This window comes from Methanofollis formosanus (assembly GCF_019633745.1).
Taxonomy (GTDB): domain Archaea; phylum Halobacteriota; class Methanomicrobia; order Methanomicrobiales; family Methanofollaceae; genus Methanofollis; species Methanofollis formosanus.
This window is the reverse complement of sequence record NZ_CP037968.1, coordinates 689,286-746,956: the sequence shown is the minus strand read 5'-3', so window position 1 is coordinate 746,956 and position 57,671 is coordinate 689,286. Positions and strand designations below refer to the sequence as shown.

Here is a 57,671-nt window from a genome sequence, read left to right as displayed (position 1 = left end):
ACAGATCCGGTAATGAGGGACGGCATGGTTGGATCATCACGCTGTTCTGTCGTCGTGACCCCGAAGATAGAACTGGAACGGGAAAGGATCAATCACTCTTCAGCGGGTTCACGCGTTCGTGCCGTCCCCACTCTCTCTTCTCGCGAAAAGGCAGAACAGTTCATGAGGGTGGGACGGCTGTTCTGATCATCACGCCATTCTGTTTTCATGACCCCGGAGATTGGGGTGGGGCGGTAAGAGGCGATCATCATTCAACAGGATCACGCGTGGTGCCGTCCCCGTCTTCTCCTTTTCGTGAAACGGCAAAACAGTTCATGGAAAGGGGGGACGGCATCATGGTCTGATCGTTACACTGTCCCGTATTCATGACCCCGAAGATAGACCACGGACGGGGGGCGGTCGATCTTTGTCGACGTCCCCCGCACTATCTCCTCGCGAAATGGCAGGAAAGATTCGATGACGGGGGGGACGGCATGGCTGATCATCACGCCGTTCTGTTTTCATGACCCCAAAGATAGGAGCAGGACGGGAGAGAGCACACTAAACCGTGCCGTTCCCCGTCCTATCCTCTCACGAGATGGTAGACCGGATCTGATGAGGGAAGGACACAACCAATCTCCATGAAGAGGTGAATGCCGATGGAAGACATGGATCAGGGCTCTTCTAAGACCTGATCTGCGAGAGTTTCGGATCTCAGATATTTCCCGGAACATCCCGGACATGCCGGGATTGTTTCGGAAAAGATATATGAGAAAAGGTGCGAGGTGAAGAACGGTGAACTATGGACCGTTATCAATGCACAATCTGCGGATATATCTACGACCCTGAGAAAGGAGACCCAGACGGTGCGGTCGGGCCGGGTACCCCCTTTGAAGACCTCCCCGACGATTGGACCTGTCCGGTCTGCGGGGCGGCGAAGAGCGACTTTGTGAAGATGAACTGAGCCGGTACGCGATTCACCGGCGGCTGGAAGGCCTTCCCTTCCTGCATCTTCTGTTCTTTCCTGATACGAAGACTTATAGCAGAAAATGACGACTGGGCAGGTGATCCCATGACGAAATACAAGTGCTCGATCTGTGGTCATATCTATGACCCGGCAAAGGGGGAGCCCGGCCAGGGTATTGCTGCAGGGACCGGGTTTGTAAACCTGCCTGACGAATGGACGTGCCCGATCTGCGGGGCCGTGAAGGCAAAGTTCAACCAGGTCGGATGAGCGATGGCGGTACGTGAGATCGCACCCGGCGTCCACGCGGTGGGGGCCGTCGACTGGAACCTGCGTCTCTTCGACGCCCTGATCGGCACCCCGCAGGGGACGAGTTACAATGCCTATGTGGTGAAGGGAAGCGAGAAGACGGCGCTCATCGACACCGTCGACCCGAAGTTCGAGGAAGACCTCCTCAAGAACCTGATGCGGCTCGGCCTCGGCTCGCTCGACTACATCGTGATCAACCATGCCGAGCAGGACCACTCCGGGACGCTCCCGCTCCTCCTGGAGATGTTCCCGGCGGCGACGGTCATCGCCGACGAGAAGTGCCGGGACCTCCTGCTGCGTCTTCTCCTCGTGCCTGAGGAGCGGATCCGGATCGTCAAGGACGGAGAGGCCCTCGACCTCGGCGGGAAGACCCTTGAGTTCATGGTCACCCCCTGGGTTCACTGGCCCGAGACGATGATGACCTATGAACGCGAGGACGGGATCCTCTTCTCCTGTGACCTCTTCGGTTCTCACCTTGCCACGAGCGAACTCTATGCCGACGACTTCATGCAGATCCGCCCCGCGGCCAAACGTTACTATGCCGAGATCATGATGCCCTTCAGGGCGAGTGTGAGGGCGGCCCTCGAACGGGTGAGTGCCCTGGACCTGCAGGTCATCGCCCCGAGCCACGGGCCGCTGTACCGCAACCCTGTGCTCATCCTCGACGCCTATGCGGAGTGGACCTCTGATGCGGTGAAGAACCTGGTCCTCATCCCCTATGTCTCGATGCACGGCAGCACCGCGAAGATGGTCTCCTTCTTCACCGACGCCCTCATCGAGCGGGGTGTGGAGGTGCAGCCCTACGACCTCACCCGGGCGGACCTCGGTGAGGTGGCGATGACGGCCGTCGACGCCGCGACGATCGTCTTCGCGGCGCCGACCGTGCTCTTCGGTCCGCACCCGGCGGCGGTCCATGCCTCGTATCTCCTCTCGATCCTCAGGCCGAAGACGAAGTTCGTCTCGGTCATCGGTTCGTACGGCTGGGGCGGGAAGACGGTGCAGCACCTCAAGGAGACGCTCTCCCATCTGGATGCCGAGATGATCGAACCGGTCTATGTGCGGGGCTATCCGGGCGGCGAGGACCTTGCGGCGCTGGCCGGTCTCGCCGACACAATCGTTAAAAAGCATGAAGATGTAGTCCCCAGATCGTAGGAGGCATGTATGATGACCAAAATCCTGGACGTCTACAAATGTGAGGAATGCGGGAACGTCGTGAAGATCGCCCATGCCGGCGAGGGCGAACTGGTCTGTTGCGGGCGGCCGATGATCAGGATGGAGGAGCAGTGGGAGGAGGCCGGGATGGGCGAGAAGCATGTCCCTGTCCTTGAGAAGGCTGCAGGAGGCATAAAGGTCAAGATCGGAAGCGTCCCCCACCCGATGGAGGAGAAGCACTATATCGAATGGGTCGAGGTCAGGAAGGGGCGCAAACTCTGTGTCCACAAACTCAAACCCGGCGATGCGCCGGAGGCAGAGTTCCCGGTGGACGACACCAACGCAAAGACCCGCATCTACTGCAATATCCACGGGCTCTGGACGAATCGGAAATAATTTTTTTTTGGCTGTGTTGAATCAGGCGTGAACCTCCGGCTCAAGCATACGCGATGAAAATTTTTCTGATGAAATCTTCGGGTGTGGAAGAGTCTATGATCATTCCCGTGTGATGGTATGGTGAGTGTGAACACCACTCTATCGCCGCCCCTCGGCGCGAGACGGCGGTGAAGAGTCTGCGATGAGGGCGGCACGCCTGATCATCATCATCACGCCTTCCTCCATCTTCGCGCCGGGGGCGCTGCCCCCGGACCCCAGGGATGGCGATTAGGGCGAGAAGGCGGCGAGAGGCCATGAAGATGGGCTGCGATCCTCCACCAATCTTCATCAGCGGGGGGTCCGCGGGCGGCACGCCCTCCGGTGGAGGATAGGGTTCAGAATTCCAGATATGAAGCGCTTCGATCTGAGGGGATGTTCAGGCCTCAGAGAGTTTTGGGATATGCTCCATGAAAATCTCATGTCGCAGTTTTCGTGAGCGTGGAAGGATTGATCCTATTGATCCTTCTCCTTGCGAGAGGGAAATGGTCAGAAATCTCTTCGCCTGCCCCCCCTATCCTCTGTCTGAGGGTGGATTCCGGGGGACCGATGGGCCGCCCCCACCTCTCTGGAGATCTGACCATATATGCCTCCTTTCTGGGATCAGCCACTCCGATCGGGGGCCGTATCGGGCATATCCTGCGATCCCGACAGAATGGAGCCGATTCAAGAAATGCCGGAAAATACCTGCACTCTCGACGCCCTCAGAGGGCCCGTATGATTGGCAGAGATATGGTGACCCTGGTCGGGTACGGTACGTCGAAATATGGGCCCTGAGTCCGGCCGGAAATCGGCTCGATTTTGAAGGGAATATCTGCGGGTTCTGGCCGAGAGACTCCAAAAATATGGCTCTGTAGAAAACATCCCCTTTTCATCACCTCAACCCTCCTGCGACCTTCATCCATCGCCTTCCCTCATGCTTATGCCGGGGACTCAGCCACCGGACCCCCGGGATGAAGATGGGAGAAGGCGGTTGAATCGCATTCGCACCCAGAAAAGGTGAGGGTTTACCATGAAAATGATCCCGAAGATCCTCTCTTCAGGTTTGCATGGGAGTTTGAACTCGCCATACTCATTTGAAGCCGATACACCGGGATTAGAGACTTCCTATGATAGATTGGCTGCCCTAAATCATCAAATCTTTCTCACAATCTCGCGCCGGGGGTTGCACCCCCGGACCCCCCACGACGAAGATAGGTGGGGGCGGCGATGGAACTCGATCCCCCCGATTCTCCTGTCTGAATATGGGAGATCAAGCGACGGGAAATTTTCATCGCGTATGCTTGAGCCGGGGGTTCATGGTGAATTCTACAGGGCCAAAATATGGTTATATTCGAGAATATCCGGCTGTGCAGAGGTTCATCGACCCCGATCTCCCGTGAACCCCGATCTCCTTCAAGTGCTCTTCCTGGTGACCCGGAGGATCCCCTCTGCCGCGATTTCGAAAGACTCTGTTTCATCCCCTCCAGTGGAAGAGGGTGCGCAAGCCTTATTCATCCGGGCCCATAAGTTCGGATGATGAAACCGCCCAACTTCAGGGAACAACTCGCATGCTCGGATCGGGTCTTCACCATCGGGGTGGCGGGAGACAGCGGGTCGGGGAAGACCACCTTTACCCGGGCGATCAGGGCGATCTTCGGCCCCGAACTCGTCGCGACCATCACCCTCGACGACTATCACCGCTACGATCGCGAGGAACGCAGGCACCTCGGGATCACCCCGCTCGTCCCTGAAGCAAACGACCTCGACCTCCTGGCCGAGCATATCAGCCGCCTGAAAGACGGGAAATCGATCGAGAAACCGATTTACGACCACACCGCCGGCACTTTTGCCGACCCGGTTCCTTTCTCCCCGGCGCGGGTGCTCATCCTGGAGGGCCTCCACACCCTCTTCACCCCGGCCCTGCGCGGCCTCCTCGACTTCTCGCTCTTCGTCGACCCCGACCCGGCGGTCAAGAGGCTCTGGAAACTCCGGCGCGACATGGAACGGCGCGGCTACCGGAAAGAAGAGGTGCTCGCCGAGATGGAGGCCCGCCTTCCCGACTACGAACGCTACATCGCCCCCCAGCGGCGATATGCCGATGTGGTGATCGGGATCGCCTGCTCGGGCTACGGGCGCGAGGCGAGCCTGGAGCATGACATCTATCAGGTCACGCTCTATCAGAAACCGCTGGTGCGGCAGACGATGGAGATCGGCCTATCCATCGACCTCGGCGAGATCCTGATGCTCTCCGACCGCCCGTTCAGCCTCGGGTACAGCGTCGAATCTCTCGACGGCAGGGAGATGAGCGCGATCACCCTCGACGGCGAATTGAACCATTCGGCCATCAGAAAACTCGCCAGGACCATCGGTCAGCAGACCAGTGCCGAGGGGGTGGAGGTCTATCAGAACCGTCATTATCTCCCGGCCGGCGAAGTCGCAGAACTCATCCTTGCCTGGCGGATCATCAACCGCTGGTTCGTGCTCACCGGCGAAGGACGGCGAGACCCGCCCTGACCGAGGAGAGAAAAAGGATAAGAGGTCAGGAGCAGAACCTTGTCTGGATGGACCGGACAGAGTATATCTCCGCTATCGCTCCAGATATCGGGAGGATCCTCAGATTTATTGGGGTCGTCACCTGCCTCCCCCTCATTGTCGCCCTCATCTATCAGGAGTGGGAGATGCTCCTGCCCATGGGGCTCGTCCCCATCATCTATGTCGTCTTCGGCACGCTGCTGATGCAGGTGCCCCGTCCTGCCCGTGAGGCCAAACTCTCCGCGGCCCTTGCGGCCGTCGCGCTCATCTGGCTTCTCTCGGCGGTCATCGGGTCGGTTCCCTTCATCGTCGGCCTCGGGATGCCGATCACTGACAGCATCTTTGAGGCGATGTCCGGGTGGACCGACACTGGCATGACGCTCCTCCCCGACGTCGACGCCACTCCCAGAACGCTTCTCTTCTGGCGGTCCTTCATGCAATGGCTCGGCGGGATCGGGATCGTCGCCTTCACCATCGCCCTGGCAAGCCGTTCCGGGCTGGTCCAGCGGGGGCTGTACCGCTCAGAGGGCAGGACCGAGGCCTTCATGCCGAGTGTCGTCGCGACCGGGTTTGCGATGTGGCGGATCTATATTATCATCACGCTCCTCTCCATCGGGCTTGTCCTCCTCTCCGGCGTCACGCTCTGGGATGCCACGAACCTTGCGATGACCGCCATCGCCACCGGCGGGTTCACCGTCCACTCGGAAGGGATTCCCTTCTACCAGAACGCGACCCTCGAGTTCCTCCTTGTCCCGGTGATGATCGCCGGTGCGATGCCCTTCAAGCTCTACTACCTGATGTACCATAACCGCAAGTTCGGCTTCTTCGGAGACCGTCAGGCCATCGCCCTCCTCGCCCTCACCGGTGTGGGATTTCTGGTCGTCGCCCTCGACCTCGTGTACCTCACCGGCGCAGAGACCATGGACGCCATCCGTCAGGGCCTCTTCATGGCGACCGCGGGGATCACGAGCACCGGTTTCCAGAACACCTCCCCCTACACCTGGCCGTCGGTCACGGTCCTCTTCCTGGTGATCTTCATGCTCATCGGCGGGTCTTCAGGGTCGACCGCCGGTGGGATGAAGATCTCCAGGGTGATCCTCGGGCTCGAAAGTCTTGTCTGGTGGTTCAAGCGGATCTTCGTCTCCGGCAAGGTCGTCGTCCCCTTCAGACATGGGGGCAAGACGGTGCAGAAGAACATCGCCGAGGTCGAGGTCTCGAAGAACATGCTGATCATCATCCTCTACTTCCTCACCGTCTTCATCTGCACCATCGTTGTCTTCCACCTGGAGCACGGCGCCCCCTTCGAGTCCTCGCATGTGATCTTCGAGATCGTCTCGGCCTTCTGCAACAACGGGATCAGCACCGGTTTTGTCACGCCCGATATGAGCCTGGGTTCCAAGTGGCTCTTTATCTTCCTGATGTGGTTCGGGCGTCTGGAACTGGTGCCGATCCTGGTCCTCTTCGTCGGCCTTGCCAAAGGGTTTGAGTGAGGGGAAGGCCTATGATGATCGACGAGCCGCCCACAATCGTCGGATCTTCACCGCCACCTCGCGCCGGGGGGATTGCACCCCCCGAACCCCCCACGACGAAGATGGATGGGGGCGGCATGATGCTCGACTTCGATTCACTCCTCGAACGCCAGGGTGAGGATCAAGAATCGATCCAGTTCTGGTATGATATTTTCATCACGTATTCTTGAGGCGTGCTTTCGCCTCATGAGCAATTCTAAAAAGCCGGTTTTGCCGCACTTGGCTCTCTCTCTCTTGACGTTGGGGTGGACCGGTCCGCTTCAGAAACGGTTCATCCAGCATGCCCGCGTATCGTCGGCATCACGCCCGGATCTCCGATCGGAGAGAACTACATTTCTTGTGTTAAAACCAACCGACTATATATCGGATGTATTCCTATAGTACCGGGATATGAAACAGATCGCCCTCTACGGGAAGGGTGGGATCGGGAAGTCCACCACCTCCGCGAACCTCTCCGCAGCACTGGGAGCAAGAGGACTCGACGTGCTCCAGATCGGGTGCGACCCGAAGAGGGACAGCACCAGGATGCTGATGAACGGGGCATGGATCCCGACCGTCCTCGACCTCGTCCGGGAGAAGGGGGAGGACGGCGTCTCGATCGACGAAGTGGTCCGCGAGGGCTTTGCCGGTGTCAGGTGCGTGGAGGCCGGCGGCCCTGAGCCCGGGATCGGGTGTGCCGGCCGCGGGATCATCGCCACCTTCAGACTTCTGGAACGACTTGGAGCGCTCCACGGCGACGTTATTGTCTACGATGTCCTCGGTGACGTGGTCTGCGGCGGGTTTGCGATGCCGATGCGGGAGGGCTATGCCGAGGAGGTCTACCTGGTCACCTCGGGCGAACTGATGTCGCTGTACGCGGCGAACAATATCGCCAAGGCGGTGGCACGCCTTGCAAAACGCTCGAAGCAGACCTGCAGTCTTGCCGGCGTCATCTGCAACGCGAAGAACATGGCCGGCGAGGAGGAACTGGTCCGCGAGTTTGCGCAACGGATCAACTCCGAGATGGTGGCCTACATCCCGCGCTCACGCACCGTGCAGCTCGCCGAGGTCCACAAGCAGACGGTGATGGAGTACGCCCCCGACTCCGAGCAGGCGGCGGTGTACCGGGAACTTGCCGGGCGTGTCCTCACCAACGACCGGACGTCGACCCCGACACCTCTTGAGATGGATGAACTCGAAGACCTTGCACTCCAGTTCGCAGAGATATGAGGGGTGCACCCTCACCGGCGCCCTCTCGATCACGGCAGGGGTAGAGGACGCGGTGACGGTGGTCCACGGCCCCGAGGGCTGCGCCCACCACAACGTCTCCCTTCTTCATGCGGTCATGGCCGAGCAGGGGCGCCCCGCGGTCCCGAGGATCGTCCCGACCGGTCTCTCCGAGCAGGGCGTGATCTTCGGCGGCGAGGAGGACCTGGCCGCGACCCTCAGGGCGGTGGCCGACAAGAGGCCGGGCGTCATCTTTGTCCTGACCACCTGCATCACCGAGACGATCGGGGACGACGCCGCTTCGGTCTGCAGCGAGGACTACGGCGTCCCGGTGGTCCTGCTCCCGACCGCCGGTTTTCTCGGCGGGTGTTTTTCCGACGGGCTGAACGCGGCTCTCACGGCCATGGCGGGACTGGCCGACCCGGTCGAGGAGGCCGGGGAGACGGTCACCGTCATCGGGGAGAAGAACCTGGAGTACGAGGTGGAGGAGAACTTCACCGAGGTGGAACGGTTGCTTGCGTCCCTGGGCCTCGAGGTCGGGCTTCGTTTTGTCCGGGATGTGCGCTATGCCGACCTCAAGCAGGTCGGGGCCGGGCGGCTCAACATTCTCAGGGAACCGTCCCTGGCGCCGGTGGGCGAGATGCTGAAGGAGCGGTTCGGCACCCCGTACATCTCCTCGTTTCCCATCGGTCTGGAGGGGAGCACCGCCTTTCTCGAAGAGGTGGGAGTGCTCCTGGACCTCCGGGCCGAAGAAGCGGTGCGGCAGGAGGAGGAACGGCAGCGCGCGATGCTTGCTTCGTTTGCAGACCTACGCGGCTCGGTCTTCTCTCTCGACCCCATGACCTTCAGGGCCCTGGAGTGCACGCCGGTGCGACGGGTGATGGAGGCGCTCGACCTGCAGGTCGATTCCGACGACGCCGGGGTCAGTCTCCCGTACAGCCCGCCGGTGGGGACGGCCGGGATCAGGCGGCTGCTTCACCGGTGGAGGAGGCGAGTCCGTGCCTGAGTGTCCGTGCCCCGACCCGCTCTGGCCGTGCGCGATGACCGGGGCGGTCGCCTGCCTTTCAGGATTTACCGGACTGGAGGTGGTGATCCACGGTTCGTCGGGCTGCTACTTCTATCCGGCCTCCCTCCTCAAGCGCCCGGTGCATGCCACCCTCCTCGTCGAGGACGAGGTGATCATGGGTTCAGAGGAGCGCCTCCGCTCGGTCGTCTCCGAGGTGGCGTCCTCAGGCCTCCCGGTGGCGGTCGTCCTCTCCTGCGTCCCGGCGGTGATCGGCGAGGACATCAGGGGAGCGCTCGACGGCATGGACGTCGTCGTCGTCGATAGTCCGGGTTTTGCCGGGAGGATGGAGGAAGGGTATATGCGGGCGCTCGCGGCCCTCGCCCCCGAGGTAGGGGACAGGGAGGAGGGGGTCACCATCGACGGGCTCAATCCGGTCGACCCCTTCTACCTGGGCAACCTTTATGAGACGCAGCGGCTCGTGAGCCTGGCAGGCGGGAAGGTGGCCGCGGCCCTCGCCGCCGGCCCGCTCGAGCGGGTGAAGCGGTGCGGCCCGGTGGCTCTCCAGACCAACCCGGACCTTGCGTCAGGGGTCGGGAGAAACGCGGGCTCCCTCCTCGGCCTGGACGCGACGGTCGCCGCGGTCTCGGCGGCCGCCGACCGGTGCGACCTCGACCCCGACCCGGTGGCGAAGGAGGCGCAGGCCGCGGAGGAGCGGATCGACCATCTCTGCGACAAGTTTCTCGCCCGTCACGACCCACCGGCGGCGGCGGTCTTCGGGGGGCGGGCATATGCCGACTTTGCCGCCCGCGCCCTGCGGCGCTATCTCGACGCAGAGATCGTCTGCCTTGCCCCGCGCACTGGCGAGGGCGCGACGGTCTCCCTGGAAGAGATGCAGGACCGCATCGCCGCGGCCGACCCCGACCTCATCCTGGGCTCTTCATATGAGCACGCCGCCGCCCCTGAGGTGTCGTACGTCGGGCTCACCTTCCCGCAGCGCGGGCAGGTCCGTCTCCATGCCCGGCCGATCGTCGGTGTCGAGGGGACCCTGGCCTTGATGGAAGCGGTGCTCAATGCCTGCGGTCGGTCATAAGAGTGCTGTGAATTTTTTTGTGAGGGTGGCCCTCTGATGATCTGCTATCCCTCATGCGCTTCGCCGTGGTGTTGTCCCCGAGACGAGCATGTGGAGAAGACGCGATGATCAGGCGTGCCGCCCCCCATCGCAGGTTCTTCACCGGTGTCTCGCGCCGGGGGTTTCACCCCCGGACTCCCACGACGAAGATGGGCGGGGGCGGCGATGAAACCAGATCTTCCAGATAGCCCGTCTCGAGGATTGGGATCCGCCCACACGTGAAGCGTTGCTCAGAAAATTTTCGTCGCGTATGCTCGAACCAGGGGTTCATGCCGAACTTTGCAGATCCAATTTTCGGGATAATTCAGATAGCGCTCTCGAAGACCTAGGGTCTTCTCATACTCGCCTACGCTTGCAGCTACCCGACCCCCAGGATGGCGATGGGACCGTGATGGTATGAGGAATATTGCTGAACCCTCATAAGAGGAAGGAGGCCGCGACGCCGAAGAGGACACATCCGAGCAGGGCGGCGTCCTCCCCCCACCCTGTCCGCCGCACCTGATAACAGGTCGGGCGTGCGGCGGCCCCGAAGCCCCGGCACTGCATCGCTTCGGAGACCTGCCGCGCCCTGGAGAGGACCGAGACCGTCGCGGGCACGGCGAGGGCCAGGATCTTATGCCGGTTCTTGACGAGATTTCCTCTGTCGAACTCAAGGGCCCTGGACCGCTGGGCGTCCATGATGTTTCCGATATCTTCGGTGAGGGCCGAGACCGACCTGAGGGCATAGCCCAGGGAGAAGGCCAGGGTGTTGGGGAGGCCGGAGGCCCGCAGGCTTCTGACAAAGTCGGAGAAGGCGGTCGTCATGATGAAGAGAAAGGAAAACCCTCCGACCGCGAGGAGGCGCAGGCACATCGCCGCCGAGAAGAGAAGCCCGCCGGTGGAGAGGACCGGGTGGAAGATCCAGACCTCGGCCGAGAAATAGGTCGTGCCCCAGGCGGCCCGCGGGAAGAAGGCGTCGATGACGAGGATACAGATGAGGACCGGGAGGAGGAGGCGCAGCGACCTGATGAAGGGACGGGTCAGGTGCGAGAGGGCGGCGATGGCGAGCACGGTCCCGAAGACGAGGAGCAGAGGGCGGGCATCTTCGGTCGCCATCGCCGCCATGCTGAACAGGACGAGGGCGACCAGTTTTGTCCTGGGGTCGAGGCGGTGGAGCCAGGTGTTTTCCTTGATATAGTGCACCCCTCTCTGCCGTTTCATTGCTCTGCTCTCCCTATCTGGACGATCGTTCCGTCCTGTATCCTGACCTCGCGCCCGCCGAGGAGGGCGGCGAACTCCCGGTCGTGGGTGGTGACGAGCACCGCCTTTCCGTCCCTCGCATAGCGGCGCAACCCCTCTGCAAGTCCGGCCTTGCGGGCCGGGTCGAGGCCAAGGGTGGGTTCGTCGAGGACAAGCACCGGCGTCTCCATGGCAAGGATGCCTGCAATGGCCACTCGCTGTTTCTCGCCGACCGAGAGGTTGAGAGGGTGGGCAAGACGGCCGATCCGGTCCAGGCCCAGGGCGTTCATCACCCGACCGACCGACGCCTCCTTTTTTTCCGGGGAGAACCCGAGGTTCTCGGGTGCGAAAGAGATCTCGTCCTCGATCGTCTCGGCAAAGAGCTGGGTGTCGGCATGCTGTGCAAGAAATCCGACCGACGAGGCGATCTCGGCCACCGACTTTCCTCTGATCTCCTCTCCTCCGACCCTCACGGTTCCCCGGTCGGGCGTGAGAAGACCGTTGACATGGCGGAGCAGCGTGCTCTTCCCGGACCCGTTCGGACCGGCGAGGACGACCACCTCCCCGGCATGGACCGTGAGGGTGGCGCCGTTGAGGGCCGGGCGGGCGGCGCCGGGGTAGGTGTAGACGATCCCTTCAAAGGAGAGAAGAGGCGGGCGGTCAGGCACTTCCGATCCGGTCCCGTCGCCGGCCGGATCGCGTTCAGGCGCCTGAAGCCCCGCACTCACCGGCGGGCCGTCATAACAGATCGCGCCGTCCTGGACCGAGACGAGTCTGGAACAGACCCTGGAGAAATGTTCGTACCGGTGTTCGGCGACGACGATCGTCAGCCCGGTCTCCTCGTTCAACCTCTTCAGGACAGAGACGAGGTGGCCCGCACCGCTCTGGTCTATCCCCGAGGTCGGTTCGTCCAGGAGGAGGACGCTGGGGCGCATCGCAACGACCGAGGCGATGGCGACCCGTTGCCGCTCTCCCCAGGAGAGGGCGTTCACCTCTCGCTGCAGGAGGTGCCCGACCCCGACGGCTCCGGCCGCCTCATCGATCCGTCCTTTCATCTTCGCGGGGTCCGTCCCGAGTTGCTCGAGGCCGAAGGCGATCTCGCTCTCGACATCGCTTGAGAAGAGCTGGTGGTCGGGGTCCTGGAAGACGGTGCCGACCAGGCGTGCGAGGTCGCAGACGCGGGTGGCGGCCGGGTCTTTCCCGCAGACCCGCACGTCCCCCGTGGCCGTGCCCTGTATCCCGTCATGCTGGAAGAGCCCGTTGATGCACCTGAGAAGCGTGGACTTTCCCGCACCCGAGGGGCCGGTGAGGAGAACGAATTCTCCCGGTTTGATGGAAAGGTCGAGGTCTCTCAGGACCGTGCCCCGGTCCTGGTAGGTGCATGAGAGGCCGCGGATATCGATGATGGGGTCAGGACGAGGAGGGCGCACCCGCGATCACTCCTGCTCTGATGAGGCGGGCAATGACAAGGGCACCGATCACTCCGCCGATCCCGCCGAAGACCAGATGGGTCACCGAGGCCACCCCTACGCCGAGGACGATGAAGGTGGCCGGGACGCCGAGGAGGAGGTGGACGCTGTAGTTCACCGCCATCTTTGCGATGCTCCCGGCGGCGCCGGCGATGAAGCCCACGGCGGGGTTGTCCATCCTGAAGTTGAAGACCAGGGCGGTGGCGTCGATGACCAGGCCCATGGCGAGGTACTTGAAGACGTCGAAGAGATGGAGGGCTTCGAGCCCGAAGAAGGAGGCGAGCAGTCCGGTGATCAGGCCGATATAGGTCGCGGCTCCGGGTTTCCGTACCACGCCGCAGCCGACGAGGAAGGGGATCACCACAAAGAGACTGGAGTGGCCGGGCGAGTGGAGCGGGACTTTGATCAGCACCTTCGAGACAAAGATGAGGGCGCCGCAGAGGGAGAGGACGGCGATCTCATAGGGGGAGAAGTAGGGTTCTTTTCTGGTCATCATACCGCCTCCGTCATGAGCCTGAGCGAGAAGGTGTCGGGCTGGGGTCGGTCCACGGCGACGAGGAGGTACACGGCGCCGACCTGGCTTCCCCCCGTATGGGTGATGAAGAAACGTCCCGCGGAGGGGGCGTCGGTGGTGACCTGGCCTTTGCGTTGTGCGAGGTCGGTGGTGATATGCAGGGCGTCCTGCCCGACTTTGTTCTGCGGGAACCAGAAGGCGACGGTCGCCGTGGGGATCTCGTCGGGGCCGAGGCCGTGGGTGTTGGCAAGTCTCATCTCCACCCACTCGCCGGTGTGCGTGAACGGAGAGGCCTGCGGCATCCCGCGTCCGGGTGCGGCCGTCCCCGTGACCACGAGGCCGGAGGCCCCGTAGCCGTCCTGCCTGCTGGTCCATGCCCTCCCGCTCCCGGCCCTTTTGCCGTACAGGTAGAAGGCGGCAGTGCCGGAGAGGTCTTTGAAGGCATAGTCGACGGCGACCGAGCGGGTCGTATACAGGGCCGGGTTGCCGCCCTGTGGGGTTTCGTTCAGTCTGACGAGCATGAAGTACCACTGCTCGTCCTCGCCGGTGGCAGGGAGTATATTGAGGGAGAGGGGGGTGAGGTATGGACGCCAGTCCTGCGGGCCGTAGAGGAAGTCGGCCCGCGAGAAGGTCATGTCCGAACTGACCGGGGGTTCCCGCCCGGTTTCAGGGCCGTAAAGCCCCTCGGCAGAGATCTGAACCGCCAGAGCCGTTGCTGCGATGGCGATGAGCAGCGCAAAGGCGACGACGACTCTGGTGCGGAATTCCATCTCAATCTCTTTTCACAGGGATGATGTGTCCGTCCTGTTCATCGACGATGAGGACGACCCAGCCCCCGATCGGGCAGGGCTTCACCGATTTTCCTTCCGGTGCCTCGATGATCCCTTTTGTGACCTGCCGGCCGTCACGGGTGATGATGGCATCGATCCCGGCCTCAAGAAGTTCTTCGGCGGTGCACAGGCCGGTGATCTCTCTGATCCGTCCGACCTGGAGGAACCGTCCGTCGTTCCCGGCCCGGGCAAGCCCGATTCCGGCCATGGACCCGATGACCCCGTCTTCGGTCCCGCCGAGTCCCTTGAGCCTGATGTCCAGGTTCTTTGCAAGGCTTCGTGCCATCTCCTGGGTGAGCACCTTTGACTTGGCGTCCTTGCCGAAGGCGAGGAGGGCCGGGGTGACCTGACTGGCCGAGGCGACGGCCAGGCCCGGGTCGCTGCCCTCGACGAAGTCGTCGAGCATCATCTGTTCTGTCATCTCGAAGATCGCAGGGATGTCCTGTTTTTCGGCATGCGGGAGGTGAAGGACGGCGCAGGAGTTGTGCGAGGTATAGGGGATGGCGTCGTTGACATAGAGCTGGTGGCGTGTGACGCCAAAGACCTCATACTCTTCGGCGAGGGCCGCTGCAACAGACCTGGCAAGCCTCCCGGTCCCGCGGGAGTTGAGGTTGTCGGTATCGTCCATGGCTACGTAGACTGTCATTGAAATCTCGTGTACTTTTTCACGTGGATAGATTATAAGGGTGCAGGATTTAATCCCGGAACTCTCTGTGAAATCGTTGGATTTTGGAGGTTCAGGAGATGAAGGATGTTAAATGGAGTTATTGAACATCTTCATCTTCATTCGTGATGATCTCCCTGACCTCCGCGACGATCGTCATGAAATCCGTCTTATCCGGGGTTTCGCCGCCAAAAGAGACGCGGCTACACTTTGAAAGCACGTTCTGGATCTTTAAAGTCGTTCGATCCGCCTCTGCGAGGAGTGCGATCGTCTCTTCGTCGGTGAGTTCTCTGCCCCTGCCGCGGGTCATGGAGATCTCTTCTCTGAGGGCCCGCGCCGCACCCCGGTAGGCCTGCACCCGCTCGCCGGCCTTATAGTCGGCCTCGGCCCTCGCAAGGATCTCTGCCGGGGACGGCCCGGGAGCAGGGACGCTCTTCTCTTCAGGAAGGGGAAGAGGCGGCACCTCATCCTGCCGTCGGCGGTAGGTGGCGTAGGCCAGGACCAGGAGCAGGGTGCATCCGGCCATCAGGCCGATGAGCGGGACCCAGTTCATCTGCCAGTCCAGGCTCACCTCCCTGACCTTACCCCCACTCAGGACGGCGCGGATCTCTGCGATCCCCTCGCCATATGAGAAGGAATAGAACTGATCCTCGTGGGTGAGGTTCATGACCGTCCTGCCGCGGGCAAGTCCCTCGCCGGTCACCTGGCCGGCGTACTCCTGGAAGGTCAGGTTGTCGGCCACGAGGCCGGGGATCTGGATGGGGACGGCCGAGTCCAGGCAGGCATAGGCGAGGTCGTCGTGCATCACGCCGTCGATCCTGGCCTCTTCGACCTCGCCCCGCAGATAGGTGAGGGTGAACGTCCCGCTCTCGGGCTCGGCATCCTGTCCGGCCTGCTGGAAGCCGTCGATCTTCAACCGGTGGTCGAGGCGCAGGACCACCGGATCGGTCATCACCCTGGCGAGGAGGTCGTCTCGCGCCTCCCGCACCGACCGGTCCTCCTCTGCCATTCCTGCCCTGAGGGCGTCGGCGTCCTGTGGCATCTGCCCGGCCTGGACCATCCGGTCGGTCGCCGACGAAGATCCGGTTCGGCTGCTGCTCGTTCCTTCCTGGGACTGCGGCGCCGCCGTCTCGACCGAGGTCACCTTTGTCTCCTCCTCGGCCTGGGTCTCTTCTTCCGTCACCTCCTCGACGAAGCGGACGATCACTCCAGAGAGATGCGCCGCCTTCCCGTCGTACTCGAAGGTGACCGCAAGCCCGAAGGTCGCGGGGAGGTCGGAGGTGCCGAGCGCGACGGCGAGGGTGTTCTCCCCGGCTCCGACCGTGATGCTCCTGACCTGACTCCTGCCGGCGCCGACGGTTCCGTCCTTCGGGGTCAGCGCCACGGTGAGGGTGCCGGGCACCTCGGTCGCCAGGGAGCTGGCGACGTCCAGCGTGACCTCCCCGGTCTCTCCGATCTGGAAGACGTATTCGCTCTGCGGTGTCGAGAGGGTGACGTCGCCGGCGCTCCCCATCCCGACGATGGCAAGGAGGAGGAGGAGAAAGAGAAGCATGAACCGTCGGGTCATGGGAGGATCCTCCCCCTTCCATATCGCAGCCAACATTCAGCAAGGAGAACGAGGACGGCCGCAACGAAGAAGGCCCCGGCGACATCGGTCTCCTCCGGTTCCCGCTCGATCTCGGCCGGGAGGGCGGCATAGATCTCCTGCAGGGTGTCGCCGTCCACCGACCTGAAATACTTCCCGCCGGTTGTCGCCGCCACCTCCCTGAGCGTCTTCTCGTCGAGGCGGGCATACTGGGTGGACCCGTCCTCGGCTGTGCCGAAGGCGACCGGGCCTGCGGAGCCGAGGCCGACGGTATAGACCCGGACGCCCCGCTCCACCGCAAACCCGGCGGCCTGCGCCGGCGAGATGATGCCGGCATTGTTCATCCCGTCCGAGAGGATGACGACCACTTTCTTCCGGTTCGGGATGGCGTCGGCCATGTCCACGGCGAGGGCGAGACCGTCGCCGAGGGCGGTGGGGCCGTCCCGGGGTTTGATGGCCTGGAGTTTTCCGATGACCCGCTCGTGGTCCGGAGAGAGGTAGGCGGCGCTCATCGCCCCGTTCTCGAAGATGACGACGCCCGCGTAGTCCTCGCTCTCCAGTCCGTCGAGCAGTTTTTCTGCGGCCGACTTTGCCGACGAGAGGCGGTCTGGCGGGTAGTCGGTCGCCGCCATGCTCCCCGAGGTATCGATGGCGAGCACCACTGAGACGCCTTCGTGTATCCCTTCCAGCGGGACGTGGGGGCCGGCGAGGCCGGTGATCAGGAGAGCGACGGCAAGGAGGGTGAGGAGGAAGAGGACCTGCGGCCGCCTGGAAGGTTTCGTCTCCCCGATTGCCTCCTTGAGTATGGAAACACCTGAGAAGAGCAGCGCTTCTTTCTTCCGCCTTTTCTCCGCCCTGAGGTAGAGGAGATACAGAACGGGCAGGCCGAGGAGGCCGAGGAGCCAGAGGGGATGAGAAAATCCGGCCATTCAGCGCCGCCCCCGCTCTTGCATCAGGGTCTCCCTGAGGTCGTCCCCGGCCGTGAGGGGGATCAGCGGGGCCCGGCACTCGCCGGCGGCCAGGGCGAGGGTGCGTGCGTGTCCGGCGGCGGCCTCACTGAAACGCCGCCTGAGTGCGGGGTCGGAGGTGTCGACGATCATCTGTTCCCCGCTCTCCGCGTCCTCCAGGGAGATGAGGCCGAGGTCGGGGAGAGTCTCTTCGTGGGGGTCGGTGACGCGGAGGAGCACCACCCGGTGCTTCTTTCCGAGCACCTTCAGCGCCTCGGTGAAGGGCGGGGTGACGAAGTCCGAGATGATGAGGACGGTGCTCAGCGGCGGAAGGGACGGGGTGAGGGCGCCGAGCGCGGTCTGCAGGTCGGTCCGGCCCGAGAAGGGCAGCCGCGCGAGGAGGGCCGAGAGGAGGACGGCCACATGCCGCCGTCCCCGCCGCGCCGGGACGAGACTCTCCATCCGGTCGGAGAAGAGGCAGAGGCCCACCCGGTCGCCGCACGACTCGGCACCGAGGACGAGGGCCGCCGCCGCGTCGATGATCGTCCGGTCTTTCTGGCCGGCCCCGGCAAACCCTCCCGAGGCCGAGCAGTCGATGGCGATGTAGAGGTTCATCTCGCGGTCTTCGGTATATTCCCTGACATAGGGGGCGGCGCGACGGGCGGTGACCTTCCAGTCGATGGTGCGCACGTCGTCGCCCGGGACGTAGGCCCTGATCCCGGCAAACTCGATCCCCTGCCCGACGAGGGGGGAGCGGTGCCCGCCGGCAAAGGTGCCGCCGGCCTGGAGGAGGGCCATCAGCGGCACCGGTCTCACCCGCGCGATCAGGTCGGCGGCCGTCTCCATCACGGCACCTCGACGACGCCGAGCACCTCGTCGATGATCGCGTCGCTCCTGACCCCGCAGGCGTCTGCCGCATAGGTGAGGAGGATGCGGTGGCGCAGGGCGTTGTGGGCGACGGCCTTGATGTCGTGAGGGACGATGTAGGTGCGGCCTTCCAGGAGGGCGCGGGCCTTGGCCCCCAGCACGAGGGAGAGGGTGGCACGCGGCGAGGCGCCCCACTCGATGTACTCGCCGGTCCGGAGGGCGTACTTGTCGGGGTGGCGGGTGGCGTCCACGATCCTGGCGGCGTACTCCCGCACCGCCGGGTCGGCGCGGACGGCGCGCGCGGTGGCCTGAATGTTCTGGAGTTCAGGGACGGTGAGGACGCAGGCGGGGGCGACCTCGGTCCTGGCGGCGAACCGGTCGAGGATCTCGACCTCGTCCTCCACGCCCGGATAGTCCATGATGAGTTTGAAGAGGAAGCGGTCGGTCTGGGCCTCGGGGAGGGGGTAGGTTCCTTCGGACTCGATCGGGTTCTGGGTGGCCAGGACGAAGAAGGGATCGGGCAGGGCACAGGTCTCGCCCTGGATGGTGACCTGCCGCTCCTGCATCGCCTCGAGGAGGGCCGACTGGACCTTCGGCGGGGCGCGGTTGATCTCGTCTGCCAGGACGATGTTGTGGAAGACCGGGCCCTTCACCAGGGAGAAGACCCCATCGTGCTGGCGATAGACGGTCGTGCCGGTGATATCCGAGGGGAGGAGGTCGGGGGTGAACTGGATGCGGGCGAACGAGCAGGCGGTGCAGGCGGCGAGCGTCCGGACGGTGAGGGTCTTTGCCAGGCCCGGCACCCCTTCGAGGAGGACGTTGCCCCCCGCGACGAGGGCGGTGAGGAGGTCTCGGATCGTCTCCTCCTGCCCGACGATCACCCGCTGCATCTCCTCTTTTACCTGTATGAGAGCGTCTCTGCACTCCTGTATCCGGGCGGTTCCTTCTTCTGTCGATATTGTGTTATTCTGCACGGGATCACGGCCTTGTGTCATAGTTTTTGAGACCTGCCAATATTATCGTGTTGATCTGTCGCCGATGTTAAGGGCAGATAGTTTCCCGCATCTGCCCCGGTCGGTCTATGGGCATATTGTACGTTTTTTTCCATTTTGAATGATCATGGATGGGCTCTCTCGCGGCGGGGGCAAAACGAAAGATATATTTTGTCTGAGATCATCAAACATAATTGTTTGATTAACGCTTTATGTTAATCAACGTCCATGAACAGATCGGCAGACCACACACCTTCGAGGGATACACCCGGACAGGGGACCGGGGCAGACTACACTCCATGAATCATCCCGGCCAGGCAGAAATCGGGTGAATAGCCCTGGTTTCATACATGAGGACCCTTGCACTGCATCATCGTCCTGGCCAGTCTCAAGGTTTAAGACCCTCCATTATCTGCCCCTGGGGGCATCCCCTGTCCTTACCCTCCGGAAAAAAGGACTCTTCTGCACGCACGCACCGGGGCGGTTCCCGAAGACGGGAACCCCTGGGTGATGGAAATTGATTTTTATGGTCTTATGTCTGATTTTTTGTGATATAGGGCGATATTATAGATTCATTTAGGAAATTATATGTGTCACTGTGGATCTATCAATATGTTGCAGTTGATTGATCCGCTCTATCAACCAACTGAATTTAACTCTGGCACTTGTTGGAGTACATGAAACCACCTGAAATGTCGTTTCATGAGTGGTTCTACAGACAGGAGCAAACAGGTGAGAAACATGAAACAAAATTTCCTTTACAACTCTTCTCCATGGGCGATCGCAACGGCGCTCCTGCTCATGGTCGCACTCTGCGTCATCCCGGTCTCGGCGGCTGACTGGCCGGTCAACCTCTGCCGGTTGAATGACGACAACACATGGACGAACACCACCATCGACAACAGCACTTTCATTGGGCTGACCCAGACCGATCCGGCTACTTTTACCGATCCGAAGAAGAGAGAATGGAGCGGGACAACACTTGAACGGTTGATCGGCTACTTCGATGACGACACAACATCCACCTTTAACGAATTTATTGCTGAGGGCAACTACACCATCAAGGTGGTCGGGAAAAACAAGAATGTCGCGAGAACTTCGACCTTCTACAGTTCCGAGTTACTTGACGCAGAGAATTCAAGTGCGTTTGTCGTCGCCGACAAACTTGACGACGAATACCTCAGTCCAGACGGCTATCCTGACCCCAAGATTACCTGGAGATACTACTACCCCCTGAAGTTGCACGGATATGGGTGTAGTAGCACGGACAGATCGGTCGAGGAGATCACCGATTTCATCATCGATCTTTACAATGTCTGATTGCAGGGACTGGAAAAGGTCCAGATAATTCCCTCTTTTTTGATTGATTGTTATTGAATCAATAAGATTAATTTTACCAGTTTAATATGCTCTGAATTAAAAAAGATACCCTTATATGTTGCAAATTCTAAAAAAGAGTCCATAAAATCTGTTAACCGGTGCCCGGCTGCCGGACATGAACAAGCCGTGAAAATTGTCCTGAAAGGGACGAAAGGTGAAAAAGATGAGAAAACAACGTAATCAAGGATCAATACGGAAGCCATGGGTTATCACGGGCTTCTTTTTTCTCCTGATGATCACATTTATAATCACACCCGGAGCGGCGTCTGATCCACTCCCTGACCAGTACCCCCTCTATTTCCATGTGGCAAATGACAACGGGCCACGCTTTAACGACTATGGAAACGACACCTACTGTGTTGAGTTTGCCGGGGAAGGAGGGCTCAATTCACTCCATATCTCGCCCACACCAGATCTGGCGGGTATGGAGGCAACGACTTCCTTCAGCCAGTCAGGAACATTTTATATTACCAATACGGGAGGGAAGGGCTGTTCCCATAATATCATTCTTATGCTCGCCGTAAACGGCACGATCCCGGAGGACTTCAGGGCTCACATTCAATCCAGCGGGTATGTCTTCCCGCTGTTGGGGAAGACCGACCTCCCTGACGTGCAATCCCAGATTTACTATGACGAAGTACTGAATGAGACCTTCACCAGGGACGACTTCGTCTATGGTCCGCAGATCTGGAAGCCGTACAATGGCCGAGACTGGCCGGCGGGTCAGCCCTATCCGATCTATCATGGCCAGGACATGAGCGATACGGGGGATGCTTTTCAGGTGATGTTCATCGATCTGAATGCCGGCGTGTTGACGGGGGTGAAAGACCTCGGTGCCCTCACCGACGGTGGAGCACTGAAGATCGACTATTCCTTTGAAAATCTTGAATCCACTGCTGCATTTAACATTTACGCGTTGTATAAAACCTCTGAACAACCGACCACGCTCCAGTTTACGAACCGGCTCGACGATACGAGCGCGACCCACCCCAGCGGGTATGTTGTCATGCCCGTGCCCGACGAACCGGCAGAACTGCAGAGTATCGCCGTGTCCCCTTCATCCAACCGCGTCGTGGAAGGGAACACCACAGTATTTGCCGCGAGATGTTCTGACCAGTTTGGCAGAACGATGGACGGGATCCCCGTCGGGTGGCGGAGCGACAACGAGACGGTCGGGACCATCGATCCCGAGACCGGCGTATTTCTGGCCGAAAATCGGGGCACGGCAGTGATCACGGCATCGAGCGGGGGCATCGAGGGTTCGGCAACGGTGACGGTCCTCAGCAGGGAGGAGTATGAGTGGACGATCACCCTCAAAGGGGTTCGCACCGAGATCATGAACAGGACAACCTTCCTCGCACTGGCTGAGAATCATTCCGTGACGTACACCGACCGGAAGGGACGTGAATGGAATGGATTGCCCCTCTCAGTATTGGTCGGGCGCGTGGATGACTCCCACCCCGAAAGCGTGAACCAGAAACTTGCGGCATACGACTACCGCATCACCGTGAACGGAACCGTCGGCAATGGTCCGAAGGTATCTGAATTCAAGAGTGTCGCGATTACCGGCGCAGAGACGGATGCCTATATCGTTGCCAACCGTCTTGGCGGCGAGGAGATCCCGGTCGGGGACGCCGGTGGGAAGGTATACTGGCCGCTTACCATGCGGGGCTCCGCGATCACCGGAACCGGTGACATCGTGGACCAGATCACCGGCATCGAACTGACACTCCCGACCGAGAAACTTGTCTACTATGTCGATGATTCCGGAGGCGCCGACTACACTACCATCCGGGATGCTGTGGATGCGGCAAAGCCCGGCGACACGATCATCGTGAAGGACGGGACGTACTATGAAAGTGTCACGATTGACAAGTCGCTGACCCTCATTTCGGAGAATGGTCCAGAATCTACAATCATCCAACGGCCGCCGGACGAACCAGAATCCAGAATACTTGTTGGTCTGAAGATCGTTGCAGGCGGTGTGGAGATCAGGGGTTTTTCAGTCACCGGTTTCACCTATCAGCTGGGAACAGCGACCGAGAGCGGCATATTGTGTGCACCGGACTGTGTCGTATCCGACTGTATCGTGGAGAACTGCTACGATGGAATCGACGGGGACGCGACCGACGGTGTCGTCAGGGACAATGTCGTCAATAATTGCAGTAGATCCAGCGGAATCCATATCTCAGGGGAGCGGGTTCTCGTCACCAACAACAATATCTCGCAGTGTTATAACGCCATAATAGCGTTTGTTATTGACAGCACGATCTCCGGGAACTGTGGAACAGACAACAAAAAAATATCGATCTCTCTCAAAGATTCGAAGGGAAGCATCGTTTCAGAGAATAATTTTACCGAGGTGTTTTGTAGCAATGGTATTGCAATCCAAAAAAGCAGTGATATCGCCGTGAGAGACAATTCTCTCTGTGATTTCACTTACAGTTTCGGAATACCATTAGTTATCAGAGAGTCAAAAAATATTACCTTAGAAAATAATTTCCTCTCTAATATAGGGCATAGTGCCATTAGTATAACGAGATCGCTCAATGTAAGCGTTACAAACAACTCCATTAAAGATAGCGGGAAGTACGATCTATACATCGGGTACGAAAGTAATCCCATCATCACCGGAAATACGATCGATTCGAATAATACTGCATTGATGTACCTGAATAAAAATACCGAGCCGGTAATTCTGTACCTCAATACCATGCTGAACCACACGGTGGGCATATCCTTAAGGAGATCGTCCGCAGGTACCTGGAACTCCACCGAACCCATAACCTATGTCTATGACGGCAACACTTACACCGGCTACGTCGGCAATTACTGGGACACCTACACTGGCGTCGACAGGAATGGCGACGGTATTGGCGACACGCCGTTCAATCTGACGGACGACAACATCGACTTCTACCCCCTCATGCAACCGATCGAGCGCTATCGGGTTGCGGTCGCCTCGCCGGACGGCGAGTCGTTCCAGAAGAATGCCCTTGATATCCCCGGCTGTGAGGTCGTCCCCCGTGGTGGCGGGATGCAGGCGGTCTCTATCAATACTTCTGCAGTCAACGCCACCGTCTCCGAAAACGGCACGAGAGTCAGGGTCACACGGAGCACCTTTGACCTGATCATGAACGGCAATCTCACGGTCGAGGGTGACACCATCAACGGTACCGTCACCGGGATCGGACTCGAATCAAAGCCGGTCGCCACCAGGTTCGATACTCTCGGCCTGGTCACCACAACCCTTGCGGCGAACCTCACCGGCCTCCCCGCGGGCGCCGCCCTGGAGACCACCGTCTCCCAGAACGTCTCAGCCGACGCGCGGAGCGCCTTCCAGATCGCGGCCACCGCCGACGGGTTGAACCTCGACGCGGTTGCCTACACGATGAACATCAAGAAGACCAACCTCGCGAACGGTCAGGACATCGCCGACGCCACGATCACCATGACCGTGAGCCCGGCGTGGGTCGATGCGCACGGCGGCGTCGACGCGGTGCGGATCATCAGGTCCGCGGAGGACGGCACCAAGGAAGTCCTGGAGACGGTCCTCATCGGCACCGACGCCGACGGCAACATGGTCTTCGAGGCCTTCTCGCCGAAGGGCCTCTCGGTCTTCGGTCTGACCGCGGTCACGAAGGCCGCAGAACCGCCGGCGACCTCTTCCTCCTCCGGCGGAAGCGGGAGTTCCGACGTCGCCGCGATCTCGGGTTCCATCCCTGCCGGGGAGTCGCAGACCTTTGCGGTGAGCAAGACAGCGGTCCGCAGGATCACCGTCGAGGCAGACGACCGGATCGGCGACCTCCTGGTGACGGTGCAGAAGGCCTCTCTCTCGAAGAACATGGACGCCCCCGGGCCGACGACCTTCGAGATCGTCGAGACCACTCTCTACCGGGCCGACCCCTCCACGATCGCCGGGGTGACCATTGAGTTCTCGGTGCCCTCCACCTGGCTCAAGGCGCACGGCCTCTCCACCGACAAGATCGTCCTCCTCCAGTACGAGGACGGAGCCTGGAAACCGCTCAAGACCGCGTTCGTGAAGGAAGAGAACGGCCAGGCCCTGTACTCGGCCGAGGCCTCCGGGTTCTCGTACTTCGCAATCGCGAGCGGTGAGGCGGCCTCTGCCGCCGGACAGGTCGGTGAGACGGAGACGCCTGCCCCGGCCGTGACCGATGCGCCGGCCGTCGAGGAGACGACTGTGCCGGCGACCACCGCGCCGACGCAGAAGTCGCCGGTCTTCTGGGCTTTATCTCTCGTTGCGATTGGAGTTGTTTTCATCCTGAAAAGGGGATGAAGACCTCAATCTCTCTGTTTTTAAATTAGTTAATTTAATCCATTTAATTTTTGATTCTAAATGGCAAAGATTAATCAATCGCGTATTGAACTATTTTTAGGGCTTATTTTGTCTCATGTTGACAATATATTGCCTTTTTTATGATATTGTCCATTATACGGGGTGATTTACGTGATTGACCAACGAAAACACATGAGGTCACTGGGAACGCTCATCGCTGCAGCGATGTTCCTCCTCCTGATGACTCTTGCGATCACACCGGCAACGGCCGAACCGCTACCAGAACCCAACCACATCTTCATCAATGTGGCGAACGACGCGGGCGTGAAGTACGACCTTGATGGTGCGGTCTTCGGCACCGAAGGGAACAATGACACCTACTACATCAAGGCAGATGGCGGAGGACTGAACGAACTCTGTCTCACCGCTGACCCTGCTACGCCAACCGGACAGATCACCGTATCTGATCAACAGTCAGGTACCTTTTATGTTGGATCTGTCGGTGGGAAGGGCTATTTTGATGACGTCATCATGGCGGTCGCCGTCAACGGCACGATCCCTGACGACTTCGCCGTTCATATCAAGTCGAGCGGCTACACCTGGACTCCATCAGATAGTCCTTCCAATTACACCTATGTCACGGATGTCGTGGACGAGGTCTTCACCAAGGAGGACTTCATCTATGGGCCCCAGGTCCAGAGACCGTGTCCTCCCCGGAAAGGGATCCAGCCGTTTGTCTACGGACAGAACCAGAGTGATACGGCGAACACCTTCCAGTTTATGTTCGTCGATCTCTATGCAGGAAACCTCCTTGACGGTGCCTATTCAGGCCTCGATGACGAGGGGAAAGGTGCGGTGAAGGTCGAATACACCTTTGAAAACCTTGAGACCACGGCAGCCTTCAATGTCTATGGCTGGTGCCTTTACGCAGGCCAGGGTCAGGGGATATCATGGACGAACGACCTCATTGATCAAGCCAGAGGCGGTTCCAACGGCTACTCTGTCATCGGCATCCCGCCGGTCCTCACGTCGATTTCCGTCTCCCCGGAGACCGCGGAAGTGGCGCAGTGGGACGGCGTGCAGTTCACCGCGACCGCCCTTGAGCAGAGAGGACGGGAGATGAAGAATGTCACCTTTGCCTGGTCGAGTTCTGACGAGACGGTCGGTACCGTGAATGAAGACGGCTACTTCATGGCCCTCTCCCCGGGCACCACCGAGATCACCGCCGCGAACGGTACGGTCAGCGGGACCGCCTCCGTAACAGTGACGGCCCCCTCTGTTCCCGCGATGGCCCCGATGTCGCAGAACCGCCACATCTTCATCGACGTGGCAAATGACGCCGGCGTGAAGTACAACCTCGACGGCGCTGTCTACGGCGTCTGGAACAACAACACTTATTACATGAAGGCCGACGGCGGGGGCTTAAACGCACTCCATATCACTGCGGACCCTGCAACGCCCACAGGTCAGGTCACGACAAGCGGCAACCAGTCCGGCACCTTTTATGTCTCCGACACCGGCGGCAGGGGTTTTAACGATGACATGGTTCTTCTTCTTGCGGTGAACGGGAGCGTGCCCGACGACTTTGCCGTCCACATCAAATCGAGCGGGTACACCTGGACCCCAAACCCGGTCAGAAACCAACCCCCGACCAACTACACCTATGTGGAAGGTCTGGTAGACGAGACCTTCACGAAGGAGGACTTTATATACGGTCCGCAGACATGGAAGCCCGGGCCCGGTGCAATCGGACCGGTCGGCCTTCCCCTTTATGAGGGTCAGGATGTGGGTGATGCGGGGAACACCTTCAGCCTCATGTTCATCGACCTCAATGCCGGAACCCTGAAAGACGGCAGGTTTGCCGGACTCGACGACGACGGTCGGGGTGCGGTGAAGGTGGAGTACTCCTTCGAGAACCTGGAGACCTTCGCCGCCTTCAACGGGTATGGCTGGTGCCTTGCCGCCAACCAGGGCCAGGGGATCTCCTGGACAAACCAGGTCGCCGGAATCGGTGCAAGCGGCTATTCGGTCGTCGGCATCCCCAGATTCCTCACCTCGATCGCCCTCGAACCTGCCGGAGCAACGGTCCAGGCCAGGAGCGGAGTACAACTTACCGCACATGCCATCGACCAGAACGGCAACGAGATGCCGGCCCCGCTCCTTGCGTGGTCGAGCAGCGATGAAGCCGTCGGCACGGTTGACGCACACGGCTACTTCTCTGCCCTCTCAGCAGGCACGACGACGGTCACCGCCGCGAACGGCACCGTCAACGGGACCGCCACGCTGCGTGTTGTTCCTCTTCCGGATTCAGGAGACGACGACTGGGCACTTCCATCTGCAACGAAGGGTCTGGACGCCGGTGCGTCCAGGACCCTGACCTACCACTCGGGACCGATCTCGACCGTGATCGTGACCGTGGCGAAGAAGACCGACGATCTGAAGGTCACGATCCGCCCGGTCGACACCCTCCCGGTCGAAGGACCGTCCGGAGTGGTCTACCGCGCCCTTGAGGCCGACCTCTCCCATGCCGACGACTCCTCGATCAAGGAAGCGGTCTTTACGTTCTCGGTCCCTCTCTCCTGGCTCAAGGAGCAGGAACTGACGACGCAGGATGTCGCACTGATGCGCTACCACGACGGTCGGTGGACGGCTCTTCCGACGGAGTTTGTGGAAGAAACCGATGCAGAAGCCCATTACCGGGCAGTATCGCCGGGTTTCTCGTACTTCGCCATCACCGCGATGAAGGGTGGGGCGTCGGTGCAGACTGATGCAGGCTCTGCCACGACGGAGACCCCGGCACCGGCCGTGACCGATGCACCGGCAACGGTCGAGGAGACAACCGCACCCGCGACCACCGCGCCGACGCAGAAGTCGCCGGTCCCCTGGTTCCTCTCCATCGCCGCGATCGGTGCCCTCTTCCTCCTGAAGAGGGACTAATCTTCTCTTTTTTTTGTGCGCCCCAATGCAGTTAACCAGATCTCATGAACTTCTCTCAAAAAACAAATTTCATCTGTCGAGAAGAAAATACAGGAGCATATCCTGAACCCTCTTTCAACCAATGGTGGGAATACGATGAATGATATCGGAAAAAAAATGGGAAGATCCCTTCTTGCACTGGCGTTCCTCCTGCTCACCGTCTGTGTCGTCCCGGTCGTGGCCGACGACGTGGGCGGGATCACGATGCCCGGCACCAGCAATTTCGACCTCCAGCTCTCCGACGGGCTGACCAAGTTCTTCAAGTTCGAAGGCGGCGGGCTCAACGCCCTCCACATCAGCACCGACCCGGAGAGCGAACCGTACGGACAGGTGACGACCACCGAGGAACAGTCGGGTGTCTTCTATCTCACCAACACCGGTGGGAGAGGGTTCACCGACGACATGATCCTGATGGTCGCGGTCAACGGCACCATCCCCGACGACTTCGCCCTCCACATCAGGGCGAGCGGCTACCAGTGGACCCCGACGCCGGTGGTGAACACGCCTCCCGCCGCCGACGAGGTCGAGTATGTCGACGGCACGTATGAGGGGACGATCACGAAGGACGACTTTGTGTACAGCCCGCAGACCTGGAAACCCGCCGGGAACAATCAGCCCGGGGCATATCCGATCTATTACGGCCAGGACGTCTCCGACGGTTCGAACCCCTTCCACACCGTCTATATCGATCTCCATGCCGGAACCCTCGGTGAGAACGCTCTGATCGCGGACATGATCGATAACGGCGCCGTCAAGATCGAGTACGAGTTCGAGAATCTGCCCACCTATGCCGCCTTCAACTCCTATGGCTGGTGCAACCAGTCCAACCAGGGCCTGGGCATCTCCTGGACCAACCGCGTCTCAGGGGCCGGGAGCAGCGGGTTTTCGGTCGTCGGGACGGCGCCTTCCGGCGGGGGCGATGTCTCGCCCGACGGCGGGAGTGACGGGACGTCGGACGCTTCGGGTCTCTCCGGAAACGAGATGGAAGCTCCCGCCGGCGAGTGTCTGCACGGCTCGGTCTCGCTCCTCCCGGTCGCCGGGAGCAGTGGAACCTTGAAGGCAGGCGAGCGCGCGAGCCTCACCCTCAATCCGGGGAACGGGACCGGGACGATCAAGACCGCGGTCTTCTATCTCTTCGTGAGCGATGCAAAGAAAGGAGATGACGGGGCCGGGACCGACCCGCACCTGACTGTCCAGATCGACGGGAAGACGGTCGAGCCCGATGAGACCTTCACCGACCGGGCAGGGAAGAAGGACGCACCGGTGGCGGCGACCTCTGTCTTCAAGCTTGACGGGATCAGGTCGGGCGACACGTTTGTCACCGTCGAGAACACCGGGAGCGGTGATGAAGTCTGCACCCTCGACGGCGGGGTGCTCCTGGTGGTGCGTGAAGACCCGGCCCTCCCCGAGGTCGTCTGGCAGGTCGTGGCCGGGTGCGATGCCGTCGCCATCGACGAGGAAGACGGAGTCTTCGAGGACGACGCCGTGAGTCGGGCCCTCTTCGACGATGCCCTCGACCTCGACCAGACGGCCGCCGCCCGTCTCCTGATAGCAGGCACCGGGTCGACCGGGACCGTCGGGTTCAATGACCGCGAGTGGACCGACGCCCTGAAGGCCCAGGGTAACGTGGTGACGGCCGATCTCGACGTCCTGCCGGTGCTCTTCCCGCGAGAGAACATCGCCATGATACGGGCGACGAAGGATGCCGCCAGCGGCGGGGTGCTGGAGAGCAGGGTCGCCGTTCTGGTCGCGACCCGCGGCACCCCCCCGAGCGGTGGGGATGCCGGTTCCGCATCATCGACCGCACCGATGACCAGGGCCTTCATCACCGACAATGCAGTCGTCAAGAAGGTCTCGGTGACTCTCCCTGAGCAGCGCGCTCCCTTCCATGTCGAGGTACATGACCGGGAGAGCGCCGGCGCGGTGCAGGCCCCTGACGCCCCGGTCTACCGCTACCTGGAGGTCGGCCTGCATGGCGCACGGGCCGACCCGACGTCGGTCACGGTCACCTTCCGGGTCCCCCTCTCCTGGATGGAGGAGCAGAACCTTGAACCCGGCGACGTCGCGTTGATGCGCCATGCCGGCACCGCCTGGACGCCGCTCGCCACCGATGCGGGTGCCGTGAGGGACGGGTACCAGGAGTTCTCGGCATCGTCGGATGATCTCTCCCTCTTCGCCGTCGCCGGGGTGCCGGGCGATGAGGTGCAGGTCGCGCAGGAGGGAGCGGCATCTGGTCTGTCTGGAGACGACGTGCCCACCACTCCTTCGCAGCAATCCTCGCCCGTATGGGCTGGATCTCTCGTTGCGATCGGTGCGGTAGTACTGATCAGACAAAAGGTATGATATTTGATTGTATTTTGGGTATAAATTCTTTTTTTTTGATTAAATTGGCAGTATGTGATATTATTTTTGAAATTGGCTGTATTCCTGGATTTTCAAACGCCTCCGTTAATGAGGTTAAATTAACTCTTTAAATCGAGTAATCCTTTTTATGTCTCCGCGGGGAGATTTATTACGTTTACCTTTTGAAAGGTGGCCCCCCTCTGGATAACGAGGTGAGTATGTGAAGATGAAGGAACGATTTATGATTCTGGCACTTCTGGTCTTTGCAGTTGCAGGGATGCTCGTCGCACCCGTGGCTGCAGCAACGACCGAAGTGACTATTACCAAACTGGCCAGTGACGACCAGACCGTCATCGACCAGAGAACCGTATCATGGGAATGGATGAAAGATAATCTCCCGGTCCTCGGGGACGGCGAGACGATCTACTACAACCAGGGCCCCATCTTCGAAGGGGCATGGGATCAAGTCCATCCCGGTGAACCCTATGACGGCTGGAACCCCACCGAGGACGTCAACCTTGAGTACAAGGACCACGGCGAGTTCATGGGCACCGACGTCAAGGATCTCTGTAACCTTGTCGGGGGGGCCGACCCTGACGAGATGGTCGAGATCAAAGCATCTGACGGGTTCCGCAAAAAGCTGCCGGCAGAGTACATCTACACCCCCAACCCCAGGCAGGGGCCGATGGTGGTCGCCTGGTACCATGGCAAGGACATCGGCTACGTGAATGAAAGTTTCAATGAGGGGATGCGTCTCTACTTCTTCGCCGAGACAACGAACGAGGCCGGGATGCATGTCTGGGGCAACTGGGACATGCACGAGTCCTGGGACAAGGATTACTGGTATTACTACAGTGGCAAGTACCCTTCTGCAAGCGGCAACTCGGTCAAGATGATCAACAGGACCATCATCCACAGCAACGACCCCGTGCCGCCGGACTGGTCCATTTTCCTGAACGGTTCGACGAACCGCACGCTCACCAGGAGTGAGTTCGTCGCCCTTGCCGCAGACAACTACGCTTCCTTCGAGCACAACCAGTACGGCCTCCTTGAAGGCGCGAACCTCGCTGCAGTCATCGGCCTGATCGACGACGACGACCCCACGACCGTGAACGAGACCCTCGCCGCGGAGAACTACACCATCAAGGTCTACGGCAAGAAGAAGAGTGCTGATTATGTCTCCACCTTCTACTCCACCGAAGTGACGGCCGGCGAGAAGACCTATGTCCTCGGGAACAGATTCGACGACATCGAACTGAACCTGACCCCGATTAATGATCACGTCTTCTTCCCCCTCTACCTGCAGGGGACCGGTGTCGACGGCACCCAGCGGGCCCTTGAAGGGATCTCGAAGATCGAACTCGGCCCGCCTGAAGAGAGGACCGATGAGATCTTCAACGACGGAGTCACCCTGACTGAAGGTACCTTCAACCTGGACGTTTCCGGCGAAGCCTACCCGGTGAACACGCTCACGCCATTCGGTGCACTTGACGCCGCGGCCACGAAAGGCGGGTTTACCTATGTCGTGAACAACAACCAGGACAAACTGGTCCTCGATGCCATCGATAAATATCAGTTTGAAAAGAAAGTCCAGGGCTGGGAGTGCTATGTCAACGGCAAGAAACTCGCCTACTGGGGCAATTATGCCGAGGAAGGCTATCCCAACTATCCGCTGAAGGACGGCGACAAGGTCGTCTTCTGCTATGGGCCTGACGGTGTCACTCCTGAGAACGCAGTCGCGGCGGTTCTGATCGATGTCGCGGTGGGAGAAGATCCCTTCGCCGGCAAGACGGTCATCTTCAACGGTGGCGTCACCCTGACCGAGGGCACCTACACGCAGGAGTCCGCAGATCAGACCTATGAGATCGACAACTACACTCCGTTCGGCGCTCTCCACGCGGCTTCGATAGCCGGCAACTTTGACTACCTCACCAATGTCAAGTACGAAAAGATCATCCTTGACGCCATCGCGGATTTCCCGTTCGTGAAGCATGAGGCGGGCTGGGAGTGCTATGTCAACGGCAAGATGCTCGACTACTGGGATAGTTACGAGACCGAAGGCTACCCCAACTACCCGCTCCATGACGGCGACGAAGTGATCTTCTACTACGGCCCCGACGGTTCCCCTGAAGCGGCGACCGCCGTGGTTGCGATCACCGTCAACGGCGGTACCCCCCCGGCGCCTGGCACTGACTGGACCCTCTCCCTGAAGGGCGCCTGCGATGCGACCGTCACAAAGGCCGACTTCGAGAAAGGCATCGCCTGCCTGTCCAGCCACAGGGCAAGCTGGACCGATCCCGATACCGGCGACGTCTGGGCCGGCATGCCCCTCTGGATGCTCGTCGCCATGGTCGACGACGAGGAGAGCGGCAGCCACTACACCTTCAACGACGAACTGGCCGCCGAAGGCTATTCGGTGAAGGTCATCTCGGAGGACGGCTACTCGATCAACATCCCGAGCGCCGATATGGCTCGTAACAGCGGTTTCATCGTTGCGAACACTCTCAACGGCGAACCTCTCCCCGAGACCATCGGCGAGAAGAACAAACCCTGCTGGCCGCTCCAGATCAAGGGCTCCGCCGCCGACGCCGGACAACTGGTCGGCGCTATCGCCACCATCGAACTCGTCGGCCTCCCCGGACCCGACGAGGGCTGGACCCTGAAGGTCTGCGGCGCGGTCAACGACACCGTCACCCAGGCTGAGTTCGAGGAAGTCGGGTGCCATGGCACGGTCGAGTATACCGACAACGAGAACCGCGTCTGGAGCGGCGTACCCCTCTGGCTCCTTGTCGGCGTCTCCGACAATATCGAGAGCAAAGACCACTGGACCTTCGACGACGACCTTGCTGCGACGAACTATACTGTCAGAGTCATCGCATCTGACGGATGGTCGCAGGAATACGGGAGCAAACAGGTCGCTCGCAACAATGGTTACATCCTTGCAAACCTGGTGGACGGCCAGCCGATCCCTGCGGATGACAAGTCATATCCGCTCAAACTCGTCGGTGACGGCGTACCCAAGTCGGTGAAGGCTGTCGCCGAGATCGACCTCGTCGACCTCATCCCCGGCCCGGCGCCGGAAGGTTCCTGGAACCTCGCCCTGAAAGGACCGATCGATTACACCTGTACCCAGGCGTTCTTTGAAGAGGCCGCATCCTGTTCACACCACAAACTGAGCTGGACCAACCAGAAGACCGGCGAGCGCTGGGAAGGTATCGCCCTCTGGGAACTCTGCGGCTGGGTCGACGACCGTGTCCCGCACGGCCAGAACGGCTTCAACGACCTCGTTGCCGATAACGGTTACAAAGTGATCGTCACCGCGAAGGACGGGTACTCCAAGGAGTTCTTGAGCAAGGACATTGCACGGAACAACAACTACATCGTCGCAAACAAACTCAACGGCACCGCTCTCCCGAACGACGGAGATAAGGCGCCCTGGCCCCTGAGGCTCGTCGGTGCCGACGTCGCCGGCAGCAACAGTGTCGGCAGCATCGCTTCCATCGAACTGACCGAGTTCCAGAAACCGGCCGAGGTCCCCGCGGTACGGATTGTCAAGTTCGCTCCCGACGGCGTCACGGTTCTCAACGAGACGACGGTCGACTACCTCTGGATGAAGGACCACCTCGAGGTACATGGAGACGACCAGCTGTACAAGTTCCAGGGCGTCACCTTCGACCCCAACGACCTCTGGAACCCCGAGGAGAACAAGGCCCTCGATCCGCCGAAGATCGAGGATGTCATCAGGGGCACCGCCGTGCGCGACCTCGTCGACCTTGTCGGCGGCATGCCCGAAGGCACTGAGATCTCCTTCATTGCAAAAGACGGCTGGGAGACCAAACTCGGCTGGAAGAACATCTACGACCCCAACCCCAGGCAGGGCGATGCGGTCCTCGTCTGGTGGACCGAGAGGCAGGGCTATGTCCCTGACTATGTCGAGGGCTATCGGCTCTTCTACACCCCTGAAGACCACGTCTTCGGGCAGTGGGACATGCACGAGAGCATGGACGAGGCCTACTGGCACTACTACTCCGCCGACGGCATCCGGTACCCCTCCTGTGGTGGCATCTCGCCGAAGTGGATCAGCGAGATCAGGATCTACTCCGTCGCCGAGGAACCCTGGAACCTGAGCCTTGAAGGTGCGATCACGAGAGACATCAGCAAAGGTTTCTTCGAGAGCGCGCTGACCTGCACCATGGGTGCGAACCACGAGGCCGAGTACGTCGACGCCCAGGGCAACCGCTGGAGCGGCATGCCGCTGTACTTCCTCTGCGGCTGGGTAGACGATGCAAATGAACATTCTGGAAAGGCCTTCGACCGTGAACTCGCCCTGAAAGGATATACCATCGACATCGTCGGCCGCGACGGTTCGGTCGAAACACTTTCAAGCCGCGATATCATCGACAGCAGGGACTACATCATCGCAAATACCCTGAATGACAAAGTCCTGAACGAGAAGGGAGTCCAGTGGCCGCTGGTCCTTGTCGGTGCCAACGTAACCTCTGAGATGCAGATCGGCGGCGTCGAGCGGATCAGGCTCAACCTCGATACCGAGTTCACCGATCTCGGCCCGGTCAAGAAGGGCGAAGCCGTCAACGTGACCGTTAAAAATTCCCCGGTCTCCCGGATCAACGTCACCGTAGGGAAAGATGTCCCTGACCTTGTTCTTTCGGTCGGGAGCGCCGATCTTCCGCCTGAAGTGAAGGCGCCGGTGAAGGCGCTCTATCAGGCCATGCAGATCTCGGCCTTCGGTACAGCTTCCGACGACATCGATGGTGCCGAGATTCGGTTCTCAGTCCCGCTGACCTGGCTCTCCGCTCAGGGACTCGCCCCGGCCGACGTAGTACTCTACCGGTACCATGGCGACGCCTGGCAGCAACTCCCCACCACCCACCTGGAGAACCGCGATGGCGCTGCGTATTACACGGCGACCACGCCGGGCTTCTCGTACTTCGCGGTCGGCGGCACGGCGGCACCCGCGCCGAAGTCGGCCTCAGGTTCGTCCGGCAGTTCTTCTGCAGTCTCCGCCTTTGCCGGTTCTCTCCAGACCGGTGAGAAGAAGACCTTCCTGGTAGGCGAGACCGCGATCTCGAAGATCACGGTCGGTGCCTGCGAACCGGTCTCCGAACTTCTGGTCACGGTGAAGAAGGCCTCGCTCCCGGGTGACGTCAAGACCCCCGAGGGTCAGGTCTATGAATTCGAGGAGATCACCCTGTACCGCGCCGACCCGGCCTCTTTCGATGGGATCACCCTCGAGTTTGCCGTGCCTTCGGCCTGGCTTGCGAGCCAGGGTGTCGGCACAGGCGACATCGCCATGCTGCGGTACGTCGACGGTGCCTGGAAACACCTTGAGACCGAGTTCCTCGGCGAAGAAGGTGGAGAGGCAGTCTACCGTGCTGAATCTCCGGGCTTCTCGTACTTCGCCATCGCCACCGTGAAGGGCGGGGCCGCCGAACCTGAGGTGACCCACCCGTCGGTCGAGGCGCCGGCCGAGACCCCGACCGGGCCTGCGACCCAGACGACCGAGACGACGGTGCCGGCCACCACCCCGACGAAGACCCCGGTCTTCTGGGGCCTGCCGCTCATCGCGCTCGGTGCGCTCCTGGTTCTCAGGAAGAAATAAACCCATTTTTTTTATGTAAGAAAAATTTTAATGGAATATTTATGGAGTTGAATCGCAAAATGAGAGATCATGGCGTATTGAAGGCCGTCGGGCTGGTGCTTGCCCTGCTGGTTTTCATGATCCCGGCGGCCGCGGCGACGACCGAGGTGCATGTCGTCAAGTACGCCCCCGACGGGAAAACGGTCCTGGATGAGCGTACGGTCGACTACATCTGGATGGAGAAGAACCTTCCCGTTCTCGGGGACGGCGTGACCCATTATTATCACCAGGGTCCGACCTTCAACGAGTCCGACAAATGGGATCCCGCCGAATACCAGAATGTCGACACGAGAGACTACGGTGCGGTCAAAGGGACCGCGGTCAGCGCTCTCTGCGACCTGGTGGGCGGCATGGCCCCCGGCGATATCCTGAAGGTCAAGGCCGAGGACGGGTTCTACAAGAAGTTCTCCTATGAGTCGGTCTATGAAGAGAACCCGCAGAAAGGCACGATGGGACTTGCCTGGTACGTCGGCGAGGACTCTCTCACCGGCGACCCGCAGGGTTCGGGCTATGTCCCTGACTACTATGACGGGATGCGCCTGATCTTCTTTGCCGACACCTCCACAAATCCCTGGGGCTGGCACGTCTTCGGGGACAACGACATGAAAGAGACGCTTCCTGAGGATGAATGGCATTTCTTCAGCGGGGACTGGCCCTCGACGAGCGGGCTTTCGGTCAAGCAGGTAGGTGAACTTGCGATCACGGCACACGACACCGGAAGCGATGCCGGCAGTGTCCCGACGACGACGGCCGCCCGGTCGCCTCTCGGTCCGCTGGCCGGTCTTCTTGCCCTCTGTGCCGTCGCTGTCCTGAGGAGATGAACCGACCATGAAGGGAATGCACAGAGCGGCGACCAGAATCCTGGTCGTCACCGCACTCTTTCTCCTTCTGGCACCATTGATCACCGTTCCGGTCTCGGCGGCGACGACCGAAGTGACCATCACCAAACTGGCAAACGACGACGAAACGGTCCTCGACCAGAAGACCGTCACCTGGGAATGGATGAGAGATAATCTTCCCGTCAAGGGAGACGGCGAGACGATGTACTATACCCAGGGCCCGATCTTCGAGGGAGCATGGGAAGATGTCCATCCTGGCGAACCCTATGACGCCTGGAACCCGACCGAGGATGTCAATCTTGAGTACAAAGATCATGGCGAGTTCATGGGCACCGACGTCATGGACCTCTGCGACCTCGTCGGCGGGGCCGATCCCGAAGAAGACACGATCACCATAAAAGCGAAAGACGGTCTGAAGAAAACCTGGCCTGCCGATTATGTCTATAACCCCAATCCCAGGCAGGGACCGATGGTGATCGCCTGGTATCATGGCAAGGACATCGGGACTGTCGGTGAAGATTTCAGGCAGGGTATGCGTCTTTATTTCCTGGGCGAAACGACGAACGAGGCGGGAATGCATGTCTGGGGCAACTGGGACATGCACGAGTCATGGGACGAGGAGTACTGGTATTACTACCAGGGAACCTATCCATCGGCAAGCGGCGTCTCGGTCCAGATGGTCTCTGACATCATCATCCACAGCGAGATCGACCCCGACCAGGGGGGCTCTTCCTCTGGCGACGGCGGGTCTTCCAGGCCCCGCGGCCTTGAGGGCGCGGAACTCACCCGGACCCTTCATGGGACGGTGAACGGATCGGTCGCTCTTATCCGGACCGCCGGCGAGACACAGACGATCGAGGCCGGAGAGACCGCCCGCTTCTCGCTCAACACCACCGGGCTTGAGAATGTCGAGACCGCTCGCCTGTACCTTTTCGGCACGAACAACACCGCAAAGGGCGATGCGAAACGGGAAGACATCTCTGCTCATCTCGATTCGCAGCGGCTCAGCCTTACGAACTATTATGCCGACCGCGGCCCGAACGGTGACAGTCCGGCCGTCGAAACCTGGTGTTACGACCTTCCGGCCACCCTTCCTCGCGGCATTCGCTCTTTAGAGGTGAAATCCGACGGCCCGGCAGAGACCTCACTCACCCTGTACGGCGGAGTGCTCTTTGCGGTCGTCAGGGACGATCATCGAGGCATCTCGTACTGGGTGGCCGAGGGTGCGGACGCCGTCGAGGCCGATCCCTCTGCCGGTGTCGATGAAGAGGCCGCCACCAGCAAGGCCTGGTTCCCTGACGAGATCCCGCGAGACGGAGCGATCGATGCCAGGGTCTTCTCGGTCGCGACTGGTGCATCCGGGAACGACACCTCCACCAACTGCCTCACATTCCAGGACGGGGAGTGGATGAACCTCCTCGATGCCGGCGAGGAGAATATTTCGATCGGCGAGGCCGAGGTGACCTCGTACCTCAAGTCGAGCGACAACACGCTTGCGGTTTTCAGCGTCTCGTATGACGAGCGTGGGGATTATCTGGAGAACCGTCTCGCCGTCCTGGTCGTCGGCACCCGCGAGGAGGAACCGACCCCCGAACCGCCGACCGTCCAGACGACGGCGCCGCCGACCGTCCAGACCACCTCGTCTCCGCCGCCCACCACCATCCAGGACAGGGAGGTCGAGGTCGAGACCGCAGAGGAGGAAGGCTTCTGGTCGGGCTTTTTTGGCTGGCTGCACAATCTCCCGCTCGTCGGGGCCCTCTTCCCGGCACCGACAGCGGTGACCGCACCGCCTGAACCCACGCCGACGCCTGCCATCGAACCGGTCTCCACACCTGCACCCTCCCTGCCGGCGAGCGCACCCCTCAACATCATCACCTACCCGGCCGGGGCGCAGGTCGTCCTTGACGGCGAGTACCTCGGGATGATCACGCCGGCCAGGTTTGAGGGCCTCTCTACCGGTACTCACTCTCTGGAACTGGCCCTTGAGGGCTACCGTCCCTACGAGACCACCTTCGACCTCACCGGCGAAACCGACGTGACGGTCGCCCTCGAATCGGCCAGCCCGAACATCAACGTCGACCCGGCCTGTCTGGACCGCCTCGCCGCTCAGGGGACCGACCTGCGTTCAGGCGGGGTCTATGTGGACGCCACCGACGAGGGGGCGACGATCTATATCGACAGCAAGAAGATCGAGGGGACGACCCCCCAGGTGGTCAACGGCCTCAAAGAAGGGCGGCACAAGGTGAAAGTCAAAAAAGGCAAGGCCGAGTATCGGGTCGACACCCGTGAGGTCTGGGTGATCCCCGGCACGATCGTCCCGGTCTATTTCGACCGCTACGAACAGTCGATGACGCGGACGGTCACCCTGGATGCCCCGGCCTTCAAGGGGGAGTACTGTGCGGTCAACGGCCACCCCACCGGCAAGAAGATGCCGGCAAAGGTGAAGGTTCCGGTCCTCAACGCCTTTGCTTCAGTCTTCCATGACGGCGCCTACCTCTCGGTCCCGATCCCGACATATGCCGGAGACGGCGAGACGGTACTTCTCAAAGAGATGCCAGGCCTCACTACCCTCATGGTCGATTCAAAACCGGCTGGCGCCGAGATCTTCATCGACGGCTTCGACACCGGGCATGCGACCCCGTACCTCATAGAAAATGTCTCGTACGGCCGCCATGGCGTGATGGTCACGAAGCCCGGGTACCTCCCGAAGGAGGACGAGGTTCTCATCCCGAAAGGGACCGACGATCGTTCTGTCACATTCAATCTGGAGACCTATGCCCACGGTGCCCTGTATGTGAACAGCACATCGGCAGGGGCGAAGATCTACCTCTACGGACTGAACACCGGCGAAGTCACGCCGCATCTCTTCACCGGCATGGACCTCGGGAAGTACACGGTCAAGGTGGTCGGGCGCTCCGACTCCGATACCGTCGAAGACGTGATGGTCGTCCCTGACCGGATGGCCACCTGCGAGGTCAGGTTGAAGGAATGATCGGCGTGAGATCTGATCACAGGAAACTCGGAGCATGGTGCTTCCTCGCCATGTTCCTCCTCCCCGTCGCCGTCGCCGCCGCGGGGGACGGTCTCCTCTGGGGGCCGTATGTCACCGGGACCGACGAGACCTCGGCGGTCATCTCATGGAAAACCCCCGGGCCGAGCGGTGGTGCGGTGGCGTACGCCGACGAAGCGGCCTTCTTCGAGGGCGGGTATACCGCGGAGGCGACCGACCTGGAGAAAACCCCTCTTCACCACGTCGCCCTCACCAATCTTACCCCAGGGACCGTCTATCACTATGCGGTGACCACAGACGGCGTGACCGGTCCGGACTGCCGGTTCAGGACCTTTGGAGATGGGCCGTGCACCTTTGTGGTCTATAGCGACACGAGGGGGCAGGCCCCGTATTTCACCCCGCTTGAGCGGCACAAACTTGTCGCCGACCGGATTGCAGAGGAAGAAAACCTCTCCTTTGTCCTCCACTGCGGGGACTTCGTCACGTACGGCCACGACCTCGACGAGTGGAACCAGTTCTTTGCATCAGGGCGGCAGATGCTTGCAAATACCACCATCTACCCGGCCATGGGCAACCATGAGGGGAACCGTTCGGTGTACTACGAGACCTTCGGGATGCCGGAGTGGTACTCCTTCGACTGCGGCCAGGTCCATGTCGCCGTCCTCGACTCCAATGACTGGGCAAAGGGGCGGCTCGACGAAGAGACCACATGGCTGGAAGAGGACCTCGCCGGTGCCGGGGAGCGGTGGACCTTTGCCGCCTTCCACCACCCGATCTTCTCGTCCAACGAACGGCACTGGGGCGGAGACCGTACCCTGCGCCAGGCCTGGACCCCGCTCTTCGAGCGCTACGGTGTCGACGGCGTCTTCAGCGGGCATGTCCATGCCTACGAGCGATACGAGGTGAACGGGACCGCGTACTTTGTGATTCCCTGCGGCGGGGAGGCGCTCTACTCCCTTGCAGAGGAGAAGATGGCCGGGTATGCGAACAGCCTTGAACACACCCTCGCCTACTTGCGGGTCCATGCGAGCGCGGAGGGAGTCACGGCCGAGGTGGTGCCGGTGGCCCAACTCTCCGGGGACAGCAGGGAGGTGGTGAGTCTCTACCCGCCGAACAGCACGTTCGAGACGGTTGCGATGACACCGCAGCGTGCGGGAGAGGGCGCCGCACAGACGCCCCTCTCTCCTGTCTGTGCCGGTGCGGCATTCGGTATCGCCGCACTGTGGCTGAAAAAAGAACGGTGATTGTATGAACGGAACAAAAAGGGTATTTCTGATCCTGCTCCTCTGCGCATGTTTTGCAGGGGTGCAGGCCGCACCGACGGACTCGGTGTATGTAGTAAAAATTGCAGACGACGGCACCACGGTGCTCAACGAGACGACCGTCGACTACCAGTGGATGGAGAAGAACCTCCCGGTCCTCGGGGACGGCGTGACTCATTATTACCACCAGGGCCCGGTCTTTGCCGAGGACAAAGAGACCCAGTGGGACGTAAACGAGACCACCAACTTCAAGGACCGCGGCTCGGTGAAGGGCACGAATGTTGCCGACCTCTGTGACCTGGTCGGCGGGATGGCGCCCGGCGACGAGGTGATGGTCAAGGCAGGCGACGGCTACCACATCGAGTTCGGATACGAGAACGTCTACGAACCCGCACCGCGCCAGGGCCCGATCGGGATCTGCTGGTACAACGGCGAGGACGCAGCCGTCGGCGAGCGGCAGGGCGTCGGCTATCCGCCTGACTATCATGCTGCCATGCGCCTGGTCTTCTTTGCCGACAACTCCACCAACCCGGAGGGCAAGCATGTCTTCGGGAACCAGGATATGCGCGAGTGCTTCCCGCCCGAACGCCTCCACCTCTTCGACGACCTCTACCCCTCGACCTCGGGCTACACCGTGAAGTGGATCGACGAAGTGCGGATCTATGAGGGCGGGTATGCCGGGGCGAAGAATGTCCCGGTCAAGTCGCTCCAGGGATCCGCCGAGGTCAAGACGACCATCCCGACGTCCGCGCCGACCACGCAGAGCCCTGCCCCGATCGTCGGACTGCTGACCGGGCTTGGTGTTGCCGGTCTGGTATGGAGGATGCGGGGATGAAGCGCAGTTTCGTCAGGATCCTGGCTATCTTTGCCCTCATCTGCGCGGCGGCCGCCTGCGGGTGTACCGGAACCACCGAGACCACCGATCCCGCGGCTTCGGCCGGAGACGAGATCGCCTGGAACCTCACGGTCACCGACGGCACCCAGGAGAAGGTGCTCTCCTTCGCAGAGATCAAGGCACTCCCGGCCTGGGAAGGCTATGGCTATGCGGTCTCCACGGTCGGGATCAAGTACGGGCCGTACACCGTGAAGGGCGTGCCCCTCACGACACTCTTCGATCTCGTCGGCGGGTTTGAAGAGGGCGATCAGGTCGGAATTTCAGCGCCCGACGGTTACTACTGGGTCTTCGACGACGAGCAGATGTCCGGGAAGGGTTTTGTGACCTTCGACGAGAATCTCAAGGAGAAACCCTCACCTGATCTCACTCCGATCCTCGCCTACGAGTTCAACGGGACGGCGATCCCTGACGGGGACGGCGGTCCGCTCAGGATCGTGGTCGCCACCGATGAACCGGGCACCATCACCGAGGGAAGCGCCTGGGTGAAGTGGGTGGACCGGATCGAGGTGAAACGTTCATGAGGGGCACCCCCCTCGTTCTCCTTGCCCTTGCGGCGGTCTTTGTTCTGGCCGCAGGGTGCACCGGCGGCGACGACACGCCCACCACCCTCAGGATCGTCCCGGCCGGGAGCCTTCTTCTCCCTATGGAAGAGGTGGAGGCAGGGTTTGAGGCGTCCCACCCTGGTGTGGACGTCCAGATCGAGGGGCACGGTTCCATCCAGTGCGTGCGACAGGTGACCGACCTCCACCGCGCCATCGACGTGGTGGTGGTCGCGGACGAGGCACTCATCCCCGACATGATGTACCGGCCGATGGAGGAGGGGGACGGGAACTACACTGACTCGTACACCACCTTCGCCACCAACCAGATGGTCGTCGCCTACACCAACCAGAGCACGTATGCCGACGAGATCACCCCGGAGAACTGGTACGAGATCCTTGCCAGACCCGACGTCGTCGTCGGGATCTCAAACCCCATGCTCGACGCCGCGGGCTACCGGTCGCTGATGGTGACGACGCTTGCCGGGGACTACTACGGCAACGGATCCATCTATGGCGCCATCCTCGGCGATCATCTCAGGCCCGCACCGGCGGTCTCTCAGGAAGGAACCACCACCGTCATCACCCTCCCTGAGGTTCTCAAGGCCGAGGGCGAGAAGGTGCGGGTGCGGGACGGGAGCATCTATCTTCTCTCGCTCCTGGACGCCGGCGGGGTGGACTATGCCTTCGAGTACCTGAGCGTCGCCGAGGGGCACGGCCTGCAGTACGTCACCCTGCCGACCGAGATCGACCTCAGTTCGGCGGGATATGCAGATGAGTATGAGAAGGCCGTGGTCAAACTCGGTTTCCAGCGGTTTGGTTCCATCGGGAGCGAGCGGATCGGCAACCCTATCGTCTATGCGGCGACGGTCCCGAACACCGCTCCACACCCGGAGCTTGCCCGCGAGTTCATGGACTACATGGTCGCTCAGTTTTCAGAGGGCCATGGCGAGGGATGGCCCACACCCCTCCCCGCCTGACGGTCAAAAAAGGTATAATGGCTCTGGAGAATCGGGCATGAACTGAAGCACGCCTCAAGCATACCAAATGAAAATCACCGTGAATCTCTGGGGCGTGCAAGGATCCTCAATTCCTCTCCTCACGACAGGGAAGCGAGGAGGTTACCACTCAATCACCGCCCCCCGAACCCCCGCGCGAAGAGAGATGGTGGACTACAACCCCCCTTTCATGGTCATTTCTCCGTCTTCAGCCTCACTCTTTATTCAGGGGGTCCGGGAGCAGCGCCCCCGGCGTGAGCACGAGGGAAGGCGATGAAAAGAGGATGTTTTCTACAGAGCCATTTTTCTATATATGGTTGATTAAAAAAATAAAACAGTCTTCTTTCATGTAATCATATAAAGCAAACCTTACTAATAGTATTGAAATTTTATCTATGGGTGCAAAACCCCGCACGGAGGACAATGGACCACAGTACCCCTGAAAAAGGGATCCGACTCTCTGATTTCACCGACATCTGCAAACTGGAGGAGTTGATGAAAAACCTCCACGAACTTACCGACGTTCCCTCCTCTATCGTCGCTCTCGACGGTACGCGGGTGATCACGGCCGGCGGACAGCGTTTCTGCATGGTGTCCTGCCGTCGGTGTGCAGGGGGACCGTCCCTCTCCTGCTGTGATCCTGACCGGGTCCAGGGTCTGAAATGCGGAGAGTCCGCCATGGTCGGGTGCCGGAACGGCTTCAGCATGATCGTCGCTCCCGTATGCCTTGAAGGCAGGCCGGTCGCATTTTTCTTTGGCGGGCCGCTTTCATGCCCGGACACCGAGTGTTGTTATGCTCCTGACCCGCAGAAGAGTGCGAGGTTCCTCCCTCTCATCTCCACCTTTACCGGGATGCTCTCGATGTGCATCACCCACAGTTTTCAACTTTTCAGAGAAATGGAGGAGAGAAAACGGGCTGAAAATCGTCTTTCCCATTCGGAAGGCCTCTACCGCGCGATCTTCGAGCACAGCGGGACTGCGATGGCGATCGTCCGGAGCGACGGTTCGATCGTCCGGGCAAATATCGGCTTCGGGAACCTGCTCAAGATCGAGCCGGGCGTGCTCTGTGGGATACCCTGGACCCTGTTTGTCTCCTCTGAGGAGAGAAAGAGGATCATGGAGATCCATGAAAGACGCGACTGCGATCCCCTCTTCTCGATGAACGGGTATGAGATCGCCCTCACCAGCGTGGACGGCAGGGAAGTCTCTGCCGTCCTGCATACCGGGAAGATCCCGGGGAGCGACCGCTATGTGCTCTCCCTCATCGACGTGACCGAACGCAGGCGTCTTGAAGAGATGCGGGAGGAGGCATTTGCCCAGATCGAACGGAACTTCACCCAGCTCGCCGTCCTCAACGACCAGATCCGAAACCCCCTGACCGCCATCGTGGGCCTTGCCGGGATGGCCGGGGGTGTTCTCTCTGAGGCGGTCCTCAAACATGCGATGGAGATCGACGATATCGTCACCCATCTCGACGAGCGCTGGCTGGAATCAGAGGCCGTACGCGGCTTCCTGCAGAAACATTACGACACCGAGCGTCCGCGGCCAGAATCGCCTTGGGGGTAGAATCAGGGCTTAACAGCTTGTTAGACGCGGCCATGAACCTTGGGTTCATGCCTGATTGCCATGAAAATGATCTCGAAGACTGTACTATCGGTTCGGATGAGGATTTGACCATGCTGAGCCCCATAACTGGTATGCAGAGACCAAATACACCCTCTGAACGATCAAGGACTCTGCCTTCCCGCCCCGATCTTCGTCCCGGCGGTAGGGAGGCGGCGCCGCCGGAGCGTATGAGGGGTGAAGGCGTGATGATCAGGCGTGCCGCCCCCAATCGCAGCATCTTCTCCGCCGTCTCGTGCCGGGGGGCCGTGCCCCCCGGACCTCCCACGCCGAGGATAGGGCGGGGGCGGCGATTGAAAAAGGTCTCCATCGAGTCTCCAGTCTTGAAAAAAGAGAGATCAAGCGACGGTAAATTTTCATCCAGTATGCCTGAGGCGTGCTCTCAACTCATGCCTGATCTAAAGTACTCCGATTCAGGTCAATGGGCTCCTCTGATCCTGGAGCGATCCGCTCTCAGCCCTCAGATTCTCAAAGTGTGATATTTATACTTTTATTTATTTGATCTGAACGGTAAAATAATTATAATATTCAAAAAACGTATATGGATCAGAGGAATGAATATATAGCCTCGTTACCATAACCCGGAGATTAGAGAGATGAACGGAGAGCTTCTCAGAGAAGCAGGGAGTTGATCGAGTATGGGAGACCCTTTTGTTGATGAAACTCCAGAACTCACCAGGCTGTACCTCATACTCAATGAGGTCAGCGAACTCCTCGGTTTCAGGTCCAGTATCGTCACGCTTGAGGGTCGCGAGTGCGTCTCTCTCGGGGAGGTGCGAGTCTGCTCCGAGTTCCATAAGGGGCATGCGGCAAGCGGGCGAACGTGCAGGACGTGCATGGCCGGACTCGGCACCTATGCTTCATCGAGAAATTCTTTTGTATTCCTCTGCCCTCATCGCCTCTGGCGGGTTGCCGTCCCGATCATCATCAGAGAGAGGCATGTGGCGACCCTCCTCGGACCACCCTTTTTCCGTTCTGAAGAGGAACAGAGGTCAGGTTATTTTCTGGCCATGGCACAGCGTTACGGGTACCGCGTCAGAGATTACAGCGACGCTCTGATGGAAGTGCCGATATTCTCAGAGGCGGAGGTTGAACGGGCCAGGAAGGGTTACATCGTTCTTGCGCATTTTCTCTCATATGGCCTGACCCTTTCCCATCGGTCCGCGACCGAGGCCAGAGAACGCAAAAAGGTCGAAGGCCGACTGAAACGCTCGGAAGATATTCTGAGGACGGCATTTGAACACACCGGGACGGCGATGGCGGTGGTCAGGGACGATGGGTTTCTGCTCCATGCGAATACACAATTCGGCGAAATCCTTGGTGAAGACTCGAGGCTCCTGAGAGGGAGGCGCTGGACCTCATTTGTCGATCCTGACCGGCGGCAGGTGCTTGATGGGATCCACCGATGCAGAAAGGAAGATCCTGTTTCCGCTCCTGACCGGTACGAGGTCGTACTCAGGCGGGCAGACGGGAAGGAGGTCGAGGTGCTCCTGACCGTGGGGAAGATTCCGGGAAGGTCTCTCTATCTGCTCTCTCTTCAGGACATCAGCGAGCGCCGAAAGATGGAGGTTCTCAGGAAGGAGGCGCTCGATCAGATCGACCGGAATTTCACGCAGCTCGCCTCGCTCAATGATCGGATCCGAAATCCCCTCTCGGTCATCGTCGGGCTTGCCGAGATGGGTGACAACGAATTCTCCGAGCAGGTGATCCAGCATGCTCGAGAGATCGACAGCCTCGTCAGCGACCTCGACCAGTGCTGGCTGGATTCCGGTGTGGTGCGGCGGTTCCTCAAAAAGTACTATGATGATGAATAGGGCTGCTGGTTCGTTCATCACTCATAGGTCGGCCCTGGAGAATCAGGCATGAACCCTGGGCTCAAGCATACGCGATGAACATTTTCTGAGCTTCGCTTCGGCATGTGGGTGGATCCCTCTCAATCGCCGCCCCCCCTATCTTCGTTGTGGGGGTCCGAGGGTGCAACCCCCGGCGCGAGACGGTGATAATCTGCGATGATGGCGGCATGTCTGATCATTCCATCACGCCTTCCGAAACCCGGTGGCGGGGGCGCTGCCCCCGGACCCCCGGCATGGCGATAGGCCCGGGAAGGCGGCGTAAACGGTCCTGAAGAAAGGGCGGCCAGCACCCTCTCATCAGCACTTCAGATCAGTCTTCACCACGGCCGTTATCGTCGCAGCAGCGCCGCGACGTGGTCCCCGACGTCTGCGGTCTTCGCCGCGCCGCCGAGGTCGCGGGTCACCACGCCGTCCCGGATCGTCCCCTCGATCGCCTGCACGACTCCTTCCGCCGCCTCGTGCTCGCCGAGGTGGTCGAGGAGGAGGGCGCCGGCCCAGATGGTGGCGATGGGGTTGACGACGCCGAGGCCCCGGTACTTCGGGGCCGAACCGTGGATGGGCTCGAACATCGAGGTGCCCGTCGGGTTGATGTTCCCTCCCGGTGCGAGGCCGAGGCCGCCCTGGATCATCGCCCCAAGATCGGTGACGATGTCGCCGAACATGTTCGGGGTGACCACGACATCGAACCACTCCGGGTTCTTGACAAACCACATCGTCACGGCGTCGACGAAGGTGAGCTCGGTCGCCACGCCGGGGTGGCGCCCCTCGACCTCGGAGAAGACCTCGCGCCAGAGCCCGTAGACGTCTGAGAGGACGTTTGCCTTGTCGACCGAGGCGACCCGCCGCTGCCGCCGTTCGGCGAGGTCGAAGGCGTACTCCATCACCCGCCGGCACCCCTCGCGGGAGAGCACCCCGATCTGGTAGGCGATCTCCTCGGCGTCGCTCTCGACGTCGAGACCGAACTTCACCGAGTAGAGATCCCTGACGACTTCGAGTTCCTTTTTCTCACTCTGCCTGAAGCGCGACCCGATCCCGACATAGAAGTCCTCGGTGTTCTCGCGCACCACGACGAAGTCGATATCTTCAGGCCCCTTTCCGGCGAGCGGGGTCTGGATCCCATGCAGGAGACGGATCGGCCTGAGGTTCACGTACTCGTCGAAGGAGAACCGCATCTTGAGGAGGATCCCCTTCTCCAGGATGCCGGGCTTCACGCGGTCGTCGCCGATGGACCCGAAATAGATCGCGGGGTACCCGGAGAGTTCTTTGAGTTCCTCCTCGGTGACCAGTTCGCCGGTCTCCAGGTACCGCTCGGCCCCGATATCGAAGTCGGTCCACTCGATATCAAAGTCGTATTTCTCTCCCGCGGCATCGAGAACTTTCTTCCCCTCGTCGAGGATCTCGGGGCCGATGCCGTCCCCGCCTATCGCTGCGACCCTGTACATAATTCCACCTCCTTCATCTCTTTTGCATATTCGACCAGCCCCCCGGCGTCGATGATCGCCTGCATGAAGGGCGGCACCGGTTCGATGGGGTAGTCGATGCAGTCGGACGTGAGCACACCTTTTTCTATGTCGACCGTCGCCTCGTGCCCCTCGACAAGCCCGCCGGTGTCGTGACAGACCAGAGGGAGGATCCCGGTGTTCACCGCGTTGCGGTAGAAGATCCTGGCAAAGGACTCGGCCACGACGACCTTCACCCCCGCGCCGAGGAGGGCGAGGGGGGCGTGCTCGCGGGAGGACCCGCAGCCGAAGTTCTTGCCCGCGACGATGATGTCGCCGGGCTGCACCCCGGCCCTGCAGTCGTCCCTCGTCCCCTCGAAGACATGAGCTGCGAGTTTTTCGGGCTCATACTCGGTGAGGAACCGTCCCGGGATGATCGCGTCCGTATCGATGTCGTCGCCGAATTTCCAGATCCGCATTCTTCACACCTCCCTCGGGTCGGTGATCGCGCCGGTGATCGCGCTTGCCGCCGCTGTCGCCGGCGAGCAGAGGTAGACCTCCGCTTCCGTGCTCCCCTGCCGTCCCCTGAAGTTGCGGTTCGAGGTGGAGAGCGAGACTTCGCCGGGGGCAAGGAGGCCAAAGGCCCCGCCCATGCACGGGCCGCAGCACGGCGCCTCGACGAGCGCACCCGCTTCGACGAACCGCTCGACCAGTCCGGCCCTGAGGGTCTTGAGGTACTCCTCCTTCGAGGCCGGAACGACGATCACCCGCACCTCGTCGGAGAATGTTCGGTCGCCGAGCACCTCGGCGGCCTCGGCGAAGTCCTCGTACCGGCCGTTCGTGCACGAACCGATGAAGACCTGGTCGATGGAGGTGCCGGCGACCTCGTCGACGTCGACGACATGGTCCACGTTGTGGGGGACCGCGACCTGCGGGACGAGATCGGTGACGTCGTATGTCCGCCGGTCGGCATAGACGGCGTCCAGGTCAGGGGCGAGGTCGGCGATCTCCGCGCCCGGCCGCCGGGCCTGGAGATAGTCGCGGGTGACGGCGTCGGGCGGGACGATCCCGGCCTTTGCCCCCATCTCGATGGCCATGTTGCAGCAGGTCATCCGCCCGGCCATCGGCATCGTCTTGATGGTCTCGCCGCAGAATTCGAGGGCCTGGTAGGTGGCGCCGCCCGCGCCGATGTCGCCGGCGATGGAGAGGATGAGATCTTTTGCCCCGACGCGGGGGGCGAAGGCGCCGGTGACCTCGACCCTGATCGATTCGGGCACCCTGAAGTAGAGGGCGCCGAACTTGAGGACAAAGCCCATGTCGGTCGAGCCGATGCCGGTCGCAAACGCCCCTGCGGCCCCGTAGGTGCAGGTGTGCGAGTCGGAACCGACGACGATCTCGCCGGGGGCGGCGTGTCCCTTCTCCATGAGCACCTGGTGACAGACGCCCTCGCGAAGGTCGTAGTTGTGGATCTCCTGCTCGCGGGCGAAGACCCGCATGAACTGCTGGTTCTCGGCCGCCGGAACCGAGTCTGCCGGGACCTGGTGGTCGAAGAGCATCACGATCCGTGCCGGATCGAAGACTTTCTCCCCGCCCATCTCTTTGAACACTCTGACCGCGAGGGGGCCGGTGATGTCATGGACCATTGCCCGGTCCACGGGGGCCATCACCACCTCGCCTGCCCGCACCTCCCGGCCGCACCGGGAGGAGAAGATCTTCTCGACAAGCGTCGTTCCCATGGATGATCACCTTTGATGGACTCCGGGGGTTTTTCAACTTTTGGGAGACGCAAGATTGATAGGAGTAGCGGGTGAGGTGCTTCCATGCTCAGGTGTCCGAAGTGCGGGAGCACCGACCTCTATCAGGTGCTCGGGGGGTATGCGGGCATGAGGTACCGGTGCAAGCAGTGCGGGTACACCGGTTCCTTCGTTGTCGAGTCGGAGGAGGAACTCCCGTCGCCTGAGAAGGGAGAACACAGGACGGAAAAATCGGTCTCGGTCTACCGCTGGATCAGGATCGCCGCCCTTCTTCTCCTGGTCTTCCTTGCGCTGAATTATCTCGTCGGGGTTCTTCGCAGGATGCTGGCACCGATGTGAACCTGCGGGGCGGCGAGAGGGAACGGCCTGATATGATTCGAAGGGGTTGTCCTGCTCGCACTCTCCCCACTTGAGATCACAAATCCCTTTTTGATGAACGTGGACTGGTACTGCGCGATATGTTCAGGAACCGACTCTATACCATCCTTGAAGGAACCGACGAAGGAGGTGCGGTGGGTGAGGTGTTCAACACCTTTATCGTCGCCCTCATCGTCGCCAACGTGGCCGCCGTCGTCCTGGGAACCGATGCGTCTCTCTATCTGAGGTATCAGTTCTTCTTCGACTGGTTTGAGGTCCTCTCGGTTGCAATCTTCACGGTGGAATATGTTCTCCGTCTCTGGACGGTACCTTGCAACCCTGCGTTTGCGGGGCGAGGCGGCCGGGTGCGTTTTGCCGCGTCGCCCATGGCGATCATCGATCTCGTGGCCATCCTGCCCTTCTATCTGCCGATGATCATCCCCATCGATCTCAGGGTGCTGCGGATGCTACGTCTGCTCAGGGTCTTCCGGCTCTTCAAACTCTACCGCTATTCCGAGGCTCTCAAAATGCTCGAGCGGGTGATAAAGGCCGAGAAGGAGGCACTCATCGTTGTCGGGTTCGTCCTCGTCGTTCTCCTTGTCCTCGCCTCGACGCTGATGTACTGTATCGAGCACCATGCCCAGCCCGAGGCCTTCTCCAGTATCCCGATGGCGATGTGGTGGGCGGTGGCGACGCTCACCACCGTCGGGTACGGGGACGTCTACCCCATCACGCCACTCGGCAAACTCCTCGGTGGGTTCATCGCTGTTCTCGGGGTCGGGATGTTCGCGCTCCCGGCCGGGATTCTTGCCTCGGCTTTCGGGGACGAGATCAAAAATCGGCATGAGAATAAGCGTATCTGCCCGCATTGCGGGAGATGCATCGACGAACCTCCTGCCGAAAACGAGAACCCGGTGGGGAGTGTCGAGGACGGGTCGGCCTGGCCGGTAGCGGCCGACACCCCTCAGTGATTATGGCTCGGGTGCATTGCTCTTCTGGCGTGAATATGAGGGGCTGATCACACCCTCGCCCCTCCGTGATGGATCGGCAGAGGCCAGGAACACCCTCGAAACAATCACCGCCTGCCTTCCCGCTCCTATCACAATCCAGGGGGTCCGGGGGCAGCGCCCCCGGCGCGAACGTGTGGGAAGGCACGTCGATCAGAAGGGCCGCCCCACAGAAGAACGAGAAATTTTACCCTGTTCTCTCTCGCCGGGGGCGGCGAAGTGCTCGGTTCCCGTCACCCTCACGGCCAGGAGAAGAGGAATTGAGGGTTTACCATGAAAATGATCCTGACGATGAACCCGAGAGGTCTGCATGGGGATTTCTTCTCACCGGAATCCCTCACAACTGATATACGAAGTACAGAATCTCCTTCAGAATGATCGGCCGCCCTTCAATCGCAGAATCTTTTCTGGTATTTCGCGAGATGATAGGGCGGGGGCGGCAATGAAGTGACGGTCCCATCTGGTGTCCTGCTCTGAAGAAGGAACACGGATCCAAACACCCTGGAAAACCACGATCATTTTCATCCCGTATGCTTGAGCCCCAGGGTCATGCCCGATTCTACAGAGCCGAGATTTCGGGAGATATTTTCCCAGATACTTGGAACTGTCAAATTCTATTCCGCCACAATCTGAGAAATTTGAGTGAAGTGGCAAACTTAGGCTTCATGAAGCCATGCGTTCGGGTCAGGGGAAGGAAGCGCTCGAGAAAATTCTCGGGGAACTTGCGGCGTACACCTAATATCACTTCGGCACCGAGGAACAGTACATGCAGAAGTTTGGATACCCTGGATATGCTGCTCATAAAGAAGAGCATGATGCCTTCGTCGCAGAGGTTGCAGGGTTTCAGAAAGCATATGCCGCTGGACGACTCGGTCTCTCCATCGAAGTGATGAAGTTCCTGTGCGGCTGGGTTGCAGGCCACATCACCGGGAGCGACACGCACTACACCACGTGCTTCAGAGAGCATGGCCTTTCCTGAAATACGACTTATTTTATTTTTATATGACAAATTATACGTATCGTGCCTGAAGCTCGAAGGCGATGATATTTATTCTCGAGCGATGAAGCCCTGGTATACGTAGTGATCCCTGATGATCTGGCAATACTCCCCCCTGCCTCCCCTCCTTCTCATATCGGCAGTCCTGACCGCCGTCATAGCCTTTATCGCATGGAAGAACCGGAGGTCGCCAGGCGGAGTAGCGCTGACGATCTTTCTCTCCGCTGCAACGATCTGGAGCGCTGCCTATGCCCTGGAATTCTCCGCTGCCGACCTGGAATCAAACCTCCTCTTCACCGACATCGAATATTTCGGCATCGCAATCGTTCCCATTGCATTACTTGCCTTTGCCCTCTCCTACACGGGACGGGAACATCTGCTCACCAGGAGTCGCGTTCTCCTTCTTGCGCTCTTCCCGGCACTCACCATCATAGCGATGCTCTCCAATGACCTCCATCACCTGTATTATACCGGGTTCACCCCCTCCATCGACGGCGGCGCCGTGATCTGGCTGTTCCATTACGGTCCGCTCTTCTGGATCTTCTGGAGTATCGCGGCACTCCTGATCCTCGCTGCACTCGTCCTCCTGATCACTCATCTGTTCGATGCCCCGGCAGCCTACCGGAGCCAGATCGGTCTCCTCCTCATCGCCTTCATCGTGCCGCTCATCGCCAATGTACTCTACGTCCTGAAGATCGGGCCTGTTCCCGGACTTGACCTGACGCCCGTTGGTTTTCTTGTCACCGGTCTGACTCTGGAGGCGGCGACGATCAGGTATCAATTCTTTTCGGTCACTCCCCTGGCTCGGTCCCTTCTTCCCAGGATCACGACCGACAGCATGATCGTGGTCAATGAGTCAGGGCGGATCGTCGATATCAACCCGTCTGCCGCCACGATCGCCGGTCTTCCCGAAGAGGCCGCGATAGGGATACCTTTCGACCGGGTCTTTCCCTCCCTGAAGCCGGTTGTTGCCGGATGCACCGAAGAGACCGGGATGAGCGAGGCCGAGGTGGCGATGACGGTCGGGGGTCAGGCCAGGGTGTTCATCAGTCGGTGCCAGAGGACGAAGGAGTCTTCACGCGATATGGCCGGGTATCTTATCGTCCTCCACGACGTCACCGACCTGCTGCACGAAAAAGCGACGTTGAAAAAGGTAAATGAAAAAATCGGGATTCTGGGGGATATCACCCGTCACGACATCCTCAATCAACTCACGGCTGTCACAGGATACATGGACCTCGCTCTTGATTCTGAGGATATCGGTGAGATCAGGGGGGATCTCAGGAAATCGCTCGCCGCGGCTGAGAACGTACGTCACCAGCTTGAATTTACCCGTGACTACTCGTCACTCGGGAGAGGAAGTTCGCGGTGGTTTGATCTTGTGGCGGTGGCGCAATCGGCACTTATCTATGCCGAACAGAACGGGATGCAGGCCGGCATCTCCTGCAATGGCGTGAAGATCTGCGCCGATCCTCTCATCGAACGGGCCCTCTTCAATCTGGCTCACAACGCCGTCGCCTACAGCAGGACGGCGACTGAGTTCAGGATCTCGTGCACACTCGCGGGGGACGGACTGGTTCTATTCGTGGGGGACAACGGCATCGGTATTCCAGACGAGGAGAAGGAGATCATCTTCAGGCATGGTGTCGGGAAGCACACCGGCCTCGGGCTCTTTATGGTGAGGGAGATCCTCGGAATCACCGGCATGACGATCAGAGAGACCGGGACCGCGGGGTCGGGCGCATGTTTTGCGATCATGGTGCCACCCGGGTGCTTCAGGATCGATCGCACCGGAGAGGACGTCGTCACCCGGTGAGGCGGCAGAGGTCGCGACCGATCCGCAGCACGACCAGGTCTTCATCCTCCACCCTCTCTTCAGCAACGAGAATCACGATATAGCCGAGGTCTGCAAAAAGCTTCCGCACCTCGTCGACGCCGGTGAGCGAGGAAACGAGGAGGAGAACGCGGCCGAAGGGGGCGAGCACCCGCCCGACCTCTTCGGCGAACCGCTCGATGGTCGCCCGCCCGGTCGGGCCGCCGTCCAGCGCATATTCCAACCAGTCGTCGATCCGCTCCTCGGGCAGGGTGGGGAGGTAGGGGGGGTTGAAGAGGACGAGGTCGAAAGGGCCGCGGAGGCCGGCGAAGAGGTCGGTGCGCACCGTCTCGACGCCCTGCTCTCGCCCGGCCCTGACCGCGTGGGGATTGATGTCGGTGGCGACGACGGCGGCGGCCCGCTCCCTGAGGGCGGCGATCACCGTCCCGCTCCCGCACCCCACCTCGAGGACGCGGTCGTCGGACCGCACTTCGGCGAGGGCGGCGTCACGCAGGAGGAAGGTGTCCTCCGCGGGCTGGTAGACCTGGTCTTCGGGGGAGCGTGAGAAGAGGGGCATTGTCATATCATGGGATGCGCGGAGGCTTGAGTCCTGCGGTGAGGATACGCGCCCACACACCGCAACCGGTATCAGGGCAGACCGGAGATAAGAACACCATGAAGGCCCCGCACTCCCCTCCGTTGCTGGACTTTGCCAACCTCACGGTGATGAGAGGGGACAAAAAAGTCATCGACTCCCTCTCGCTCACCGTCGATGCCGGAGAACATCTTGCGATCCTCGGGCCGAACGGCGCCGGGAAGTCGTCGCTGATCAGGACGATCACCCGCGAGTATTACCCGCTGGCGGAGGAAGACCGGCGGTTCAGGATCCTCGGGCAGGAGGTCTGGGACGTGAGCGGACTTCGCTCCATGCTCGGCATCGTATCCTCCGACCTGCAGTCCGTCTTTTCCCGCGAGATCACCGGGCGCGAGGTGGTCCTCTCAGGGTTCTTCGCCAGTGTCGGGCTCTACCATCATGCGGTCACCGCCGCGATGGAGGAGCGGGCCGACGAGGTCCTCGGGTTCCTGGAGGTCGAGCACCTCGGGAACCGTCCCATGACGGAGATGTCCACCGGCGAGGCGCGGCGGTTCCTGATCGGGCGGGCGCTGGTCCATGATCCGCAGGCGCTCGTCCTCGACGAACCCACCACAGGTCTCGATCTTCACGCCCTCCATCATTTCCGCTCGGTGCTGCGAAAGATCGCCTGTTCAGGCACCGGCGTGATCATGGTCACCCACCACCTCCACGACATCATCCCCGAGATTGCGCGGGTGGTCATGATGAAGGACGGGCGGGTCTATGGGGACGGCCCGAAGGAGGAGGTGCTGACCGACGAGGTGATCGGCGGACTCTTCGATGTGCCGGTGCATATCAGGGAAGAGGGCGGGTGGTATTATGCGACCGGGTATTAGGATGATGGTTGCATGTTTGCACCCCGTTTGCACCGAAGTTGCACTGAAAAAGTGCAATGAAAGCGGACGGAGAAATGGCCTTCGAGTACCTTTAGAGGAGAGAGGAGAGAGATCTCTCTCTCCTATAGTACTAGATTGCACCGGATTGAGGGAGCACCCGGCACGCTCGATCGGTCGGGGTCTCTGCGGGGGTGTGCGTGCGATCGGGATCTGGGTGCACATGAGGATCAAATCCCGGTTAAAATTCTTTGATGAAAGAATAGAATTCAGAATGGCTCTTGTTCCATAGCACTGCCGGAGTGCAAAGGAGTGCAAACGGGTGCAAAAGTGCAACCAGGACGAAGGGGTATATGCTCGGCGGCATGGTGAGATAGACCTCTTCACGCTTCACACCAGATCACCTCGCCTTCGATGTACGGCCTGAGGTAGGGGTCGATCCCGCCGGTGGTGATCAGGTCCACCCTCCGGCCGAAGAGGTCTTCGAGGTAGGTGATGAGGGCCATGAAGTTCCGGAACGTAGCCTTCCCTTCCGAGAATTCGACGAGGATGTCGATATCACTCGTTGGAGTCTCCTCCCCTCTGGCAACAGAGCCGAAGATCCCGATCCGCTTCACCCCGAAGTTATCTCTGATCCGGGCCGACCGCTCCTGCAATCGTCTGAGATCGTCGGTCTGGAGGTGAATGGCCACGTCTAATCGAGAGGATCTGGGAGATTGGAGTATATATAGATGCTCACCGCAGGACGGCAAGCACCAGAAAAATGGCGAACGAATTTTTCCCCATGCCGTCTCTTCGGTTCATGCTCCCCGCTCAAATGATTCGTTGAAGAAGAGGAACGACGTGTCATTATATTTCATCATCAGGGTATCGCCCAGATAGACGGAATCGGTACGGTTGGAAACATCCCTGATTTTATAATAGGTCGGGGAGGGTTTGTTTTGATCAGGAGAATTCGGTACCTGTGCACCTCCGCCTCGCACTTCGCCAGCCTCTTCATCGACGATGAAGGCGAAGAGGATGTCCCGGTACCTGATGAAGAGTTTCGGATCTCGATCACAGTACGGATCATCTCGCGGACACGAATGGAATATCACCGCAATTTTTTCCGGGATCCCACCGCGCCTGATCAGTTCCTGTGCCCTTTTATCCTGAAGCGCGATCGCGGCGATAGAGGATCCGTTCGTCGTGATGAGTTCGGGGGTGTCGACGGGAATCGTGGAGAGGTCGATGCCGTACTGTTCCTTCGCTGTCGATGCCGGGTTGGAGGTGGTTGCGGGGGCGGAGATCTTCTCGGTCTCCTCCTCGACACAGCACCCTATGGCCGAGATCAGAACGAGAAAGAGGAGTAAAAGTGATAAGTTTCGCATTTCTCCTCTGTCCTCCCCTCATGCTCCTCTTCGGATCTCTTGAATGGTGAACTCCCCGGATACGAACTCGATGGGGCCTTTGTAAGTGCCGAATCTGAGGACGATCCGGTATATCCCCGGAGGTGCGGTCATGTTCTCCTCGAACCAGGATTCGCATTTTGTGCCGCCGGTGTCCCACCAGTAGGTTTCCGTCTCACCTGGTTGAAGATTCCAGCCATTAGACAGTATATGATAGTCTGTGCAGGGGAGAATTTCGGCAGGGGTCCAGTTGCCGTTTGTTTTCGTCTGGATCTCGAGGGGAGTGTTTGAAGGAAAACGACTTTCTTCAGCACCATTGTTTATGACCTGGAACGTAACGACGTCGCCGGCAGAGTACGATGTTTCATCGGTGACGATCTCCAGGTGGGAACCGTCTGAGAAGGTGGATATGTTGTACATCGCAGGTTCGCCTTCTGGCCTCTCCATGAGGGTGAACTCATCGGATGCA

The 57,671-nt window shown here is 60.4% G+C and carries 43 protein-coding genes and 2 pseudogenes (1 of these 45 only partly in view); 28 read left to right on the top strand and 17 right to left on the bottom strand.

All coding sequences use genetic code 11. The features are described 5' to 3' along the window. Positions 1 to 781: 781 nt before the first annotated feature. The 10 genes from rd to E2N92_RS03235 all read left to right on the top strand — a co-directional run bounded on the left by rd (position 782) and on the right by E2N92_RS03235 (position 10,181). A complete protein-coding gene (rd, locus tag E2N92_RS03280) occupies positions 782 to 943 on the top strand; it encodes a rubredoxin (RefSeq protein WP_220682274.1) in 162 nt (53 codons plus the stop codon). A 108-nt stretch (positions 944 to 1,051) separates the two neighbouring features. Further along, positions 1,052 to 1,213, top strand: a complete 162-nt coding sequence (locus E2N92_RS03275; RefSeq protein ID WP_220682273.1) for a rubredoxin — start codon at positions 1,052 to 1,054, stop codon at positions 1,211 to 1,213. Between the two features lie 3 nt (positions 1,214 to 1,216). Then, positions 1,217 to 2,404, top strand: a complete 1,188-nt coding sequence (locus E2N92_RS03270) for an FprA family A-type flavoprotein (protein ID WP_220682272.1) — start codon at positions 1,217 to 1,219, stop codon at positions 2,402 to 2,404. Between the two features lie 9 nt (positions 2,405 to 2,413). Further along, positions 2,414 to 2,800, top strand: a complete 387-nt coding sequence (locus E2N92_RS03265; protein WP_343222855.1) for a desulfoferrodoxin — start codon at positions 2,414 to 2,416, stop codon at positions 2,798 to 2,800. A 1,554-nt stretch (positions 2,801 to 4,354) separates the two neighbouring features. After that, positions 4,355 to 5,332, top strand: coding sequence for a phosphoribulokinase (locus tag E2N92_RS03260; protein WP_220682271.1), 978 nt, complete (start codon positions 4,355 to 4,357; stop codon positions 5,330 to 5,332). Positions 5,333 to 5,379: 47 nt separating this feature from the next. Continuing rightward, on the top strand, positions 5,380 to 6,840 hold the full coding sequence (locus tag E2N92_RS03255) for a TrkH family potassium uptake protein (protein WP_220682270.1): 1,461 nt from the start codon (positions 5,380 to 5,382) through the stop codon (positions 6,838 to 6,840). Between the two features lie 11 nt (positions 6,841 to 6,851). After that, a complete protein-coding gene (locus E2N92_RS03250) occupies positions 6,852 to 7,049 on the top strand; it encodes a hypothetical protein (RefSeq protein WP_220682269.1) in 198 nt (65 codons plus the stop codon). Between the two features lie 220 nt (positions 7,050 to 7,269). Continuing rightward, the gene (gene cfbC / locus E2N92_RS03245; RefSeq protein WP_220682268.1) at positions 7,270 to 8,088 is read left to right on the top strand and encodes a Ni-sirohydrochlorin a,c-diamide reductive cyclase ATP-dependent reductase subunit; all 819 of its coding nucleotides are present in this window, start codon (positions 7,270 to 7,272) and stop codon (positions 8,086 to 8,088) included. Beyond that, the gene (locus E2N92_RS03240) at positions 8,048 to 9,091 is read left to right on the top strand and encodes a nitrogenase component 1 (RefSeq protein WP_220682267.1); all 1,044 of its coding nucleotides are present in this window, start codon (positions 8,048 to 8,050) and stop codon (positions 9,089 to 9,091) included. The genes cfbC and E2N92_RS03240 overlap by 41 nt, the downstream gene beginning before the upstream one ends. After that, positions 9,084 to 10,181, top strand: coding sequence for a nitrogenase component 1 (locus tag E2N92_RS03235; protein ID WP_246589294.1), 1,098 nt, complete (start codon positions 9,084 to 9,086; stop codon positions 10,179 to 10,181). The genes E2N92_RS03240 and E2N92_RS03235 overlap by 8 nt, the downstream gene beginning before the upstream one ends. 456 nt (positions 10,182 to 10,637) lie before the next feature. Here E2N92_RS03235 and E2N92_RS03230 read toward each other — a convergent pair whose 3' ends face one another. The 10 genes and pseudogenes from E2N92_RS03230 to E2N92_RS03190 all read right to left on the bottom strand — a co-directional run bounded on the left by E2N92_RS03230 (position 10,638) and on the right by E2N92_RS03190 (position 19,204). After that, positions 10,638 to 11,420 (bottom strand): energy-coupling factor transporter transmembrane component T family protein, encoded by a 783-nt coding sequence (locus E2N92_RS03230; protein WP_220682266.1) that lies wholly within the window; start codon positions 11,418 to 11,420, stop codon positions 10,638 to 10,640. Beyond that, positions 11,417 to 12,373 (bottom strand): energy-coupling factor ABC transporter ATP-binding protein, encoded by a 957-nt coding sequence (locus E2N92_RS03225; protein WP_425515764.1) that lies wholly within the window; start codon positions 12,371 to 12,373, stop codon positions 11,417 to 11,419. Before E2N92_RS03225 ends, E2N92_RS03230 begins: the two co-directional genes overlap by 4 nt. Then, positions 12,347 to 12,868 (bottom strand): annotated as a pseudogene (locus E2N92_RS13780) (energy-coupling factor ABC transporter ATP-binding protein); the annotation flags it as partial. The gene E2N92_RS03225 and the pseudogene E2N92_RS13780, both read right to left, overlap by 27 nt. Then, complete coding sequence (locus E2N92_RS03220; protein ID WP_220682264.1) at positions 12,849 to 13,403, bottom strand: ECF transporter S component; 555 nt, start codon at positions 13,401 to 13,403, stop codon at positions 12,849 to 12,851. The gene E2N92_RS03220 and the pseudogene E2N92_RS13780, both read right to left, overlap by 20 nt. Then, positions 13,400 to 14,191: a hypothetical protein gene (locus tag E2N92_RS03215; RefSeq protein ID WP_220682263.1), complete on the bottom strand. Its 792-nt coding sequence runs from the start codon at positions 14,189 to 14,191 to the stop codon at positions 13,400 to 13,402. The genes E2N92_RS03220 and E2N92_RS03215 overlap by 4 nt, the downstream gene beginning before the upstream one ends. A 1-nt stretch (position 14,192) precedes the next feature. After that, the gene (locus tag E2N92_RS03210; RefSeq protein ID WP_220682262.1) at positions 14,193 to 14,897 is read right to left on the bottom strand and encodes an ABC transporter substrate-binding protein; all 705 of its coding nucleotides are present in this window, start codon (positions 14,895 to 14,897) and stop codon (positions 14,193 to 14,195) included. 118 nt (positions 14,898 to 15,015) lie between these two features. Continuing rightward, positions 15,016 to 16,482, bottom strand: a complete 1,467-nt coding sequence (locus E2N92_RS03205; protein ID WP_220682261.1) for a hypothetical protein — start codon at positions 16,480 to 16,482, stop codon at positions 15,016 to 15,018. Next, positions 16,479 to 17,429, bottom strand: coding sequence for a vWA domain-containing protein (locus E2N92_RS03200; protein WP_220682260.1), 951 nt, complete (start codon positions 17,427 to 17,429; stop codon positions 16,479 to 16,481). The genes E2N92_RS03205 and E2N92_RS03200 overlap by 4 nt, the downstream gene beginning before the upstream one ends. Beyond that, the gene (locus E2N92_RS03195) at positions 17,430 to 18,293 is read right to left on the bottom strand and encodes a DUF58 domain-containing protein (RefSeq protein WP_220682259.1); all 864 of its coding nucleotides are present in this window, start codon (positions 18,291 to 18,293) and stop codon (positions 17,430 to 17,432) included. Further along, on the bottom strand, positions 18,293 to 19,204 hold the full coding sequence (locus E2N92_RS03190) for an AAA family ATPase (RefSeq protein WP_425515759.1): 912 nt from the start codon (positions 19,202 to 19,204) through the stop codon (positions 18,293 to 18,295). Before E2N92_RS03190 ends, E2N92_RS03195 begins: the two co-directional genes overlap by 1 nt. 843 nt (positions 19,205 to 20,047) lie before the next feature. Here E2N92_RS03190 and E2N92_RS03185 point away from each other — a divergent pair. The 13 genes from E2N92_RS03185 (at position 20,048) to E2N92_RS03125 (ending at position 46,941) form a co-directional block, all read left to right on the top strand. Next, on the top strand, positions 20,048 to 20,626 hold the full coding sequence (locus E2N92_RS03185) for a hypothetical protein (RefSeq protein WP_220682257.1): 579 nt from the start codon (positions 20,048 to 20,050) through the stop codon (positions 20,624 to 20,626). A 484-nt stretch (positions 20,627 to 21,110) separates the two neighbouring features. Further along, on the top strand, positions 21,111 to 24,983 hold the full coding sequence (locus E2N92_RS03180) for a PGF-pre-PGF domain-containing protein (RefSeq protein WP_220682256.1): 3,873 nt from the start codon (positions 21,111 to 21,113) through the stop codon (positions 24,981 to 24,983). A 192-nt stretch (positions 24,984 to 25,175) separates the two neighbouring features. Beyond that, a complete protein-coding gene (locus E2N92_RS03175) occupies positions 25,176 to 27,920 on the top strand; it encodes a PGF-pre-PGF domain-containing protein (RefSeq protein ID WP_220682255.1) in 2,745 nt (914 codons plus the stop codon). Positions 27,921 to 28,055: 135 nt separating this feature from the next. Next, positions 28,056 to 30,302 carry a DUF3344 domain-containing protein gene (locus E2N92_RS03170; protein ID WP_220682254.1) on the top strand — a complete coding sequence of 749 codons (2,247 nt, stop codon included), beginning with the start codon at positions 28,056 to 28,058 and terminating at the stop codon, positions 30,300 to 30,302. A gap of 241 nt (positions 30,303 to 30,543) precedes the next feature. Continuing rightward, positions 30,544 to 35,922: a PGF-pre-PGF domain-containing protein gene (locus E2N92_RS03165; RefSeq protein ID WP_220682253.1), complete on the top strand. Its 5,379-nt coding sequence runs from the start codon at positions 30,544 to 30,546 to the stop codon at positions 35,920 to 35,922. Positions 35,923 to 35,981: 59 nt separating this feature from the next. Continuing rightward, positions 35,982 to 36,782, top strand: a complete 801-nt coding sequence (locus E2N92_RS03160) for an argininosuccinate synthase (RefSeq protein WP_220682252.1) — start codon at positions 35,982 to 35,984, stop codon at positions 36,780 to 36,782. Between the two features lie 7 nt (positions 36,783 to 36,789). Then, positions 36,790 to 39,792 carry a PEGA domain-containing protein gene (locus E2N92_RS03155; protein ID WP_220682251.1) on the top strand — a complete coding sequence of 1,001 codons (3,003 nt, stop codon included), beginning with the start codon at positions 36,790 to 36,792 and terminating at the stop codon, positions 39,790 to 39,792. 5 nt (positions 39,793 to 39,797) lie between these two features. Further along, positions 39,798 to 41,054 carry a purple acid phosphatase family protein gene (locus E2N92_RS03150; protein ID WP_220682250.1) on the top strand — a complete coding sequence of 419 codons (1,257 nt, stop codon included), beginning with the start codon at positions 39,798 to 39,800 and terminating at the stop codon, positions 41,052 to 41,054. A 4-nt stretch (positions 41,055 to 41,058) separates the two neighbouring features. After that, positions 41,059 to 41,907 (top strand): argininosuccinate synthase, encoded by an 849-nt coding sequence (locus tag E2N92_RS03145; protein ID WP_220682249.1) that lies wholly within the window; start codon positions 41,059 to 41,061, stop codon positions 41,905 to 41,907. Beyond that, on the top strand, positions 41,904 to 42,488 hold the full coding sequence (locus E2N92_RS03140; protein ID WP_220682248.1) for a molybdopterin-dependent oxidoreductase: 585 nt from the start codon (positions 41,904 to 41,906) through the stop codon (positions 42,486 to 42,488). The genes E2N92_RS03145 and E2N92_RS03140 overlap by 4 nt, the downstream gene beginning before the upstream one ends. Next, positions 42,485 to 43,486 (top strand): tungstate ABC transporter substrate-binding protein WtpA, encoded by a 1,002-nt coding sequence (gene wtpA, locus E2N92_RS03135; RefSeq protein ID WP_220682247.1) that lies wholly within the window; start codon positions 42,485 to 42,487, stop codon positions 43,484 to 43,486. The genes E2N92_RS03140 and wtpA overlap by 4 nt, the downstream gene beginning before the upstream one ends. 441 nt (positions 43,487 to 43,927) lie before the next feature. Then, a complete protein-coding gene (locus E2N92_RS03130; protein WP_220682246.1) occupies positions 43,928 to 45,070 on the top strand; it encodes a PocR ligand-binding domain-containing protein in 1,143 nt (380 codons plus the stop codon). A 695-nt stretch (positions 45,071 to 45,765) separates the two neighbouring features. Beyond that, positions 45,766 to 46,941 carry a PocR ligand-binding domain-containing protein gene (locus E2N92_RS03125; RefSeq protein ID WP_220682245.1) on the top strand — a complete coding sequence of 392 codons (1,176 nt, stop codon included), beginning with the start codon at positions 45,766 to 45,768 and terminating at the stop codon, positions 46,939 to 46,941. 368 nt (positions 46,942 to 47,309) lie between these two features. Here the strand turns inward: E2N92_RS03125 and E2N92_RS03120 are convergent, their stop codons facing one another. The 3 genes from E2N92_RS03120 to E2N92_RS03110 are packed head-to-tail and all read right to left on the bottom strand — an operon-like array spanning position 47,310 to position 50,155. Further along, entirely contained in the window at positions 47,310 to 48,422 is a 1,113-nt protein-coding gene (locus tag E2N92_RS03120; protein ID WP_220682244.1) for a 3-isopropylmalate dehydrogenase, read from the bottom strand. Then, positions 48,401 to 48,898 (bottom strand): 3-isopropylmalate dehydratase small subunit, encoded by a 498-nt coding sequence (locus E2N92_RS03115; protein ID WP_220682243.1) that lies wholly within the window; start codon positions 48,896 to 48,898, stop codon positions 48,401 to 48,403. The genes E2N92_RS03120 and E2N92_RS03115 overlap by 22 nt, the downstream gene beginning before the upstream one ends. A gap of 3 nt (positions 48,899 to 48,901) precedes the next feature. Continuing rightward, positions 48,902 to 50,155, bottom strand: a complete 1,254-nt coding sequence (locus E2N92_RS03110) for a 3-isopropylmalate dehydratase large subunit (protein ID WP_220682242.1) — start codon at positions 50,153 to 50,155, stop codon at positions 48,902 to 48,904. An 84-nt stretch (positions 50,156 to 50,239) separates the two neighbouring features. Between E2N92_RS03110 and E2N92_RS03105 the strand changes: the two genes are divergently transcribed. The 4 genes and pseudogenes from E2N92_RS03105 to E2N92_RS03090 all read left to right on the top strand — a co-directional run bounded on the left by E2N92_RS03105 (position 50,240) and on the right by E2N92_RS03090 (position 54,350). Then, complete coding sequence (locus tag E2N92_RS03105) at positions 50,240 to 50,512, top strand: hypothetical protein (RefSeq protein WP_220682241.1); 273 nt, start codon at positions 50,240 to 50,242, stop codon at positions 50,510 to 50,512. A gap of 119 nt (positions 50,513 to 50,631) precedes the next feature. Next, entirely contained in the window at positions 50,632 to 51,501 is an 870-nt protein-coding gene (locus E2N92_RS03100) for an ion transporter (RefSeq protein ID WP_220682240.1), read from the top strand. 787 nt (positions 51,502 to 52,288) lie between these two features. Beyond that, positions 52,289 to 52,516 (top strand): annotated as a pseudogene (locus tag E2N92_RS03095) (hemerythrin domain-containing protein); the annotation flags it as partial. 112 nt (positions 52,517 to 52,628) lie between these two features. After that, entirely contained in the window at positions 52,629 to 54,350 is a 1,722-nt protein-coding gene (locus E2N92_RS03090; protein ID WP_220682239.1) for a histidine kinase N-terminal 7TM domain-containing protein, read from the top strand. On the opposite strand, the gene E2N92_RS03085 is transcribed toward E2N92_RS03090, so the two are convergent. Further along, complete coding sequence (locus E2N92_RS03085; protein ID WP_425515758.1) at positions 54,340 to 54,930, bottom strand: HemK2/MTQ2 family protein methyltransferase; 591 nt, start codon at positions 54,928 to 54,930, stop codon at positions 54,340 to 54,342. The two genes, E2N92_RS03090 and E2N92_RS03085, sit on opposite strands and share 11 nt — an antisense overlap. Positions 54,931 to 55,022: 92 nt before the next feature. Here E2N92_RS03085 and E2N92_RS03080 point away from each other — a divergent pair, with 92 nt between their 5' ends. Next, on the top strand, positions 55,023 to 55,817 hold the full coding sequence (locus E2N92_RS03080) for an ABC transporter ATP-binding protein (RefSeq protein WP_220682238.1): 795 nt from the start codon (positions 55,023 to 55,025) through the stop codon (positions 55,815 to 55,817). 380 nt (positions 55,818 to 56,197) lie between these two features. On the opposite strand, the gene E2N92_RS03075 is transcribed toward E2N92_RS03080, so the two are convergent. From E2N92_RS03075 to E2N92_RS03065, 3 genes are all read right to left on the bottom strand, one after another. Then, positions 56,198 to 56,506, bottom strand: a complete 309-nt coding sequence (locus tag E2N92_RS03075; RefSeq protein WP_220682237.1) for a nucleotidyltransferase family protein — start codon at positions 56,504 to 56,506, stop codon at positions 56,198 to 56,200. A gap of 108 nt (positions 56,507 to 56,614) precedes the next feature. Then, on the bottom strand, positions 56,615 to 57,184 hold the full coding sequence (locus tag E2N92_RS03070) for a hypothetical protein (RefSeq protein WP_220682236.1): 570 nt from the start codon (positions 57,182 to 57,184) through the stop codon (positions 56,615 to 56,617). A gap of 18 nt (positions 57,185 to 57,202) precedes the next feature. Continuing rightward, positions 57,203 to 57,671, bottom strand: partial view of an immunoglobulin-like domain-containing protein gene (locus E2N92_RS03065; protein ID WP_220682235.1) — the end only. Its footprint extends 473 nt past the window's final position; the window shows 469 of its 942 coding nt (coding positions 474-942); the start codon falls outside the window, past its right edge — the gene reads right to left on this strand; its stop codon occupies positions 57,203 to 57,205.

Coding starts and splice junctions, on each gene's coding strand:
- E2N92_RS03120 (WP_220682244.1), bottom strand. CDS start 48,422: ATGTACAGGGTCGCAGCGATAGGCGGGGACGGCATCGGCCCCGAGATC.
- E2N92_RS03215 (WP_220682263.1), bottom strand. CDS start 14,191: ATGGAATTCCGCACCAGAGTCGTCGTCGCCTTTGCGCTGCTCATCGCC.
- E2N92_RS03240 (WP_220682267.1), top strand. CDS start 8,048: ATGAACTCGAAGACCTTGCACTCCAGTTCGCAGAGATATGAGGGGTGC.
- E2N92_RS03155 (WP_220682251.1), top strand. CDS start 36,790: ATGAAGGGAATGCACAGAGCGGCGACCAGAATCCTGGTCGTCACCGCA.
- E2N92_RS03265 (WP_343222855.1), top strand. CDS start 2,414: ATGATGACCAAAATCCTGGACGTCTACAAATGTGAGGAATGCGGGAAC.
- E2N92_RS03110 (WP_220682242.1), bottom strand. CDS start 50,155: ATGGGAACGACGCTTGTCGAGAAGATCTTCTCCTCCCGGTGCGGCCGG.
- E2N92_RS03225 (WP_425515764.1), bottom strand. CDS start 12,373: ATGCGCCCCAGCGTCCTCCTCCTGGACGAACCGACCTCGGGGATAGAC.
- E2N92_RS03140 (WP_220682248.1), top strand. CDS start 41,904: ATGAAGCGCAGTTTCGTCAGGATCCTGGCTATCTTTGCCCTCATCTGC.
- E2N92_RS03070 (WP_220682236.1), bottom strand. CDS start 57,184: ATGCGAAACTTATCACTTTTACTCCTCTTTCTCGTTCTGATCTCGGCC.
- E2N92_RS03185 (WP_220682257.1), top strand. CDS start 20,048: ATGAAACAAAATTTCCTTTACAACTCTTCTCCATGGGCGATCGCAACG.
- E2N92_RS03190 (WP_425515759.1), bottom strand. CDS start 19,204: ATGCAGCGGGTGATCGTCGGGCAGGAGGAGACGATCCGAGACCTCCTC.
- E2N92_RS03250 (WP_220682269.1), top strand. CDS start 6,852: ATGATGATCGACGAGCCGCCCACAATCGTCGGATCTTCACCGCCACCT.
- E2N92_RS03170 (WP_220682254.1), top strand. CDS start 28,056: ATGAATGATATCGGAAAAAAAATGGGAAGATCCCTTCTTGCACTGGCG.
- E2N92_RS03270 (WP_220682272.1), top strand. CDS start 1,217: ATGGCGGTACGTGAGATCGCACCCGGCGTCCACGCGGTGGGGGCCGTC.
- E2N92_RS03195 (WP_220682259.1), bottom strand. CDS start 18,293: ATGGAGACGGCCGCCGACCTGATCGCGCGGGTGAGACCGGTGCCGCTG.
- E2N92_RS03085 (WP_425515758.1), bottom strand. CDS start 54,930: ATGACAATGCCCCTCTTCTCACGCTCCCCCGAAGACCAGGTCTACCAG.
- E2N92_RS03145 (WP_220682249.1), top strand. CDS start 41,059: ATGAACGGAACAAAAAGGGTATTTCTGATCCTGCTCCTCTGCGCATGT.
- E2N92_RS03255 (WP_220682270.1), top strand. CDS start 5,380: ATGGACCGGACAGAGTATATCTCCGCTATCGCTCCAGATATCGGGAGG.
- E2N92_RS03125 (WP_220682245.1), top strand. CDS start 45,766: ATGGGAGACCCTTTTGTTGATGAAACTCCAGAACTCACCAGGCTGTAC.
- wtpA (WP_220682247.1), top strand. CDS start 42,485: ATGAGGGGCACCCCCCTCGTTCTCCTTGCCCTTGCGGCGGTCTTTGTT.
- rd (WP_220682274.1), top strand. CDS start 782: ATGGACCGTTATCAATGCACAATCTGCGGATATATCTACGACCCTGAG.
- E2N92_RS03130 (WP_220682246.1), top strand. CDS start 43,928: ATGGACCACAGTACCCCTGAAAAAGGGATCCGACTCTCTGATTTCACC.
- E2N92_RS03230 (WP_220682266.1), bottom strand. CDS start 11,420: ATGAAACGGCAGAGAGGGGTGCACTATATCAAGGAAAACACCTGGCTC.
- E2N92_RS03205 (WP_220682261.1), bottom strand. CDS start 16,482: ATGACCCGACGGTTCATGCTTCTCTTTCTCCTCCTCCTCCTTGCCATC.
- E2N92_RS03165 (WP_220682253.1), top strand. CDS start 30,544: ATGATTCTGGCACTTCTGGTCTTTGCAGTTGCAGGGATGCTCGTCGCA.
- E2N92_RS03090 (WP_220682239.1), top strand. CDS start 52,629: ATGATCTGGCAATACTCCCCCCTGCCTCCCCTCCTTCTCATATCGGCA.
- E2N92_RS03210 (WP_220682262.1), bottom strand. CDS start 14,897: ATGACAGTCTACGTAGCCATGGACGATACCGACAACCTCAACTCCCGC.
- E2N92_RS03115 (WP_220682243.1), bottom strand. CDS start 48,898: ATGCGGATCTGGAAATTCGGCGACGACATCGATACGGACGCGATCATC.
- E2N92_RS03180 (WP_220682256.1), top strand. CDS start 21,111: ATGGAGGCAACGACTTCCTTCAGCCAGTCAGGAACATTTTATATTACC.
- E2N92_RS03220 (WP_220682264.1), bottom strand. CDS start 13,403: ATGATGACCAGAAAAGAACCCTACTTCTCCCCCTATGAGATCGCCGTC.
- E2N92_RS03260 (WP_220682271.1), top strand. CDS start 4,355: ATGAAACCGCCCAACTTCAGGGAACAACTCGCATGCTCGGATCGGGTC.
- E2N92_RS03175 (WP_220682255.1), top strand. CDS start 25,176: ATGAGGTCACTGGGAACGCTCATCGCTGCAGCGATGTTCCTCCTCCTG.
- E2N92_RS03105 (WP_220682241.1), top strand. CDS start 50,240: ATGCTCAGGTGTCCGAAGTGCGGGAGCACCGACCTCTATCAGGTGCTC.
- cfbC (WP_220682268.1), top strand. CDS start 7,270: ATGAAACAGATCGCCCTCTACGGGAAGGGTGGGATCGGGAAGTCCACC.
- E2N92_RS03100 (WP_220682240.1), top strand. CDS start 50,632: ATGTTCAGGAACCGACTCTATACCATCCTTGAAGGAACCGACGAAGGA.
- E2N92_RS03080 (WP_220682238.1), top strand. CDS start 55,023: ATGAAGGCCCCGCACTCCCCTCCGTTGCTGGACTTTGCCAACCTCACG.
- E2N92_RS03160 (WP_220682252.1), top strand. CDS start 35,982: ATGAGAGATCATGGCGTATTGAAGGCCGTCGGGCTGGTGCTTGCCCTG.
- E2N92_RS03200 (WP_220682260.1), bottom strand. CDS start 17,429: ATGGCCGGATTTTCTCATCCCCTCTGGCTCCTCGGCCTCCTCGGCCTG.
- E2N92_RS03275 (WP_220682273.1), top strand. CDS start 1,052: ATGACGAAATACAAGTGCTCGATCTGTGGTCATATCTATGACCCGGCA.